We start from the raw sequence: 55222 nt of genomic DNA on the forward strand, positions 1-55222 counted from the left end.
AACACGGAAGTTAAGCTCTTTAGCGCCGATGGTAGTTGGGGGTTTCCCCCTGTGAGAGTAGGACGTCGCTAGGCACTAAGAAATCAGTACCGAGAGGTACTGGTTTTTTTGTGTTCTTTTTTAGGTTGAGCGTGGTAGGGGAAATCGTGACATTCTAGAATTCGCGGGTCTTATTCAAGGATTGGATGAGGCTGTTCTTCAATTGGCCGTTGCTATTCTAGAATTCGCATGGGCTATTCAAGGATTCGGGCATCACATTCTAAAATTCACGAATTCCAAACAATTTAACGCGCAAGAATGGTGTCAGTTGGCTCACCAACTGACACGTTTTCTGTTTGTGGTTCTTTTTTTATCGGAACATAGGATTTCTTAATTTAAAAAGTACTACAAATATTTTTAACGATTATGAAACTACCAGAAAAGTTTGCTTCATACACTGTCTAAGAAGTTAGATAGTTAAAGGAGCTAAGAATTATGAACTCATACCGAAACATGATCATCATATTAATTTTTGCGATGTGCATCATTTTATGGCCTAACCAAGGACATGCTACTGCCGAATCAAACCGTTTTGTTGCTTTGCATGATCGAATGTTACATTTTGAAAAAGGAGAAGTTCGAATTGTAAATGGACAGATGATTGTTCCTTTTGAAAAAATGGCACAATATTTGTATGCTGACATTGTAAAAACCGAAGATAAAATTGTGATTACTAAAAATGGAACATCAATATCATTTGATTACCACACAAAAGAAACGTTTGTTAATGAGGTCAACGAAGAGACGAATGCCATTCAAATGATGAATGATGTTCTTTATATACCTATCCGTTTTCTTGGCGAAGTAACAGGTTTTAATGTTGAGTATTTGTCTTCCATTTTAACTGCGAGACTTACTTCAGAAACCTATCCGCATGTTAGTAATCAAGATTTTATTAATAAAGTCGTAAAAGATCGGAAACCACCAGTGCCTGTACCTTCAGATAAGCCAATAGTGTATTTAACTTTTGACGATGGACCAAACCGTTATACGAGTGTTCACTTACAAATTTTAAGAGAATACAAAGTTAAGGGGACATTCTTTTTTATTGGGGAAGATGTTCAAAGACACCCTTCTATAGCGAGTCAAACATTTTTAGATGGTCATTATCTAGGCCTTCACAGTATGACACATGAAAAAAAGAAGGTGTACGCGAATGCAGGGGCATTCATGAAAGAAATGCAAACGGAGAACGATTTACTTAAGAAATTGACGGGACATACATCTACTTTGGTTCGTGCTCCTTATGGTAGTACCCCTCATGTGACATCATCTATGCGTGAATTGTTAAAGAGGAATGGTTATAAAATGTGGGACTGGGATGTTGATACAGTTGATTGGAAGATAAAAGAGGAGAACTTTACGCAAATCGTAAAGAATGTACAAGTTGGGGTTGAGAAAGCTAGACTAGCAAAAGATAAACAAATCGTCGTATTGCTTCATGATCGTCCGCAGACAAATAAAGCCTTGCCCCAAATCATTGAATGGCTAAAGAAACAGGGATATTCGATTCAACGGTATAGTCCGGAACAACATGTTAGTCAAAACTTTTGGAGAGATCAGGGCCTCTAAAAGCAAGAATATAATGCAGGGGAACATCCATCAAATAAAAGTTCCCCTGCATCATTTTATTAAAAAATTCCTAATTTCCCAATCCGTTCAACCGCTTCTTCCAATCGGTTTTCATCCACTAGCAATCCAACTCGAATATACCCTTCACCAAATTCACCGAAGCCATTTCCTGGGGCTACAGCTACATCAGCTTCCTCTAAAAGTTTGTCTGCAAACTCTTGGCTTGTGTATTCGGTTGGAACTGGTAACCACGCAAAAAATGACCCTTTAGGGGCTACTACTTCCCATCCAATCTTTTGACAGGCGTTAATAAAGACATTTCTACGACTTTCATATAGTTCCACTAATGCGGTAACGTTTACTTGATGATCACTTAAAGCGGTTACTGCGGCATGTTGGATTGCTGGAAATAGACTAACGAATAAATGATCTTGAATCACATTCAAGGCTTCGATCATTTCTTTATTCCCTACGGCAAAACCGACTCTCCAACCAGCCATATTATAGGTTTTGGACAATGTATACATTTCAATTCCAATATCTTTTGCGCCAACTGCTTGCAAGAAACTGATTGGCTTTTCACACTCAAATCCAATGGCTCCATAGGCAAAATCGTGAGACACTGCGATATCATTTTCTTTGGCAAATGCCACTGTTTTATTGAAAAATTCAAGGTCTGCTGTAGCTCCTGTTGGGTTGTTCGGGTAGTTCAAGTACATCAGTTTTGCACGCTCTTTGCTTTCATCAGAAATCGCATTGTAATCAGGTAAAAAGTGATTTTTTGCAACGAGTGGCAACGTTTCATATTGGACATCTGCCAAAACAACGCCAGACAAATAATCTGGGTAACCTGGGTCCGGTAGCAACATTAAATCACCGGGGTTTAATACAGCCATCGGCAGTTCGACAAGACCAATTTTCGTGCCAAATAATATCGCTACTTCTGTAGAAGGATCGATATCGACATTGTATTCTCGTTTATAAAATGCAGATGCCGCTTCTTTTAATTCACTAATTCCTCGGAAGGGTGAATACTTATGTGATAACGGGTTCTCTGCAGACTCTTGAAGGGCTTTTACGATATGTGGAGGAGTGGGTTGGTCTGGATTTCCTTGACCAAGGTTAATGACATCGCGTCCTTCTGCCACTGCTGCACCGACTTTTTGAACGAGTGAAGCAAAAAATTGTGGTGGCAATTGTTGTAGTTTATTTGATAGTTTCATGATTTTTCCTCATTTTCTGAAATAGTTGCAATCATCAGCCAAATCTTATAATCTTTTCTTTATCTTGTCTATAGGTGGTGTACTCATGAAAATCGCTTGCATTCAGCTCGACATTGAGTTTGGAGAACCTAAAAAAAATTTTCACAAGGTTCAAACATTGATTGAGCAAGTGGCAAAAGAAGGTGCAGAGTTAGTTGTTTTACCAGAAATGTGGAATACCGCCTATGCGTTAACCGAATTAGAAGAGCTAGCTGATCGCGAAGGAGAACAAACAAAACAATTTCTGTCTGAGCTAGCCGTAAAACACCATATTCATATTGTGGGAGGATCGGTTTCCACGAAAAAAGGTGACCGGTTTTATAACACGATGTATGTATATACCAACAAAGGAGAGCTTGTCGCAGAATATGACAAAGCTCATTTGTTCCGATTGATGGATGAACATCTGTATTTACATGCTGGAAATAAAGATAATTTATTTTCTCTAGGTTCTATACGTGCAAGTGGCGTAATATGCTATGATATTCGATTTCCTGAATGGCTTAGAGCACATGCATTAGCAGGTGCTGACGTGATATTTGTCCCAGCGCAATGGCCAGAATCTCGAATTGACCATTGGAAACTACTACTTCAAGCTCGAGCAATTGAAAATCAATATTTTGTCATTGCCGTAAATCGTATTGGGCAAGACCCCAACAACCGATTTAATGGGCAGTCGATGGTGATTGCACCTTGGGGTAAAATCTTATGGATTGGTGGTGAACATGAAGAGTATGCTCTAATTGATGTGGATTTTTCTGAGGTAGAAGAAGTGCGTCAACGAATCCCTGTTTTCGAAGATCGAAGACCGACTCTTTACAAACCCCTTTTTGAAAATGAATAAAGTATTTTCAAAAAACATTTGACACCTTTATAAAAACATCGTAAGATTTAGTTCGAAACACAAAACAATTACATATTGGAAATTATCAAGAGAGACCGAGGGATAGGCCCTATGACGTCCAGCAACCCCCAACAGATGTTGGGAAGGTGCCAATTCCTACAGAATGAACTCATTCTGAAAGATAAACCAAAATCCATTTTTCGGTGCCTCTTTCATGATGAAAGGGGTATTTTTTATGGTCAAAAAGGAGACTGCCATGATACATATTGAGAATCTGTCTAAAGAATACAAAACGAAAAAAGGAACGGTAATAGGAGTAGATCAGGTTAATCTTTCCATAACCGAAGGCGAAGTATTTGGAATTGTGGGTTATTCGGGAGCAGGTAAAAGTTCGCTTCTCCGATGTATTAACCTACTGGAACAACCAACCAGTGGAAGTATTATGGTAAACGGTCGAGATTTAACGAAATTAAAAGGAAAAAATCTTCGAAACGCTAGATTAAAGATCGGCATGATTTTTCAGCACTTTTATTTAATTAGTCAAAAGACGGTTGGTGAGAATATTGCATTCGCATTAAAAGCGGCAAACACTCCAAGAAGAGAAATTAAATCACGTGTTTTGGAACTGCTTGAAATGGTTGGGTTATCAGAAAAAAAGGATGTGTACCCAGCACAGTTAAGTGGTGGACAAAAGCAACGAGTGGGAATTGCTCGAGCACTGGCTAATAATCCAACTGTTCTGTTGTGTGATGAAGCTACTTCAGCACTGGATCCAAACACCACCTTATCAATTTTACGTTTACTTAAAAAGATTAATCGAGAGTTAAACATCACAATTGTACTCATTACGCATGAAATGAATGTGGTGAAAGAAATTTGTGACCGAATGGCTGTCATGCAGGATGGTCGAGTTGTTGAAGAAGGCTCTGTTTATGAAATTTTCTCAAACCCACAAGCTGAATTGACAAAAGAGTTCATTAGCAGTGTGGTGTCGTTTGAAGTTCCTGAGGCCATCTTAAATAAAGTCACAGGAAGTATTATCAAAGTTTTGTTTAAAGGAAATGTGGCTGGAGAAGGTGTCATTTCGGATACAGTTCAGCAGTTTGATGTACGAGGGAATTTCTTGCATGGCGCGATTGAATATATTCAGGAAGTTCCACTCGGTTTGTTTTTGATGGAACTTCAAGGCCACCCGGCAAACATCAATCGATCGATTAGTTATATGGAAGGCCGAGGGGCTTTAGTGGAGGTGATTCGTAATGGGCATTGATATACAACATGTTATTGAAATGTGGCCAGATATTTTAAAAGCTTTTAACCAAACACTTTACATGATTGGTGTTTCACTGACTGTTGCAATTGTCATTGGATTACCGCTTGGGATCGTACTATTCATAACGGATAGGGGATTGATATTAGAAAATCGTTTTTTGAAATCAACACTTGGTTTTATCGTGAACCTGATCCGTTCGATTCCATTTATTATTTTGTTAGTCGCGCTGCTTCCATTAACTCAGATAATTGTCGGGTCAAAGATTGGACCTGAAGCAGCAAGTGTTTCGTTATCAGTTGCTGCTATTCCATTCTTTGCACGTATCGTAGAAACATCGTTACGCGAAATCGATAAGGGAGTTATTGAAGCCGCTGTGGCTGTAGGTGCAACACCTTGGATGATTATCAAAGATGTTTTATTGCCCGAAGCCAAATCGAGTATTGTGCAAGGAATTACGATGACCATTATTAGTCTTGTTGCATACTCAGCAATGGCAGGTGTAGTGGGTGGTGGTGGAATTGGTGACTTAGCTATTCGTTTTGGCTATTACCGATACGACGATACCATCATGATTGTGACGGTAGTGATTTTAATTGTTCTCGTTCAAATCGTTCAACAACTGGGTGATTGGACGGCTAAAGCAATAGATAAAAGATAAAAAGGGAGAGAAAAAGAGATGAAAAAGGTTTTATTCACAATGATTTTACTAGTTTTAGCTGTAGCGCTTGCTGCATGTGGAGGGAATGACAATGAATCTAAAGGAAATGCAGATAACGACAAATCTGTGAAGTTAGGTGGAACAGCGGGTCCATATAGCGACATGCTTAAAAAAGCAATTCAACCAGCTTTAGAAGCAAAAGGATATGAAGTGAAAATTATTGAATTCAGCGATTATATACAACCAAATGTTGCCTTAGAAAGTGGAGATATCGATGCAAATCTATTCCAGCACTCGATTTACTTAGAGAATTTCTCGAAGGAAAATGATATGGATTTGACGGGATTAATCACAGTGCCTACTGCACCGATGGGTATTTACTCAAATACATATTCATCTATTGAAGATATTAAAGATGGTGCAACAATTACAATTCCTAATGACCCAGTGAATGCGGCACGTACATTTTTAATCTTGCAAGACCATGGGTTAATCGAACTGAATCCAGATGCTGAGCCGTTAACGGTATCCGAAAAAGATATCGAAAAGAATGTGAAAAACTTAGTGTTTCAACCAATTGAAGCAGGTCAGCTACCACGTTCAGTTGATAGTGCTGATCTAGCAGCTGTCCCTGGAAACTTTGCTTTAGCTGCTGAAATGGATTTACTCGATGCGTTGGTTTTAGAAAACATGCCTGACCAATATCGGAATGTAGTGGCCGTTACAACAGCAAATAAAGATTCGCAGCTAGCAAAAGATTTAGTGGAAATAGTGGAATCACCAGAATTCGAAGAACTAATTGATGCTGAATTTGAAGGCTTTGGGAAACCAGAGTGGATGAAAAACCGCTAAGAGAGAAGGGCTTTTGTGGAAGACATCATAGTTCGAGCAGGACCAGCTGAATATGTATGCACAAGTGGGGTATTAAACCTCCTGGAGTTGAAGTTGACAGCGAGGGGGATCAAGCGTGTTCTTCTTCTAACAGGTGAACAATCTTGGCAAGCTGCCACCAATTACTTTCCGAACTTAAATGAAGTTATATTAATACACCTCTTTTATAACGGAGAATGTTCCTTAAGTGAAATTCGTCGTGTGACCAATTTGGCACGTACTCATGAAGTAGATGCAATCATCGGTGTTGGTGGTGGCAAAGTACTGGATATAGTTAAAGCATCAGCTTACCACAGCCATACAAAGTCGGTTTTAATTCCAACAATCGCTGCAAACTGTGCGTCTTGGACACCACTTAGTGTGATTTATACGGATGAAGGTGTGATGACCCATTATGAGGTTTATCCAAAAAGTGTCGATCTGCTTTTAATCGAACCACATATTTTACTAAAAGCTCCTATTGTCTATCTCATTGCGGGAATCGGAGATACACTTGCCAAATGGTATGAAGCTGATGTGCAAATAGGGAAATTAAACGAACTCCCAGTGGCACTCAAAATAGCGCATTATTCAGCCAGGTTATGTGCGGATGAAATGTTCGATTATGCAGAACAAGCGGTTAGTGATGCGAAGGAAGTACAAATATCAAACGCATTTATCAAGGTAGTTGAATCCATAATGATGCTGGGTGGAATGGTTGGAGGTTATGGTGACAAGTTTGGGAGAATTGCCGGTGCTCATTCCATTCATAATGGAATAACGGTTGCACCTGAGTCACACGAAGCGCTTCATGGAAATAAAGTAGCATACGGAATTTTAGTGCAGTTATTATTAGAAAATAAACAAGTTGAACTTGAGCAATTGATTCCATTTTATCAAGCACTCGGGTTACCTATCTCACTCCAAGATTTAAATATTTCGAATAAGTGGATTGATGAAATTGCACAACTCGCTACACGAGACGAAGAATCTATACATTTCATGAGAGATGAAAAAGTGACTCCTCTTGAAGTAGCCGATGTGATGAGGAAATGGGAAGCTCAATGGGTTCTAGATCCTTCATTAATTGAATAAAGTATAAAGCCCGTACAGATTGTGCGGGCTTTTTCTTGCTCAATAGCCTATATATCCGTCACAATGACTGTATGAACAAACTTGGAGGAACAAAAGATGAAACTTGTAACCCGTGTGATTAAGCGTTTTTTTTCGGAACGTTTTTTCGATGAAGCAGCTCAAACTGCGTATTATTTATTGTTATCTGTTTTTCCTTTCCTTATATTTATTATTTCCTTAATAAGCTTCTTCCCTGTTGATGCCAATCAAATATTAGATTTCTTAAGACCTTTTGCACCAGGTGAATCCTTTCGGTTCATTGAAGATAATGTGTTGAATATTTTAGAAGAAGATAAGGGTCGAGTATTGTCACTCAGTTTAATCGCAGCTTTTTGGATTTCGTCCATGGCCGTTCAAGCTCTTGCTCGTGCACTAAATGAAGCAAACGGAATCAAAAGTACACTTCCATATTGGAAAAGTTTACTCCGTGATTTAGGCGTTACCTTATTATTTATGACTTTGGTGCCCTTATCACTGTTCTTACCATTTCTAGAAAGCGGATTGCACTGGGTGGTCTCACGAGCTGGTACGCTCGATGAATGGCAAGGCTGGATCTATATTTGGCCAGGCGTTAAATGGGGACTAGGAACAGTATTTCTATTCTTATTTTTCCTTCTATTTTATAAAATCGTTCCAAGTAATCGACTTACTTTTTTTGAGGTGTGGCCAGGCGCTTTATTATCAGCGGTAGGTTGGCAAATTGTCTCGTTACTGTTTGCCGATTACGTGTCAAACGTTAATTACACACGATTGTATGGGCAATTATCAGGGATAATCGTGCTAGTACTGTGGTTTTATTTAACAGCTGTGGTCATTTTATTGTCAGGTTTACTCATTGCAGAACTACGAAAAAATCGTTTGATGATTCGAGATTAACACAAGACTTTTATACCCATTTCCTATATTCATGTTTCCCACACAGTCCTCGTGGTAAAGAATAGAGATAGAGTATTCTGAAATTCACTATAGGAGGCATCGGAATGGGGAAAAATAGCAAAGATGAACAGTTAGAACAATTTCGAGTAGATGATCGAGATCAAAAAATGACAACGAATCAAGGATTAAAGGTATCTGAAGATGAATTTTCGCTAAAAGCTGGCGTTCGCGGTCCCACATTATTGGAGGACTTTCAGTTTCGTGAAAAAATGACCCATTTTGATCATGAACGAATTCCTGAGCGAATTGTTCATGCGAGAGGCTATGCCGCCCATGGAGAATTTGAATTGTATGAATCCATGGCTTCCTATACAAAAGCTGGTTTTTTAAATGACACGTCCACTAAAACACCTGTGTTTGTGCGTTTCTCAACGGTAGCTGGTTCTAGAGGTTCTGGTGAAACGGTACGAGATGCACGTGGATTTTCAACGAAGTTTTATACGCAAGAAGGTAACTACGATTTAGTAGGAAACAACATTCCCGTATTCTTTATTCAAGATGCGATTAAATTCCCGGATTTAGTGCATGCATTAAAACCGGAACCTCATAATGAAATGCCGCAAGCTGCAAGTGCTCATGATACATTTTGGGATTTTGTAGCGAATAATCAAGAGTCGGCGCATATGGTTATGTGGGCAATGTCTGACAGAGCGATTCCTCGAAGCTTCCGAATGATGGAAGGATTCGGTGTACATACGTTCCGTTTTGTAAACGCAGAAGGTGTTGCTCACTTTGTTAAATTCCATTGGAAACCTGTTTTAGGTGCTCACTCCTTAGTGTGGGATGAAGCACAGAAGATTAACGGGAAAGATCCCGATTTCCATCGACGCGATTTGTACGAATCCATTGAAAACGGAGATTTCCCTGAATATGAACTAGGGGTTCAGTTATTAGCGGAAGAAGACGAATTTAAATTTGATTTTGACGTATTGGACCCAACTAAATTATGGCCGGAAGAAGATGTGCCGGTTAAACTCATTGGGAAAATGACGTTGAATCGTAACGTAGATAATGTGTTCGCGGAAACCGAACAAGTAGCATTCCATCCGGGTCATGTTGTACCGGGCATTGATTTTACAAATGATCCACTCTTACAAGGTCGTTTATTCTCATACACGGACACGCAATTAATTCGACTTGGTGGTCCGAATTTCCATGAGCTGCCGATTAATCGACCAGTCTGTCCGTTCCATAACAACCAAAGAGATGGGTATGGCCGTATGACGATTAATAAAGGTCCTGTGAGCTATCATAATAACTCTCTTGCAAATAACACGCCGGCTACTTCTACACCTGAAGAGGGCGGATATGAGCACTACCAAGAGAAGATGGAAGGTCGAAAAGTTCGCAATCGTAGCGATAGCTTTAGAGATCACTTTACTCAAGCAACGATGTTTTGGAACAGTATGAGTCAGCCTGAGAAACAACATATTACAGATGCTTTCTGCTTTGAAATTGGGAAAGTGAAAAACAAGTCTGTTCAACAACAAGCAGTAGACATGTTTGCGAATGTTGACTTAGATTTAGCAAAAACTGTTGCGGATGCTGTTGGTGCGAATATGCCAACAGGTGGTGGTAGCGAAGTCACGAAAGCCTCACCAGCACTTAGCCAAGAAAATATGGTGAAGAAACCAGATACACGTAAAGTTGGTTTAATCGCCAATAAAGACGGTGATGCGTCTAGCCTTCAGAAATTAGTACAAGCATATAAAGGGGCGGGCTTAAATGTCGAAATCATCAGCGATAAGTTAGGGAACATTGGTGAATTACCAATTGACCATACCTTCTTAACTGCTGACCCTGTATTGTTTGATGCTATTTATGTGGCGAGTATGAAAGAGGATAAAAAGTTCATGAAAGAGAGCGAGCGTTATGTAACTGAAGCGTTCAATCACTTTAAAGCGGTTGGTGCTTCGACAAGTGCTGGTTCTGTATTGGAAGGGAAAGAAGGTCCAGGTGTCGTTAAAGGGGAGGAAACTCAACCTTTCGTTGATGCAGTTACTGCACATCGACATTGGCAACGAGAAGTGTAACATGTAGGGTTTTGATTAAAGGTTTAGTTTAATTTTCGTGCCATAGACTGGTTCCTACTTACTTGTCCAATAATGTCAGTGAGTAGGAAGATGTTCTAAAAGACAACCTTTACCCTTTTCTCTTACTAATATTATGTGGCTGATTTTCATTGCAGTGGACGCTTTCCGGGGGGCACGGCTTTAGCCGCTTCCCTCGCGGGGCTCAGTCCAGGGTCTAAAGCTCGTGCTAATCCCCTCGGAGTCGCCACCTCCATTTCAATCAGCAAAAGCAAATCAGAAATAGCTCACATCATAAATGGTACAAGCGAGTTTTTCAGAGAACCGCAAAACAAAATCAAAAACAGTTGGAGAAAAATAATCATTTTTCTCCAACTGTTTTTATTTGATCTTTAATTGGTATCCTCTTATTTCATTTCACTATATAAGTGTTCACTACGTGATCATGAATGTCGTCACCTTTAGTTACATGAACTTGGACTTCGTACGTGCCTGATTCGGTAAAGGTAAATTCAACTTGGTATTTACCAGGTTCATTTTCAGAAGCTTCTACCCAGTGGTGGAAATCCGCATCATTACGGACGATTTCGTATTGAACTCGTGCACCTTCAAGTGGTGACTCTGACATGGAGATGGTAGCAGTTAGTTCAACGGCTTCTCCAACTGTTGCTGTTCCATCTTCAAACTCAATCGTTGCTCCAGGACCGTGATGTTCAGCTGCTTCACTGTGTGAAGTTGTTTCAGTAGTTGAATTCGCTTCAGTAGTGGTATTTGCTACTTCCTCACCAGTTACCTCAATGGTTTTAGTAGGCATGGTATGCATATTTCGTGCAGTTACATGTGATGTAATATCATACACTCCAGCTTCTTCAAAACGATAGGATGTAGAATAATTCTTGTCTTTATTTAACGTGCCATCGATCATTTCTTTTTCGCCAGTCGACTTGTTTAAAACTTCAAATTTGACTTCATTTGCATCTTCTACAATCTCTTCACCTTGTGTTACCTTCGCAATAAATTCAACTTCTTCTCCCGTAACGCCTTTTTCAGGGACGGTTAGTTCCACCATTAACATCTCAGGTACTTCATCGTCTGACATCGAGTGATTATTATGATTCTCTTCAGCACCACATGCACTTAATATAACTGAAAGGACTAGTGTAATTCCTATTAAAAATCGGTTCATAGTGTATAGCCTCTTTTCTCATATATGCTGTCATTGTAGCAAATCTAGTCCAAACATGGTGTGACAAAACCTCGAACAGTTTTGAATGAGATGAATGTCAAAATCTATATTAGAATAATATGGCGAATTCGTGTAAAGAAAGAAATTTCTAAAAGAGAATAATTTAAATAAAACCCAGTTTTTCCTTGTAAATCATGTTAATATATTACTTTATGACTAGTTTGGAGGGATTTATATGTCTGTATACTTAAGAACAATTGTGACCCTGTTATTTGCAGGCATGTTAACGATTTTAACCTTCTTATTAGGTTCAATTTTTACAGAAAAAGCAACGGATGTTGTTCAAAAAGAAGTGGGTCAATCTTTGGCGGGTTATTCTTTCCAAATGGCGGATAAATTAGATTTGTTTATGGCAACTCGATTCAAAGAAGTTCAATTAGTGGGTAGCCTTCCTGCTTTTCGCAATCAGGATTTGGAAAAAGAACAAATTTTAATAGACGAGTTAAAATCGAAATTCCCTACTTTTTCATGGATTGGTCTAACGGATGCACAAGGCAAAGTGATTGCTTCAAGTGACGGTATATTAAAAGGTGAATCGATTGCGGAGCGACCTGTTTTCTTGAATGCTCAGAAAGAACCGTTTATTGGAGATGTACATGAAGCGGTTTTATTAGCAAAACTTTTGCCGAACCCAAGTGGAGAACCTCTGCAATTTGTAGATATTAGTGTTCCCATTTTTGATGAAAATAAAGAATTCCTTGGAGTGCTTGCGACCCATTTAAGCTGGGAATGGGCAGAAGAAGTCAAGTCCACCTTAACAAATACACCAAATCTAGAAGATAAATTCGATGTTTTTATTGTAAGTCAACGAGATAATACGATTATTTTAGGACCGACAGGCATGGTTGGAAAGCCTATAGAGAAACAAATCTTGGGCGATCAAGAGTATTCCGAGGACCAGTGGTCAGTTACGGAGTGGGTGGATAATAAAACCTATGTAATGGGTAGTACTCTTGGAGATGGACATGCAGATTATGCGGGTTTAGGTTGGACAGTACTGGTACGGCAGCCAATTGATATTGCATATGAGGCCATTAATGAATTGGAACAATTTATGTGGGTCATCGGTGGAGTCGCTATTTTGCTGTTTTCAATGATTGGATGGGTTATAGCCGATCAGATAGCACGTCCAATACGTAAGATTGCGGCAGCCGCTCGCGAAATAGGTGAAGGAAAGCGTAGCGAAATACCGGTTATTCATGGAGTGAAGGAAGTCGAGGAGTTGTCCGTGTCGATTCGAAACATGGTTCAAACCATTACGACGACTCAAACAGCTTTGACTGAAATGGAATCTCTGGCACATCAAGACACATTAACGGGCTTGCCTAACCGTATTGCCCTTTATGAAAAAATGGAAACAACGCTATTGACGAGTGATGAAAAATGGCTCATATTCTTTATGGATTTAGATGGATTTAAACAAGTGAATGATCAATACGGACATTTAGCTGGTGATCTTGTTTTACAAGTAGTAGCTGAACGTTTAACTAATTTTGCTAATGAAAATCAATTTGTATCGAGACTCGGTGGGGATGAATTTGTTTTCCTAACAACTAGTTCGAAAAATGATTCCATTCAAGAAGGGCAAGCTTGCATGGATGAAATTATTTCACTTATTTGTGAACCGATTTTATTAAAAAAAGCCAGAGTCACAATAGGGTGTAGTATCGGTGCAGCTATTTATCCGATTGATAGTGACCATCCAATCGAAGCTATGCACTTGGCAGATGAAGCATTGTATGAATCCAAACAAAATGGCAAAAACCAAGGGACTTTTTATAGGAATAAACGAAACGCATAGCCTGGGCTATGCGTTTTTGAATAAAATGCGTTGATTTCCATTGCGGTGGACGCTTTCCGCAAGCGAAAGAAATAGCCAACCACTTAGATTCTTTTCGCCATATGGTGGAACTGTCCGCCATAAATGACCCACGGCTCAGCGATTTGGTAGCCGAGGCGTTCATATAAGCGAATAGCTGCTTCTTTCTCGATTTCTACATTGAGTGCTAACTTCGTACTTTCTTCTTCGCGTGCAACCACTTCTGCATGCTTCAATAATAAACTGCCAATTCCTTGCCCTCGGAATTGGGGATCTACACAAACGGTATCAATATAGTACTCATCCACATGAGCTTCAGGGGGAATGACAACAGGAAGTCCATTTTTCTCTTCCAGCCACTCGACTAAATTAGCATCAAGTTGTAATGCTTGAGCACCTGTATAAAACACCATTACACCGACGACGTCCTTGTCCGTTTCGGCAATCCATGTGTTTAAGAAAGAATGTCGATTTTCTTGGCGTTTAAATAAGGCAATCATTTCGTGTTCGACTGCAATTGGGTTTGTTTCGCCGGTCATTTGTTCAGCAATATTTCCAATGGCATCCAAGATTAGTGGAACGGCTACCTCTGCATCAGTCGGTTTTGCTTTTCGTATACTCACCATTACGGTCAACTCCTTGATTCCACTATAACAAATTTTCCTCTAGGACAACTGCCATCCAGTGAAACAGCATCCGATTAGCAAAATGAGTAGAAGAACGCTCAGAAGTCCGTCCCGTAAGTTGAGTGAGATGGGTTCATAAAATACCTCTCGTTTTTCTCCAGTAAACCCTCGAGCCTCCATAGCAAAAGCTGCTCTTTCAGCTCGTCGAACCGCACTTGAAAGTAAGGGAATAACCAATCTCTTTGTGCCAATGATTCTTTTCCATTTCTGCTTTTCAGCACCGATGCCTCTTAATCGATGAGCGTGACGTATTTGAATAAATTCTTCCTTTACGACCGGTAAAAATTGATACCCTACCATTACTCCATAAGCGAGTTTTGGTGATAGTCGTAATTGCTGCATTAAACTCATGACGAATTTCACTGGATCCGTAGTTAATGCAAACATGAACGACATAGCAGAGAAGGCAAAAACGCGAAAGGCTAATGATAAAGCAGTTTCCCATTGTTGGTCGGTAACTGACCACCCATTCCATGAAAAGAGTATCTCTCCTGACGTGTCTGCAGCGAAAACGATTGTTGTCCATAAATAACCAATTGCAGTGAAAGCAATTGGAATCATCAATAAACCCCACAATCGCCAATTGACCTGACTAAATACAACTTGAAAAAAAGTAATTCCTATAAAAAACAGGAAAGGGGTCCAAGGGTTAAAAAACCAGGCTAACGTTAACATCGAAACAATGACTACGATAAATTTCATACTTGGATTCATATCATGTAACCACATTTTAATAGGCATATGAATAATCTCCTACCGGTGCTACTAATTGATGATCTGACAGTAAAGCGGTTTGATTCCAAAAATGGTGCGTGTCAAACCTACCAGTAAGTTCGCCATCTTTCATTAAATAAATCGTATCAGCAATGGCTTTTGCAAAAGACATATCATGCGTGACAATTAAAATCGAAATTCCTTCTTTCGCTTGCAGATCCAGTAAGTAAAACAATTCGAGAAGGGCAGATGCATCTTGCCCGGAAGTTGGTTCATCGAGTAAAAGGACAGGTCTTTGATCTGCGAGCATGGCCCCAATCGCCACTCGTCTCTTTTGTCCATGACTCACCGAAAAAGGATGGGCATCTTGAATTTCGTCTAATCGTAAACGTTCCATTATGTCTAAAATCTGCTCATTACTTGAATGATTGGAGAATCGAATTTCTTCAGACACGCGCTGCGTGACAAATAAATGTTCGGGGGATTGAGGGACATATCCTGGAAGATGCCCCACACAATTTATGCTTCCTTCTGACTTATTGTAAATTCCGCAAATTGTCTTGAGAAAGGTGGATTTTCCACAGCCATTTGGTCCGGCTAACACAGCTATTTCACCTCTATGCAATTGCATCGAGATATTTTGTAACAGCCTTTGGTTATTTATTGATACAGAGATTTGATGTGCTTCAAAAATAACTTCTTCTTCCATTGACGAAGATCGTTTTGGAAATGCAATGGCTGAGCTCACAGGATTATCTTCAGTTAAGAAAGAGCCACCAACATGAATCGCTCGTGTAAAGAAAGTTCCCCATAAATCCAACCGATGCTCCACCACGACAATCGTCATCGATTGCGAAACTTGAAGTTCATTTAACCAATGTACATAATGTCGCGCCGTTAATGGGTCCAGGTGGGCGAGCGGTTCATCTAGTAATAAAACCTGGGGCTCCATTAATAGTGCACACGCTGTGGCTACTCGTTGCTTCATTCCCCCAGAAAGGGTTTGAATGGTTGCTTTTCTAAGATGTGTTAGTCCTAATGTTGAAAGTGTGTTCGTAATGCGAGATTCCATTTCAAGGCGGCTGATATGACCAAAATTCTCTAATGTGAAAGCCATTTCCTGTTCAACCGTCGGCATACAAAACTGTGATTCGGGATCTTGAAAGACAGTAGCGATTCTTTGGTTGATTTCCCCAGGTTTGTAGCTGGCTGCGTCTTTATTAAAGAGCGTAATGGAACCATCCAAAATACCGTCACAGTTAGAAGGATACAGACGGTTCATCAAATAGAGCAAAGTGCTCTTGCCGCACCCACTTGGACCGAACAACACAGCACGTTCCCCTGCTTCGATTGAAAATGAAACCCCTGTAAAGATAGGGGTTAGATCCTCAGGAAAACGAAAAGAAACTTCGTTAAAATCGATAATGGGATTACTCAAGAATCTCACCTTTTAATTGGCGATACTTAATAGAATCTTGTGAAATGGCATACCCACGTAGTGCTCCGCTTGCTAGCAAACCATCGGACAGGTATTTTCCACCTAGTCCTGCAATCACAGCCCCACTGATGACTCGAAGTGTAAACATCCATGCTAATAAAGAAGGGTCTAAGGCAGCGTACCCAGAAACGAAAAATCCATAAACAAAACTAAATACCGCTGAACCGATTCCCGCTAAACAGAGAACCCACCAGTCATAACGCTTATATCCAGTAGCCGCAAATGCCGCTTCAGCTCCCAAACCTTGAACAATGCCTGACAATATTAATCGAGGGCCGACAGCATTGCCAATCATGACTTCAATAATGGCAGCCATTGTTTCTGAGAGTAAGGCAGCACCGGGCTTACGAATGATATACGCACTGATGATCGATACGATAAACCAAATGCCAAACATCCATTCATAAGCAATTGGACCAATGACCCCAGCCCATATATTTCCGACGTGAACGAACAGGAGATAAACAACAGCAAAAACGACTGCAAATACAGACAACAAAACAACTTCTTTTAACTTCCAGGACTTCAACATATTATTGTTCCTCCCTGTGAGAAGGGCTATTAATGCTCATATTCACGGTCATCACTAAATGGGAATGCTCTGCTGAACGCGCATGAGAGAATGACTCTTCTAAAAAGGCAAAGACATCATGAATGTCTCCGTGAAGTCCACTCGCGTAATGCATGGATTCGTTATATACACCATGCTCTTTCGCGCGGTCGATTTCTTTGTAAATGACAGACATATAATCCGGGTTGTTCATCGGATATAGGGCGAATTGAGAAGAAACATACTGCTTGATTCCTTGGATTTGTGGCGTGTTTAACAGAACATCATCCTTTTCTAAATAAACATCCCCCTGCGTATCACCAGGACAACCGATTGAAAAAGTGCCATTGAAAGCTACATGGGTACCTGTTTTCGCTGCATACAAAACGATCGCTTTCGCGGTATCAAAAACATGCATTTCCTTTCCTCGCATAACGGTACTCACATCGTCCGTATGCATCCACACATTGGATGTGTCCGCTTCGCGTAAAGCCCCTTTAATAATGTCGATGAAATTGTCCGCCATTGGGTGAATGGAAAATCGTAGACCCACAATCGGACTAGTACCACAACTAAACTCTTGTTTCATTCTTCTTCCTCCTATGGTGCCTGGTACACACACAATTCAAGAACGATTCTGAATTGAATCGAAGTTGTGTGTGTACCTGGCACCAGTATTTTGTTTGGAACACAATAAAAACAGCTGCATTCGATTGGAATGCAGCTGTTTGAGCCAAAGAAAAAAGAATTCGGCAAAAGTAGCCGCACTTCCTCACGCCAGTATTACCTGGATCGAGTGTTAAGGGATCGGAGCAAATGCTCTCATCTCAGCCAACATATAGCACCCCTAGTGCAGAAATCGTATGCAGTTTTATGTATGTTTCAGAACGGCTTCATTGTAGCGTACTAAAATTGAGTTGTAAATAGTTGAATGAAATTGTTGCACAAAATTGTCGCCTGTTCTATATTATATATAACAAGACTGTTCTATTGTTAATAGAACAAAGGAGGGTCGCATATGTTTATTGAGATTGAAACAAATTCGGCTGTGCCGATTTATTTACAACTTGCTCAAAGCATCATTGAAGGTGTAGCAAAAGGGGAGTTAAAGCCAGGAGATTCCTTGCCATCAGTTCGTGCATTTGCTGCAGATCTTGGGATGAACATGCATACGGTGAATAAAGCCTATCATTATTTAGAAGAGAAAGAATTTATTCAGATTGTGCAGAAAAAAGGAGTATTCATTCATGAAAATGGCGTGAGACTTGCTTCTCCCTCTGATCGAGATCGGTTGAAGAAAGAATTAAGACCCATTGTCGCAGAAGCACTTTGTCTTCAATTGTCTAACGAAGACTTAGAACAATTAGTAAGAGACCTTATTTCGAAAATAAAGGAGGGAGAATAATGGCAGCCATTATTTTTATCATCATTCTTCTGTTCATCATTAGCCTTCAAGCATTTTTGCCGAGATTTTTAAAAGAAAGCGAAGTGTTTGGTGTGTATGTTCCAGATACGCATGTAAAGGATGTGCGCATTGAACGCTTAAAATCTCGCTATACGAATACCGTTTTAACAACCGGAGGAGTCCTAATTTTGATATTTGTTGGTTGGCTAGGGGTGGTTCAACCTTCAGACAATCAAATTGGATTAGTTGGAATGGCGATTCAACTTGCCGCCTTGTCCATTTCGATGGCGCTCTACGCTAGGAATCATCTGTCATTAATGAGATGGAAAAAAGATGAACAGTGGATTGCTGGGCAAGTGGAAAGAAAAGTAGTCGACTTACAATTTAGAGAACAACTAAAACTATTGCCAAACGTGTATTTCATTTTACCGATGCTGATCACCATAGGATTAGGCGCGTATGGTTTAAGTCAGTACGATTCACTACCGAATCAAATTCCAACACACTGGGGTCCTAATGGTGAAGCAGATGCATTTGCAAAGAAGAGTTACGTTTCTGTTAGTTCTTTGCCGTTAATGACCTTGCTGTTGCAAGGCATGATGCTGTTTTTCAATAGTGCCATGAAGCAATCAGGAGCGAAAATTCGAGTTCGACATAAAAAACGCTCTCGTGAGCAACAACTTGCTTTTCGTAAGTATTCCAGTTGGTTATTGTTTATCGTCACGATCTCGATGACTGTGTTCATGAGTTATTTGCAATTAACCATTATAGCGCCATCGACGATGTCGACCGGCGTCACGTTGGCTTTCACTATTGGTTACCTAATTGTGGTTTTAGGATCTGTGTTATATTACATGATTAAAGTAGGTCAAAGCGGAACGATGATCCCAGTAGAGGTAGACAGTTCCGATCAGTCAGATGAAGCTTATATCGATGTCGATGATGATCGTTATTGGAAGATGGGCTTATTTTATGTCAATAAAGACGATCCGAGTATTTTAGTGGAGAAACGCTTTGGTATTGGATGGACGGTTAAGATGGGACATATCAAGAGTTGGGTTTTTCTTGCCATATTAATCGGAAGTATTATTTTAATCATAAATTTACAATCATAAGGAGTGGGGAAAATGGAAGCGTTACAAGGGATTTCTTGGGGAGTTATTGCACCGATTTTCGTGATACAACTGATTTTATTGATTATTGCACTTATTGACTTATCAAAGATAAACCAAACAAATGGACCAAAATGGTTATGGGCGATCATAATTATATTTGTAAATATTTTGGGACCGATCATATACTTTGTGTTTGGGAGAAAACAATCATGACACTGATTTTACAAGCTGAACACTTAACGAAAATATACGGAGCTGAGCATGCTGTAAAGGACGTCAGTTTTTCACTCGCAGAAAAATCGTCCACTGCTTTAATTGGACCAAATGGAGCGGGTAAAACGACGACTTTGTCCATGTTAGCCGGTTTACTTAACCAAACTACAGGTACGATTTCATTAAATGGTGAAAAAAATCCTGACGTAAGAAAGTCAATTGGATTTTTACCGCAGTATCCACAATTCTTTTCATGGCTCACCGCTTTAGAGTTCACTGAAATGGCTGCGAAATTAAGCGGTATGGAAAGTAAGCATGCAAAAATCGAAGCACAAAAAACACTAGAGTTTGTTGGTCTTGGAGAAGCGCTTAAGAAAAAAACAGGTACATTCTCTGGGGGAATGAAACAACGTCTTGGGTTAGCTCAAGCCATCGTTCATAAACCAAAACTGTTATTGCTAGATGAACCTGTATCAGCTCTTGACCCTGTCGGACGTCGCGAAGTCATGGACTTACTTAAAAATTTACAACAGGACATGACGATTTTATATTCGACTCATATTTTAAACGACGCGGAAGAAATGACAGATCAACTGTTATTTTTAAGAAAAGGTGAATTAGTCGAACAAGGATCTCTTGGGGATGTAAGAGCAAAATATGATTCTCCGCGTTATTTAGTAGAGTTTACGAGTGAAGAAGATGCCCTTAATTTCGCGGCTCGAGCACCTTGGAAAGTTAGTTATCAAGGTACATTAGGCTTGATTGACATTACAAATGGTGTGCCTGAAATGAAAGATTTGTTGGGTTATTTAGCAGGAAGCGGGTTAACAGTTCGGAAAGCCGAACGACAGACTGCGAGTTTAGAAGAAATCTTTTTGAAGGTGGCTGGTCGCGGATGAAGGACTTACTTGTTTTATTCCAAAAAGAATGGCGTGAAAACACGCGTAATTATAAAATTTTATGGATTCCTTTAATCTTCGTTTTCTTCGGCATTACTGAACCTGTCACTAATCATTATTTACCTCAAATTCTTGAGGCGGTTGGCAACATTCCTGAAGGTGCCATGTTTCCTTTTCCGGAGTTCACCGCTGCGCAAATCTTGATGTCAACGATGGGGCAATATCAACTCATTGGCATGCTCGTTTTAGTCCTCGGATTTATGGGGACCATTTCTAGAGAGCGAAAAAACGGCACAGGCACATTGCTATATGTACGACCTATTTCATTCTTCAGCTACTTTTTAAGCAAGTGGAAAGTAGTGAGTATCATTGCTCTAGGGAGTGTATGGCTCGGATTGTTAACAAGTTGGTACTACACTGAGCTGTTGTTCGGAAATGTACCTGCTTCGGATTTCTTTGCTTTTGCTGGAACGTATAGTGTGTGGATTTTGTTTGTCGTGACTGTCGTTTTAGCAGCCAGTGCGTGGTTACCGACAGGAGGAGCGGCAGGCGTTTCGTTAGCTTTGGTACTGGTGATCCAAATCATCGATTCCTTATTAGGAACGTATTGGACTGTCTCGCCTTGGAAAATCTCAACTTATGCAACACAATGGTTAACCGGATCACCTAATATGGGGGATTTCTGGTGGAGCATGGCCGTCACGATCATTGCGATTATTGCTTTAATGATATTTGGTACGTGGATGTCTAAACGCAATGCTTCTAAAACAAAAGTGTGAGAGTGTTGAGGTAACTGAGTCAATTTCATAATAAAAAGTAAATAAATATATCCTAACAAACTTGATTTCCGCTCCAGGCGGACGCGTTCCGTGGGCATGGCTTCAATCTCCTCGTCACTGCGAAACATGTGCTCCTGCGGTTACTCGTCGCAAAGACACTGGCTCATGGCCAGCATCTTGCCTGCGGGGCTTTCAGCTCATGCTATTTCCACTGGAGTCGCCGCCTTGCGCTCCAATCAATGCTATCTTCAAAAATTGAACTGATAATTAACAATAAAACCAATTAAATGAGCGCTTTATTATTGAAGTGTAGGTATGAAATTGACTCAACTATAGTTCATTTAAAAAAATCCCTCCTCGATTAGTTCGAGTGAGGGATTTTTTAGTGAACAGTACTTATTTTTGAGGATCAGTATCCATCCCATTTGATTGACCGTTAGAATTATCGTTGCCATTCATGTTGTCATCCTGTTTCTGATCGGCTGGTCTTGCTTCATGCGTTTCATCCCTAGAAGGTTCATCCATCGTTCCAATTGAAGAACCTTGGTTATTTGTGCACCCAGCAAGCATAATGAAGGACAGAATAGCTAATAATACAAACTTCATATAGCACTTTCTCCTCTCAAATAAACAATTGTCATGTTCACCTGTAGGTTGTGCCTTGTTAACGGAAATATGTATGATCGATTATCGACCACGACGACGGTTCTCTTCAGATTTAAACCAAGCTCGGATTCCTTTTCCTGCAAAAGGTTCGTCTGCAAATCGCGGAAGAATATGAAAATGTGCATGGAGAATCGATTGATTGGAAGCTTCTCCGACATTCCAACCGAGTGTAAATCCATCGGGAGCATAATGTTCCTCTGCATATTGTTTGACTTGCTGCATCAATTCATACGTTGCAGCCCATTCTTCAGGTGTTAAATCGAATACCGTTTGACGATGAACTTTTGGCACGATAAGTCCACTGCCTTCTAAAATGTCTTGATGCTTTGGATGTTGCAAATAATAACAAAATTCATTTTCGAAAATGATTTTCTGATCTGGATCATGTTGTGGTTCACAAAACGGGCATCTCTTAGTTGTAGACATTTTTCCACCTCTTTGCTCTTTATTTTAATAAATTCAAAGGAAAAGATGCAAACTATGTAGAACTTGTTTCATATGGGAGGAATGCAAAATGGACAAACAAACTCAAGTTGAAAATGCGAATCGCAATTCCGATCGCTTTCTAACGGCTTTTCATCGAATTGAACAAGCGATGAAAGATATTATTGGAGCAAAAGACCATCTTTCATTCTTTAGATTAATTGAACTATCCAAACGTAAAAATGCAACGATACGTCGATTTGAAAATGATTTAAGAGAATTCTCCACATTGCGCAATGCCATTGTACATCAACGTACATCAACAGAGTATGCCATTGCAGAACCACATGATGAAATTGTGGAATCAATTGAAGCCATAGAACAAGAACTAACAAAGCCAATTACGGTAGGGGAAATGTTTGCTAGAAAAGTTAGTACACTTCAAGCATCAGATACCTTGAAAGAAGCTTTATTGGTGATACGTGATAAACAGTACACACAAATTCCTATATACAAAGACAATAAATTTGTTGGTTTATTAACCGCAATAGGCATCATGTTTTGGGTAGCAAATCGTGTCGAAACAGGCGATATTTCCTGGGAAATAGACCTAGAAACTATTCTTCAACATGAAAAGAAGAAGGAAAATCATCTTTTTGTTCCAAGGAATTTATCCATTTTCGAGGCGGAAGAAATGTTTAAGGATGCCATCGCTAAAGGACGAAGACTCGAAGCATTACTTATTACAGATGAAAATGGTCTTGTCGGTATCGTGACTCCTCTGGATTTAATGAAGATAGAGACGTGAAAAATTTTTAAGTTAATTTTAAGCGGTTCATCTTTTGAAAACTTTTCACGAATATGAACGTGTTCCACTAAATAAGCATTTACTTAATTAGTTGGTTGAATGAGTGAAGTGTAAACAGTTACTTTGGAGGTACTTAATGGAGTTTTATAAATTCAGTCAAGATACTGGTAAAAGGATCTCGAAATTTAATTCGAATTTTATTATGGCTCGTGTTATTCAAACAGATAAAGCATCTAATATTGGCTGTATGCACTTAGAGGAAAATGGCATTGTAGGATATCACCAGGCAGTAGTTCCTCAACTTTTGTTAGTAATCAATGGAGAAGGATATGTTCGCAATGATGAAATGCAGAACATTAAAGTTCAGCCTGGAGACGCAGTCTTTTGGGAAAAAGATGAATGGCATGAAACGAAGACAGATAAGGGTTTGACTGCTATTGTAATTGAAAGTAGTGAGTTAAACCCTTCATTATTTATGACATTAAAGAAATAGATATTGTTTAAAATGCGTGGAAGATTAATAGTTTAGGATTTGACGTATAGAAAAATTCACATCAAGCAATTCGGGGGAATATGCAGATGTTTGAAAAATTTAACTTTGACTTAATTCATCGTGAACGAAATGATGTAACTCCTTTAGTGGTGATGATGTGTGGTGTGGCTGGATCAGGGAAAACTACTTTTTCACAAATACTAGAAAAGGAAGGTTTTGTTCGTCTTTCTATTGATGAAGAAATATGGGCTACTAATGGTCGTTGGGGGATAGATTTCCCAATGGATAAATTCGAGGCATACAGGAAAGAAGCAGAAAGAAGATTACGCAACCGATTAATAAAGCTTATTCATGATAAACAACAGGTGGTAATTGACTTCAGTTTTTGGGATTGTGTAAGAAGGAACCAATACAAAAAACTTATTGAGGATTCTGGAGGTAAATGGAAACTTATCTATTTAAAAGTTCATTCAAATGATTTACGTGAACGACTTAAATTACGTAACAAACGTTTTGATGCAAATTCATTTCCTATTTCAGAAGAACTCTTAACTTCTTACCTTAATGGTTTCGAAGTGCCTAGAGGTGAAGGTGAAATTGTAATTAAAAATTAGACCTATCAATTGAAAATCACTTAGTCTTACTTCAAACGCGGCAGGATAGCTGAAGCCGAAGAAGAGGAGTAAATAAAACGATGTCGTATATATATTGGTGAAGTTTGAGGTATGGGAGGTAACATTTTGAAAAACTATAAAATTGAAAATAATATGCCAACTCTGGAAGAATACAAATATTTGTGTGAGTCTGTGGGATGGGCTAATTATATGAATTTTGAAGTAGCGGAAGCATCACTAAAGAATTCTATCCACTGCATCACAGTTAAAGATAATGAACAAATTGTGGGTATGGGCAGAATTGTTGGCGATGGAGCTATTTATTTTTATATCCAAGATATTGTGGTTCATCCAGATTATCAGAAACATGGTATTGGAAATGAAATAATGAATCTTTTGGTTGAATACTTGAATAGAAATGCCCCGGACAAGTCGTTTGTTGGACTATTTGCATCACAAGGTAAAGAAACGTTCTATGAGAAATTTAATTTTAAAGACTTCTCCCCAAATATGACTGGCATGTTTACTGTGATTTCAAAAAAATAAACATAATAGTGTTTTATAGGGGATTGTTAACTTGAGTAAGATTGGGATGGGAAACTAATTCAACCGAAACTATTTTACTAAAGGAGCCAAAACACTATGCTTACCATAGTGTTTTTTATACCCTTTCAATTACTCATTTCCCCATTTCTTACTCCGTTTAATCGATACATACACAATTACTTGAGGTCGTTATTCAATCTCACTCATAATTGCCTGCGTATTACCTTCAGTATCGTTGAAAAACGTCATCCAAATCTCGGTGTTCCCCATTTTGCCAACCATATGTGGTTCATCGATGAAATGAGCTCCTAATTCCTTCATGATCTTTACTTTTTCGTGCAGATCGTCCACTTTGAAATACATAACTGAACAAGGATGATTGAATTCTTCTTTTTCTGGCAAACTCAATAGTAGCCGTGTTTCTCCGCATTGCAAAAAGGCTAATCCATTTGATTCAAACAAAAGTGGTAAGCCAACAACATCCCGATAAAATTCAACTGCTCTTCCTACATCTTTTACATTCACTGCAATTTGCCCTATGTATGAAATTTTTGATTTCCCCATATTAAATAGCACACCCTTTCGGTTATATATTTTCGACATGAAAGGAAAATCTCCTGCTATGGTATCCTTAAAAAAAGGAGTGGATTCCATGTTGCATCACGTAGAAATCAATGTTTCCAATCTAGAAAAATCGAGAAACTTTTATCAATTTCTTTTACCTCATCTAGGTTATGAATTGTATCAAGAATGGCCAAAAGGCTTTAGTTATATAAAAGATAAAACCTACCTTGTATTTGTTCAAACGGAAATGAACCATCTAGAGCATTCATATCACAGAGGACATACCGGATTAAACCACTTAGCGTTCCATGGAGAATCTAGAGAGCAAGTAGATCAACTTACTTTGGCACTAAAAGAACGTCAAGTAAGTGTTTTGTATAAGGACCGTCATCCTTATGCAGGAGGAAATCAGTATTATGCTGTTTTTTTTGAAGATCCCGACCGTGTAAAACTGGAGGTTGTTGCACCTACATAAAGGGTATGGGAAGTAAAGGAGTGATTCGACCATGCCGTTTGATTATGATTTAGACTTTGATACGATTAATTTTCGCGAAAAGCCCGAGTTGTATCGTGTAGGACGTGGCGAGCAGGGGGTATTATTAGTAGAACCGTATAAAAGCGAAATTCTCCCACACTGGCGCTTTAAAACACCGGATATAGCAAAAGAATCGTCTACAAAGATTATGGAATTGTTTGAGGAGTATCGTGAGAAGAATGATTTTGTAGGGATGGATATGACTCGTAAATTCATTCAAATGGGCTATACACGAGCTAGACGATATACGAATTACAAGGGTGGCCGTAAGTACAATGAAGACGGCTCCATTAAAGAGAGAGTCATAGATCCAATCAAAGCAGAATCTGCAGCTATTTTTAAAAAGCAGTGGGACAAAATTCGTAAAGATGAGGATTATCTCAAACGCAAAAAACATCATCAAAAAGAGTTTGGATAATAGTTCTAGTCAGGTGGCTATGTTATAGACAGCCATTAGTAAAGAAGGAAAACATGGAGGAATATCAATGAATATAACACTTTTTGGTGCAACAGGTAGGGTAGGGAGTGAAATTCTTAAACTCGCACTTCGAGATGGACATCACGTCACCGCATTGGTTCGCACGCCATCAAAATTACCGACTCATAACAATCTAAGCTTACTCACTGGGGACATTCGAGATAAAGAACTTGTGAGTCAAGCGATTGAAAATGCGGATGCCGTCATTAGTGCCATTGGAACCGATAAAACCACGACATTAACGGATGCCATACCTTTCATAATTGAAGCGATGAAAACGGGTAATGTCGAGCGAATTATTACGATTGGGACAGCGGGTATTTTGCAAAGCAGAACAAATCCCGATGTGTATCGATTTCAATCCACCGAATCGAAACGTCGCTTAACTTTTGCTGCTGAAGAGCACGCAAAGGTATACGAACAATTAAAGAGTACAGATTTAGAGTGGACAATTATCTGTCCGACTTACTTGCCAGATGGAGAAGTGACTGGTCAGTGGCGAAATGAAAGAAACTTTTTACCTGAAGGTGGCGTTGAGATATCAGTAGGGGATACGGCGTTATGTGCCTACAATGAATTGTTAGATCCACAGTTTATTGGCACGAGAGTGGGGCTAGCTTATTAAAAGGAGTTAATAATGATTTTTAAATTAATAAAATATGTCTCTATTTTACTAAGTATCATCGTTTTTATTTATTTAAATAATAACTGGATCACCACGACGAATCACAAAGTTAGTTCGCCAGATATCCCAGCCGCATTTGATGGGTATCGCATTGTGCAAGTGTCCGACTTGCATGATGCCACTTTTGGAGAAAATCAACAGCGATTAGTGAAAAAAGTGAAACAAGCTAAACCGGATTTGATTGTTATTACAGGAGATTTGGTGGATAGCAGGCGCTATGATTTACCCAATAGCTTAGATCTCGTGAATCAGTTAGTGAAATTAGCAGACGTCTATTATGTAACGGGAAATCATGAAGTTGCAACCAATGAAGTTGAGCTTATTAAAAGGGAACTGAAAGCACTTGGTGTCCAAGTCCTTTCGAATGAAACCCTTATGCTTGAACATGGAAATGACTCTATCGCTATAAGCGGTATTGAAGATCCGTTAATGGGACAGACTGCATCAGAAATGTTAGGTGAAGCAGAAATTCGAAGTGATGTTTTTACCTTATTACTTGCACATCGGCCAGAAGACTTTCAAACTTATGAAGAGTTTGAAATCGATTTAACTTTTTCTGGTCATGCACATGGCGGTCAATTTCGTATCCCATTTGTAGGAGGGTTAATCGCTCCAGGTCAAGGCTTCTTCCCAAAATTCACAGCCGGTATACATGAAAAAGAACAATCCAAATTGGTGATTAGTCGAGGATTAGGGAACAGTATCCTCCCCTTGCGATTATTTAATTTGCCAGAAATTGTGGTCGTTACCCTGCAAAGCTCTTAAACCTTTACGAAGGATGTAAGTGAAACCAATATTCTATTAGAAAATAAGGAGAGATGAACATGTCAACAGAAGTCACGTTACTCCCATATCAACCCGATCACCAACAATCTTTTACCTTTTACCCATTAACTCCGGAGCAATTAGAGTTCACAGCTCATCCACTGGACTTACTAAAAGAAGATTCACATTCACAAACACCTGTAACGATTTTAGCAGGTAACCAAGTCGCGGGATTTTTTATATTAGAAGTTAGCGATGATCGCTATTTTTATACGGAAAATCCGAATTCAGTTCTGCTCAAAGGGTATTCGATTCATCCTGATTACCAAGGACAAGGAATTGCAAAGGAATCAATTTTAGCTTTACCCGATTTTATTCGTGAGCATTTCCCTCAATTTGATGAAGTGGTTTTAGGGGTAAATGATATGAATGAGGCTGCACGAGCGGTTTATTTAAAAGGCGGATTTGTAGATGAAGGTCGTCGATACAACGGTTTAAAAGGTGAACAATGGGCTTTACACCTTTATGTAAAAGCGGAATAATCTTGTAAAAAGTGCCTTCTTTAATTGGTCGACTAAAGCGTATATTTAGATATCCGAACAAAAATATGATAAGATATTAAGACTGAAATCAAAAAAGTACAAAATGAAAGGGGATCGAGCCTGTGTATATTGTCCATTCGATGGTACATGTTCCAAAGGGAAAGTCTGATGAAGTGATTGCGATTTATCAAAATCGGTCTCGACTTGTGGATACATTTGAAGGATTTGAATCCTTTCATTTATTACAAAACGAAAAGCGTCCTGAGGAGTTAACCGTACATATGCAATGGGTGGATAAAGCTGCCTATATGAAGTGGGTTACAAGTGATGCCTTTAAGCAAGTACATGATCTAGAAAAGAATTATCCAGACCAAGAATTAGCAGCGATTGTCCCGAAAGTATCGAAATACCAAGTGGTGGCAACATGAACCAACAAGCCAGAGAAAAAGTAATCGATGAAGTTGTTATTGAAATATATGAAGCGTATCCAGAGATTTTGGCGCGTTTTGGCGATGCTGGGAAAGCACGATGCTACGAAGATAATCATCATCATTTCGATCATTTGGATACAGCTGCAAAACTAGGACAGCCAGAAGTGTTTTCCAATTATGCGGTATGGCTGACCAACTTACTTACTGCTCGCGGGATGAATAAACATCATGTAATCGATAATTTTCAACGAATCCATGATCGATTAGAGTCGAGTGATGACCCACAAGTAAGTACGTACCAAAATATTCTGCTACAAGGAATTCAAGCGATTCAGTAGTCGAAAGTTGATGGACTGAGGTGAAAGAAATGACCCCGAAAAATTTAGCACTTGCCCTAATTGATGGCCAATCAAACGAAGCGTTTCAAATGCTTGAAACACTCTATTCGAATCAAACCACGGTTGCATCTATTTATCAAAATTATGTAACCAAAGCGATGCAAGAGATTGGACGTATGTGGGAAGAGGATGAAATTACGGTGGCCGATGAACATTTAGCGACGTCTACTTGTGATTTTGTACTTGCTAAATTCCATAGTGTCGTGAAGAAGAAACCATTAACAAATTCGTCTAAGAAGGCCATGTTTTTCAGTGTGGAGAAGGAACAACATTCATTAGGTATGAAGATGGCAGCGCATGTATTTGAGCAGCAGGGATGGAATGTGCGTTTTATGGGGGCTAACTTGCCACTTAGCTATGCAGTTGAAGCTGCTCAGCGTTTTTCTCCTGATGTAATCGGAATATCGTTAACCATCATTCATCATTTAGATCAGCTTAAATCATACGTAGATGCTTTAGAAAAGATAAATAGTCATCCGCAAATCATTGTGGGTAGTAGATTATTGTCTTCTTATGATTTATTGAAGTACTCATCACCGAAAACCAAGATGGTAAGTGACTTTGAAGAGTTACAAACGTGGATGACAGAATTGGAAGAGGTTAAGATGCATGAATATAATTAAAGAACTTCCATTTCCGACGTTTATCATTGATCGTTCATTTAATGTGCTTGAATTATCAGCATCTGCTGAAAGAGTGTTTGGAGATATCCAGTGTTTCACCGATATTATGGATGAAGGAAGCCATGCGAAAAAACGACGTTTACTAGGTGATGATTTGCTTAAATCCATTGAAATCACCTTGAAAACAGAAGTAAATAGCTATGAGCTTTTTGCCGTCTCGATCACTTGGAAAGATGATAAAGGTTTTTTACAATGTTATGCCATTGGCAGTAAGTTAGATAAGATAATGAGTGTCGTTCAAGAACATCAAAATCGTCTTGCTACTGTGGATTTCGAATTATTATCACAAAAAGAGTTAGCCGAAACACAGCTAAAACAAATTAAGCAATTATCTGCGCCCGTCATTGGGTTATCCAATAAAGTTGCCCTCGTTCCTTTGTTTGGTTACTTTGATCAAGAGTTAATTTCGAACACCGAGGATCGCCTTGCAGCAACTTTATATGAACAAGATTACACAACCGTGATATTTGATTTTAATGGAATCGATCAGATTACCGATATCGGCATTTCTTTATTTCAAGCATTCATGGAAACACTGCAAATCATGGGAATTCAAACATACATTGTGGGAGTTAAGCCGATGCATACGCATTTCCTAAAAAATCGAGAAGTTAACACATCTACTTATTTACCGACCTTACAACAAGCGATTGCTTTGTTAACATAAAAACAGTTGCCCTCAACAAATGAGAGCAACTGTTTTTGTTTACTTATGTGCGATCCGTATGTCGATCTTTTAATTCGCCAAGCTCTTCTTGAGCTTTACCTTTAACTTTATCTACTTTACCCTCTGCCTGAAGGCTCTTATTATCTGTAGCATCTCCAAACTGGTCTTTAGCTTCACCTTTGGCTTGATTAAATTCACCTTTAAGTTTGTCTGTCAATCCATTATCTTTCGTCAATGCAATTCCTCCTTCAGTTCATGTTAATAGATGTATACCCCAGGAGAAATACTTTAAACAACGTGTTTCAATAGATAACATATCTGAATATTCAGTATAATAAAAAGAAGTAGAGAAAGAGGTGCTAACGCATGAGAAAATTAATCATTCTAGTCACAGCAATGGTTTTACTTAGTGGTTGTGGGTATCTCGATTTTTCAAATGATACAGAAGCAAAAAAATCTGTTCAAGAAGTAGCTACAAATCTCCAAATTCCTTGGTCAATCAATAAACATGGAGAAGACTTCTTTATTTCAGAAAGAGTTGGAACCATTGCAAGGGTTTCTTCAAATGGAGAAGTCACGCATCAGCAAGTCAAACTATCGTCACCTCTAGCAAAGGTATCCGAAGCGGGACTTTTAGGTTTTGTAATAAAGCCTAATTTTGAAGAAAAGAAGGAAGCGTTTGCTTATTATACGTACGATGTAGAAGGACAACCGTATAATCGTGTCGTTAGCTTAAAATTAGACGGCAATACATGGACGGAAACAGCCATTCTGTTAGATGGCATTTTAACTGGGAATGTTCATCATGGTGGAAGATTAGAAATAGGTCCAGATCAACTCTTATATGTCACAATCGGTGACGCTTCAAATCCGAACTTGGCACAAGACCCAACTTCGAAAAACGGGAAAATCATGCGGTTAAATGAAGATAACACGTGGTCAGTTGTTAGTATGGGTCATCGAAATCCTCAAGGCATTGCTTGGAATAAAAACGGAGAGATGTTTGCCTCTGAACATGGTCAGTCCGCTAATGACGAGATTAATAGAATTGAAGAAGGCAAAAATTATGGGTGGCCGCTTATTGAAGGCAATGAACAAAGAGAAGGGCTTGTAGCGCCATTACTACATTCGGGTGCAAATACAACATGGGCTCCATCTGGTATGACGTTCCATAAAGGTAAGCTATATGTAGCTGCCTTACGCGGAGAAGGCGTTTTAGTTGTGAACAGTGAAACAGCTGAAATCGAAGAAACCATCACAGGCTATGGCCGAATTCGAGATGTATTTTCAGATGGCGAACATCTCTACTTTGTATCGAATAATACAGACGGTCGCGGATCACCAAGTGCGGATGACGATATCCTCTATCGTTATGTAAAAGAATAACAGCACATTCGTATGTTTAATTGGCTATCGTGAAAGGAATACTTTCGAAAAGGAGCTGATTTTTAAATGAGTAAAGAACAAGCATTGAACATTTTAAATGAAAGCCGCATCGGGACAATGGCAACAGTGAAAAGTAACAAACCCCATTCAAGGTACATGACATTTTTCAATGAAGACTTCACCCTATATACACCGACGAATAAAAACACACATAAAGTCGAAGACATTGAAGCAAATCCTTACACACATATTTTAATTGGATATGAAGGTGAAGGGTTTGGCGATGCTTTCCTAGAAATCGAAGGAAAAGTCAGCGAAAGTACAGACGAAAGTCTAAAAGAAAAAATCTGGAACGATCATATGAAAAACTGGTTTGAGGGACCAGAAGATCCGGATTTAGTGATCCTTGTCGTGAAACCAGAAACCATTCGATTGATGAACAAAAGTGGTCAACCACCAGAAACAATTGAGTTTTAAAAGTGAAAAGGACTGCCAAGAAAGCCAGTGAAAACTGACTTTTTGGTAGTCCTTTTCTTTATGTGAGCATTGAAATGGAGAGCATTAACAAATGCAGTAGCGTAAATGAAATTGAATGTAGCGCTTGAAAAATTTATCAGTCACTCTAGAGAGTTCATCGCACAAACTGAGTGATTTATCGGTCAAGATCGGATATGTATCGCACTAACACGTCTCACGAGGAAGTTAACTAGGTAAGATTTCTACTAGTCGTGCTCTTTATAATACCTCAATGCCTCATCTAAAAACGCTTTATTCATTCCTGTCCTCATATGAATTCGTTGAACCCAGTCATCTAGTGATAAATTGGACTCTTCCTTCGTTAATTTTTCGGATGTACTTAAAAAACTCGTCCAATTATCGAACTCCCAATGAGCGATCTCATCTTTTATTGGAAGTCGAATTTCAATAAGTGGACTCTTACGAAACACAAGTTGTACCCGCTCTGAAAGATCCCACAGAAAATCATCTTTCAATGGTGCCGTATTAAAGGTAGAAGAAGATACTTTGCCATTTGGGCGTTGAAATAGCAATTTAGTTTTGTGACCGATGGTTTCTTGTTTTACTTTTGCTGCAGGGAAATAACCAGATAACCACTCTTGAGAAGCATCAAGGTTTTCATTTATTAATATAGGTTGAATCCATTGATCTCCAAGGTCGCATAAATACTTATTGCCGTTCTGATCAACTGCAATCACTGCTATATGTGCTCGCTCTGCATTCACATCATCCGCTATCCCATAAGCTTCGATTCCTCTATTACGAAATTCTTCAATTAACCATAATGACAAGTCCACACAATTTCCCGCAACTCCATATTGTGCGTAATGCTCTTTTATTAATGAAACACTTCGCTGCCCTCCGCCTCCAGGCTGCTTTGACCACCAGAATTTCATCACTGTATCCATCGGTTTATCATCGAATAAGTGCCAGACATCTAGTATCTCTTGCGGTGCTCTCATTCCATACATCCTTTCAAAAAATTTGATAACAATAGTATACCTATTGAAATTAACAGAAGGTAAATTCAAAAACGTATCGAATACCATATTAAGGAATAATTATATAGAGAGATAAAGAATAATTAAAGGGGTATTCAAGTGAATTCATTAAAACCAATCAAACGAAGCAACTTACGTATTTTTTTCGGAAAGAAAGTGTATCGAATGAAACGATATACGGAGTGGGTATTTGATGACAAGAAATATGCGAAGAACAAAAGGGAAGAGAAGTTTCCTCAGAGTGTATTTAAACATCGAACGCCTTTGCTCCGCCAATTAAAAGATGTCGATTTGCAATTGCAGTATAACAAGGTAACAAATTTAAAGATCGCTGCTAAAAAGATTAACCATATCGTGATTCAACCCGGTGAAACCTTTTCATATTGGAAAACAATTGGTGCCACAACGAAAAGAAAAGGCTATGTAGACGGGATGATATTGCATTATGGCAAAGTAACAACAGGGGTAGGCGGTGGCTTATGCCAATTATCAAACCTAATTTACTGGATGACTTTACATACACCGCTAACAGTTACGGAAAGATACCGTCATAGCTACGATGTTTTCCCTGATTCTAAACGTAGCCAACCATTCGGAAGTGGAGCAACTTGTGCTTATAACTACTTAGATCTTCAAATAAAAAACGAAACCACCGAACCATATCAACTCATCATTTATTTAACGGATGTCTCGTTAGTGGGTGAATGGAGATCTGTTAGCCAACCAACAAACACCTATAAAGTTTATGAGAAAGACCATCAGTTTACCTTAGAACAATGGGGAGGATACGTTCGACACAACACCATTTACCGAGAAGTCTATAACCGAAATAATGAATGCATTGATGATCAGTTCATTACGGAAAACCACGCGATTACGATGTACCCGCCATTTTTAAGTTCGGGGGAAAGAAAAAATGCGAAAGAATAAATGGATTAAAATTTGTATAATTGCTTCAATATTTTTATTAAGTTCTTGCGATAACAACAGTGACCAGCCTACCATTGAACAACAACTACTTAGTGAAATGAAAGATACCAATATGGAGGTAGATGAGATAAGTCATCTAGAAGTTGTTAAAGACGGTATTCTAATCTTTTATACGAAAGACAACAATCTTCATTATGGATTTATCAAGCTAAAGGATGCTAAATGGGAGTGGTATTTTGGAGGAGGTTCACTTCCACTTCAAACAGATATAGATCTAAGTTCGGCGGGAACTAATCTTGATGATTTCTATGTTTATTACGGGTTAATAAATGATAATAAAATAAAGCAGGTGAAAGATGGAGAAAATGACAAGTTGGCAAAGATTATACAAACTGAAGATGGACTAAGAATTTATTTCTTCATAAATGAATTAGTTGAGGGCGAAATTAAGAATGGGACATACAAGCATCACGAAATGGTACCTGTTTATGAAAATTAAAATGAAGTAACCGAATATGAATGCAACTAGAATACCATTCTGAGCACATTTTCAAGGGAAATATGGTCTGGAGTTATACACACTCCATTCTATAAGCAGATACCTCTGTGTGTCTGCTTTTGACTCAATCATAAATCCCCACTATATGGAGGGTTTTTAATGACAAATCAACAAAATAAAATTGCTATTATCACCGGTGTAAGTAATCACAATGGAATCGGTGCAGCTATATGTCGCAAATTAGCTTCTCAAGGAATTGATATTTTCTTTACTTATTGGAATTCCGATTCTAATTGGGCAGATGAATTTCAAAGTGACATTTCGCAAAATGGCGTTCGTTGCGAGGGATTAGAAATCGATTTATCTAAAAGTGAATCTCCTCTTTTATTATTGGATACAGTCACAAACAAACTAGGTTTTCCGTCTATCTTAATCAATAACGCAGCACATTCAATCGATTCGGGATATATGGATTTAGATTCAAAGACACTGGATGAACATTACAATGTTAATATAAGAGCGACTTGTCTCCTTTGTGTAGAGTTTGCTCGTCGCTTTCAAAAAGAGGATAAAACTTGGGGACGAATTATTAATTTAACATCCGGTCAAGAACTAGGTCCCATGCCTGGTAATCTGGCGTATGTCGCAACAAAAGGAGCAATCTCTGCCTTTACTTTGTCTTTATCAGCAGAGCTCGCGCCTTTAGGTATAACAGTAAATGCGGTTAATCCGGGACCAACAGATTCAAACTGGATGACAGACGAGATAAGAAATCATCTCCTCCCTAAATTCTTAACGGGACGTATTGGAAAACCCGAAGACGCTGCACGCATAATAGGATTTCTTGCTAGCGAAGATGCAAATTGGATAACAGGGCAGATAATCCATTCAGAAGGTGGATTTTTACGAAGTTAATTTTATGACTAAGAAAATTATGAAAAATTTCTATCAGACTGTGGACAAATTCAAATTTGCCCACAGATTTTTTTGTTTGAAATTTAGATGTGAAGAATTATTCCTACTATTTCGGTTTTAATTCACAGAAAATTCACAAAACAAAGGAGTGAACGGACTTGATATTGGTATAATATGTAAAAGGGAGTTGGTGGTTTGAATAAACTTTTTTTTATTATACTCGGACTTTTGTTAGCGGGTTGCACACCAGAATTAAAAATGATTACAGATGACAATACTTCCCCAGAAATTGAAATAGTGACACCAGAAGAAGATCACATGTTGGTGGAATGGGGCTCAGACGCAATGGATAGAGGAAATCATGATTATGATTCAATAACACACAGTGAATTAGTAGTAAATCCAAATGATGAAACTCTTGAGCGCGGTGATGTTGTTTATTACAAAATGCTTGATTCGGCAATTAAGAAAAACCCCAGAATTCCAGAAAACTATTTAGGAAGAGTTGTCGGATTGCCTGGAGAGACAGTCATGATTAGGTATGGTCACGTTTATATAAATCACGAAAAATTGGATACTTTCTATGGTGAGGCCACCGTAAGAGGTATCACAGAAGAAGAGTACTTCGAACATGCTGATCTAAGTAGGATAGAAGATGTTGATGGGCTGAAGAGATATTTTAAAACGGAAATGAATCCAGTACACGTAGAAGAAGGCACAGTATTCGTGTTAGTTGATCAGTGGTGGCGAGGAACAGACAGCAAAGATTTTGGCTTGTTACCAGTGGAAAGGATACAAGGAACCGTATTAGGCTATTCGAAGTGATTTTTGCGAATGCACATTAATTATTTCGTATTCAATGAACTGGTGCTGTTCAATGAGTTTCATCAAATAAAAACAAGTAGAGAAAGGATTAATTTTTCACTACTTGTTTTTGTTGATTGGAATGGAGGTGACGTAAAACACCTGCTCCTGTTTCTGCATCGCTCCGCTAGCTTCGAAACATGAAAGTGCGTTGCATCGCTTCGCTAGCTTCGTCGCAAAGATTAGCACCAAATTTTTTGGTCCCAATCTTTCCAGCGGAATCAGCAAGAACTGAAGCCCCTGGACTGAGCATCGCGAGGGAAGCGGCTGAATGTAGAACAAAGACTAAGAACACCACATCCTGTGGCAACGTCTTTGAAACCAACATCCTGTTGGCCACCGAGGAAAGCGTTCACCACAATGGAAATCAACATTTTTTATGTGTCTACATTCTTTATTACTATTGTTTAAATAAATTCATCCAGCCCTTGTATTTGAACCACACAAGCATCGCAAGTCCAATAAAAATCATAGCCCCAAGAGTAAAGAAATAACCATACTCCATATTGAGCTCAGGCATGTTCTCAAAATTCATCCCATACACACCAGCGATAAACGTTAACGGAATAAAAATAGACGAGACAATCGTTAAAATCATCATAATTCGATTCATCCGATTCGAGTTCATCGCCATGTAACTGTCTCGAATATCTGCAGTCAATTCGCGGTTGGATTCCACAATTTCCGTTAGTTTAACAAGATGATCGGAAATGTCAGCGAAATAGGCTCTCTCATGACCTTGCAAATCAAAACGACTCGAACTTAACACACGGTACATTAAATCCCGCATCGGCAAAATGGTTCGTCTCAACCACAATAAATCACTACGCATATCAAAAACAGACTCCATGGAAAAATGCTTCATATCAAAAGTCATTTGATCTTCAATTTCATTTAAGTGATCCTCGATTTTATAAACTAAAGGGAAATAAGAATCGACCACTTTGTCGAGAATTTGGTACATGGCGTAAATCGATCCACGCTCCCAAAATGAGGAATCCCTTTGTAGTTTCTCCCTTACCAAATCTAACTCCTCAACGGGGGTATGATGGAAAGTCACGACAAAGTTTTTGCCAATGAATAAGTCTAACTCTTCAGCTTCTAGTGTTTCTTCATTCATCGTATGTACTACAAAGAAATGGTAGTCACCATAAAAATCGACTTTTGGACGCTGCAATCGATGCAAACAGTCTTCTATCGCAAGGGGATGAAATTGAAAGAAAGAATCTAACAAGATCCATTCTTCCTGAGTTGGTTGATCAAAATCGACCCAATACCACTCGAATGATTTTTTATGAAGCTCTTCTAATGGGAAGTCCATTTCTAATTGGCTATCAGCCGTAACACCAAATGTTCGAATCATTCTTAAACCTCGTTTCAACCTGTATATGGTAGTAGTTTACCACGAAAAAAGAAAATCCTTTGTCCTAAATATTTTACCCTTGCTACACAATCCTTAACATGTCCTTCACTTTTCTTTCATATAGTTTCATTACACTTAAAATATAAGAGTCAAAGAAGGAGGCCATTTGATGACACAACAAAGTCTTAGAAAATCTGCATTTCCAATTGCATTATTTTCGGTTTTCGCTATTAGCAGCGTTGCTGGAGTGATGGGGAAATTTCCGTTTCAAAAGAAACAAGGCATTCCCATCAAAGCACGATAATAGATAGTTAGGTGAACTCTCTTGAAAAAAGAGGGTTTTTATTTTGAAATAAACCATAATCTACTAGCCAGTATCATATCAAATAGATATCTCAAACGTATTATATATTTGTGGTTTTCCTATGAATATGATGTATACATTGATAATTGGAACATTTAGCCAGTTGTTTTGCTCTATTTTGAAAATTCTAGTATAATCAATAAAAAGAATAGTGAAGGAATGATTCTATTGAGTACCAAAATGAATCAGTTGATTGAGGACCAAAGGAATGTTCATGTTCTGTATTCTTTTCATGAAGTAGAAGATTATATGAAACAAGTTTTGAATTATATTCATGATGGAATTATTGCTGGTGAATCTATTATCTTGATTGAAAATGCACGTCTTTATCCTGAAATTCAAAAAGAGCTGAATTCTAAATATTCGAAAATGCAATTGGAGCTTGTTCACTATGTAAACAGTTTAGATTTTTACTTTTCAAGTGGCAGTTATCACCCACCTGCTATTCATGAATATTTTAAAAAAGTGGTTCAACCATATATTCAAAGCGACACTGCATTCCGATCATGGGCACATGTGGAATGGGCATCAATGCAAGAACCTCTGTATCTCATTGAGGATTTCGAGAAAATAGTAGATGAAGAAGTAAATGCACTATCATTCCCATTAATTTGTGCTTACGATGGGGAGAAATTGCCTGAGTATGTTAAAACCTTTTTGATGGAGACACATCCCTATGTACTTGTAGAAGACGATGTTGTTGTATCCAAACAATATCAGCCTTCCAATAAAGTGATATAAAACTTTTTAAAGTAAATTTCCAATGCCGATGCCTTCAAGTGCACGGCATTTTTTTGAGCGCAAGTTATATTTCTCATAGAAAACGGAGAATGAATATGAACAAACATCCAAATTACCGCGTTTCAGTAGAAATCATCTTAATGCACGAAGACAAAATCTTGTTAACCAAGCGCTCCACCGAAGCGGTCGTCGCTCCCGGTGTATGGAATGTTCCAGCGGGTAAAGTGAAAGTTAACGAGATTCCAGCAGAAGCTGCGATTCGTGAGGTGAAAGAAGAAACGAATATGGATTTAGAGGGATTAAAGGAAATCCATGTCCGTACTTTTGAAGGGCAAACAGTTAGTGAGCCAATCTATCGACTTATCTATACATATGCTGTAACAGTTTCAGAGCACCAGTTAAAGAATTTTCAACTAAATGACGAGCATTCTGAAAGTAGATGGGTCACTCGTGAAGAATTGCATTCGAAAGATTTTGATTCGCTATTACCTGCATTTCGTTCCATCTTGTTGGAGAAAGCATGGAAAGATTGCTAATCTAAACCCATTTCTTTTGACTCTAGCAGGAGTCTGTAATATCCTTACTGCATACATGAATTTCATAAAGCGCCATTCAAGCTTGGCGAACAAGTTTTCTAGGGTTCCGCAAACACTTCGTTTGGACTGGTCCGAGAGAAAACGCTTTGCACTCTGCAAAGATACACGGAAGGATAAAAGCCTGGGAGATAACGTAGACATACGTTCATTTCTCGGGCTTATTTTAATTTAAGGAGACTATTTTTATGAATAAAGAATGGATGAAAGTAATCATAGCCGCTTGTTTTGAAGTGTGCTGGGTGATTGGCCTAAAACACGCAGATGATAGTTGGACATGGCTTGGCACGATCATCGCCATTGCCATCAGCTTCTATCTGATGATCATGGCTGGAAAAACATTGCCCGTTGGTACGGTTTATACCGTATTTGTGGGATTAGGAACAGCAGGAACGGTAGTAGCTGATAGTGTGTTTTTTGGTGAAACCATTAGCTTAGCGAAGATTGGTTTAATTGTTATGTTGTTAGTTGGGGTTGTTGGTTTGAAGCTTGTAACGAAACATGAGGAGGAGATGACCTAATGGCATGGATCTTTTTATTTACGGCGGGCTTATTTGAAATGACGGGCGTCCTCATGATTAATCAAGTGCATAAAGAGCGAAACTGGAAGTCCATTGCAGGATTAGTCGTTAGTTTTACTGCAAGCTTTTTATTTTTAGCACTAGCAATGGAAACTCTTCCAATGGGAACTGCGTATGCAGTTTGGACAGGTATTGGGGCAGCTGGTGGAGCCGTTTTAGGCATGATTTTTTACGGAGAACCAAGAACAGGGTTACGCATTCTTTTCATTTCGATGGTGCTAGGAGCTGCTGTTGGGTTGAAATTTATTTCCTAAAAATTATATTTTAACTTTTTAGAAAATTGTGTTGACAACAATTTTGTATCCTGTCATAATCCAATTTAGATTTCAAAAAATTCATATCTACATTTTTCTTATCAAGAGCAGGTGGAGGGAACTAGCCCTATGAAACCCGGCAACCGACTTACGCGAGTAGGCACGGTGCTAATTCTTGCAGCAGTGGCTGACAGATAAGAGGATGTTAGTTCTTACTAACCTCTTCTTTTTTGTGAAGAGGTTTTTTATTTTGGAATAAAGAGGTGATCGACGTGTCAGAAGTGAAGGCTACGTATTTGGTACATAGCATTGAAGAAAACTTAGAGAAAAAAGCAGAAGGCATCGCCCTAGGGCTAACGATCGGTTCATGGACCGATTTGCCATTACTTGAACAAGAACAATTGAAAAAACATAAAGGGAGAGTCGTGCGTGTGGAGTCTCTTGGAACAACAGCTGGCCATTTTGCAGAAACACGAACGAAAGGAATCATTGAAATTGCCTATCCTACAGCAAATTTCAGCGCAGACATTCCCGCCATTTTGACGACAACGTTTGGCAAATTATCGCTAGATGGTGAAATTAAACTAACGGACTTATCATTCGATGAGACGCTACTCAATCACTTCCCAGGACCGCAATTTGGCATTGAGGGAATTCGCACATTAACTGGTGTCCAAAACCGCCCATTTGTCATGAGCATCTTCAAAGGAATCATCGGCAAAGATATCGACTTTTTCACTCGCCAATTAGAGCAACAGGCTCTCGGTGGTGCGGATTTTGTAAAAGATGATGAGATTTTATTCGATAATCCGTTAACCCCATTTGAACAACGAATAACGAAAGCGAAAGAAGTGTTAGAAAACGTGTATGAGAAAACCGGTCACCGTACGCGTTTTGCAGTGAACCTAACTGGGAGAACGTATGACTTGAAAGAAAAAGCGAAAAAGGCGGTTGACTTAGGGGCGGATATACTATTATTTAACGTTTTTGCATATGGTCTAGATGTCCTTCAAAGTTTAGCTGAAGACAAGGAAATTACCGTTCCGATCATGGCCCACCCAGCTTTCTCAGGCGCAATTACACCTTCCCCATTTTATGGTGTATCAAATTCCTTGTTACTCGGGAAGTTGCTTCGGTATACAGGAGCGGATTTCTCTTTATTCCCATCGCCCTACGGCAGTGTCGCATTAGCTAAGCAAGAAACACTCGATATAGCCAAAGAACTAACAGAGCCAGGTTTGTTGAATAAAACCTTGCCAGTCCCTTCAGCAGGTATTCATCCAGCGATGGTGCCGCAACTCATTGCCGATTTTGGATTGGACTCCGTGATTAATGCTGGAGGCGGCGTGCACGGTCATCCGGGAGGGGCAACAGCAGGAGGGAAAGCGTTTAGACAGGCAGTGGATGCAACGATAACTAATCGATCCTTATCTGAAGTGGCGCAAAACCATGAAGAGCTTCGACTAGCTCTTGAATTGTGGGGTGACAAAGTCCGATGAAGCAACCCATTATTTTTTGTGACTTTGACGGCACGATCACAATGAATGACAACATCATGGCAATCATGAAGAGATTTGCTCCACCACAATGGGAAGCGATCAAAGATCAGATTCTCAGTCAAGAAAAGACGATTCAGCAAGGTGTTTCGCAATTATTTCACTTGCTACCAGCGACGCAAAAAGATGAAGTTATTCAATTTGTTTTGGCGCAAGCTGAAGTTCGAGATGGTTTTGAAGAATTCGTCGCGTATACGAAAGAACATCACATCCCGTTATACATCGTTTCAGGGGGCATTGACTTCTTCGTACAGCCTCTTTTACAAGGTTTGATAGAAGAACAACATATTTATTGTAATGAGGCGGATTTTTCTGGAGAGTCAATTGCCATTGAGTGGCCACACAGCTGTGACGAACTTTGCACAAACGGTTGTGGGTGCTGCAAACCGTCTATTATTCGCAAGTTAAGTGACGAAAACACTTATAAAATCGTGATTGGTGATTCCATTACTGATTTGCAAGCCGCAAAGCTGGCAGACAAAGTCATTGCAAGGGATTTTCTCATCGAAAAATGTGAGGAGCTGGCCATTCCTTATGAACCATTCACCACATTTCACGATGTCATACACATTTTGGAGAAGCGGGAGGTACATTCATGAGTCTATATGTAACACGTTGGAACGAACTAGCGGCTGTTAAAAAAGAGCTAGCTGGACGCGATTGGTTTTACGGCACAAGCGGCAATTTATCCATTAAAGTTTCCAATGAACCTTTGACCTTTCTCGTCACAGCTTCTGGAAAAGACAAGCGCACATTTACGAGTCATGATTTTTTATTAGTCGATAAAAACGGTGAGCGTATAGAAGAAACGTCATCGAAACCTTCCGCCGAAACCTTATTGCACGCGAAAATTTACAACAAAACAAATGCAGGTTGTGTACTTCATGTACATACAATTGATAACAATGTGATCACTGAATTGTATAAACATGAAACACATATCGAGTTTACGGGCAACGAAATCATTAAAGCGTTAGGCTCATGGGAACAAGATGCCAAAGTGCATATTCCCATTATTCAAAATGTCGCGCATATCCCAACACTTGCCGAACAATTTGATCGATATGTGATTGGGGATACAGGAGCGGTCTTAATTGAAAATCATGGCATTACCGTGTGGGGAAGAGACGCTTTTGAGGCGAAAAAGCTACTTGAAGCCTGGGAGTTTTTGTTCTCATACCAAGTGAAACTAGCAACCATAAAAAACAGAGTGGGGAGTTTTTAAAATGGCATTCATTAAAAAGCATGCAAACGGAGAACGCATTGAAGATCCAACACAAGTGATTGAATTTTTAAATGAAAATGAAGTCATCTATGAAAAATGGGATATCGAAAAACTACCAGAAGACCTTCGTGAAAAATTCGATTTATCGGACGAAGAGAAACAACAAATTTTATCAGCCTTTGGGATTGAGATTGCCGATATTTCTGAGCGCAGAAACTATCAACAAGCTGATGTGATTTCTCTATCTGAAACGACACCAAACTTAGAACAACTATTGAAAAACTTCCAACAGGAGCATCATCATGAGGATGACGAAGTGCGCTTTATCGTAAGTGGTCATGGGATTTTTGTGATTCAATCGGCAGACGGTGAATTTTTTGATGTTGAACTTCAACCAGGTGATTTAATTTCCGTACCTGAAAACGTGCGTCACTACTTCACGTTAATGGAAGACCGCAAAGTAGTCGCAGTGCGTATTTTTGTCACAACAGAAGGCTGGGTTCCGATTTATGAAAAAGAAGAAGCGGTAAGTTAATAACGAGAAAAAACCTGACCTCTTTTATCTTGAGGTCAGGTTTTATTAACACCATTCTTCTTCCAAAGTTTCATTCGCTTCGTTTATATCAAATGCTTTAAATCCTTGTTCTTTTGCCCAAGCTTTCATATGAGCATGCTCCGGATTTTTTTTGTTTTTCATGACTCGCTTAAATTCTTCATACCCCGGAGGACCTCCAACATCTTCAGGCGGACAATCGCCTTCTCCTGCTAGAATAGTAGGCGCATCATACTGGAAATCGTCTATAATTTTCTCTAATTTCACTTGATGGGTCCATCCATCCCCAAAATCATAGGCATATGTAAACGACTCTATTTCCTCTACATACGTATCTAAGTGAATATCACGAGCTAACAAAACTTTTGTTCGAATGAAGTGCTGGAACATGCTCTCTTCATATGAACCTTTCTCAGGTGGAGATTGCATGAAATGCTGCGCCTGTTGGAAATTCTCCTCAACTGACTCCTCGTCCCCTAACAATCTTATTCTATTCGTAGATTCTGCTTCTTCTAATTCAAATGAAAATAAATGAGAATCCGTCCACCCCATAGCGGTTTGAATAACTGAGTGGAGGTCATAAAAATCTAACTCAGCAGGCATAGCGATTTGTCTCCATACTGCTGGCTGAACATGATCTAGTGTCACCATAAATTGATAGCCTTTCATCACACATCACCTCAACGTTTTTTTAACTTCAATATAGACTGCATTAATTGGTTCGTGAAAGTAGGGTCAAATGCACTGTATCCTTGGCTGGCTGCCCAGTTTTTCAAATGTTCATGGTCTTCATGTTGAGAGTCTTCCATTACCTCTAAGAAATTGGCGTAGCCAATAGGACCTCCGACATCTTCAGGTGGACAATTGCCTTCACCATCTAAAATTTGAGGATAAACAAATTCATAATCATCCATCGTTTTTTCGAGTTCAATATGATGAATCCAATTGTCCCCAAAATCGTAGCGGTAGGTAAACGTTGGTACGCTTTCAACATACCTTGGAAGTTTCGTTTTTTGTGCCAATTTGATATCTGTTCGTACCAATTGTTGATAATCAGGGTTTGTATTTAGTTCCTTTAAATCTACGTTCATGATGACGGAATGGATTTGTGAACGATGGTCATCCATCATATCTTGATCTTCAGCAAGCTCTAATACTCGACCATTAGCCATTGGAATATTAAATGTGTATAAATGATAATTTGACCAACCCATCGCCATCTGTATCGTTTCATGCAATCGTTTAAAATTGGTTTCCGCAGGAATGACAATTCGACGCCAAACTTCCTGTTCTACACCCTCAAGCTTTATCGAAAATTGATACGCCTTCATAGTCTCATTCCTTTCTGTTTTAAATTATTTTACGTCTAAAAATTCCAGGACAAAATCTAAAAATAGTAAATGTTGCTCGACATTAGGTGCATGTCCTGACTGTTTAAACTCTACAAATGTCGTAATCGGAATAAGACGTGCTGTTTCTCGCCCTAATTCGGTAGGATTGAGTTCATCGTGATCCCCACTAATGACGAGGGTCTTTGCGGTGACGCGATACAAGTCCTGCGTAAAGTCGAAACCTTCTAGAGCTTTATTCGCTGCCGTAATTTGTTCAACGGTCAACGGCGTTCCTTTTTCTGCCGCTTCCTTGCTCCATTGACCAACAGCCGTCAAATCATGAAACATGTAGGGGGAAACTTTCAGTACTTTCTGAGAGAAAGTTAACCCCTTTAACTCGTCTGCATATTTTTCGAATAAAGCCTCCATAGACGAAGTTTTTCCTTCAGACTTCGTCGCAACTAACACTAATTTTTTCACGCGTTCTGGAGAAGCAATCGCTACTCCTTGAGCAATATAACTGCCCATCGATACGCCAATTAAATACGTTTCTTCAATTTCTAAATGATCGAGTAAATTCAATACATCTCCCACATGATCATTTAACGTATACGAAGAAGGCTTGTCCGAATCCCCATGCCCACGTGCATCAAGCACAATGGTTCTAAAATATTTTTTTAATACTTGTACATCTTGATCGAACATATGTCGATTTCCTGTTAACCCGTGTAGAAGCACAAGTGGTTCGCCTTCACCGAACTCTTCGTACACTAAGGAAATATCGTTTGATTGAAACGTAGTCATATCGTCACCTCTACTGGAATCATCTGTTATTCCAAACTATACCCAAAGATTCAAGACGTAACACCCATTCGAAGATAAAAAAGTGGAAGAGCGCTACATGGAGCGCTCCGGAAGTTGCGAGGTGAGCCTACCTTGTTACTGCTTGTGGATTTAGTAGTTAAGGTAGCTAGCCCCAATGATGATCAAAAGGATGAAAAGAACAACCAATAGAGCAAAGCCATTATTGTTTTTGTGTTCGTAACCCATGCCTAACACCTCCTTTTCTAACAGGATGATATAGCATATGCGAGATTTCTCAGTCGTTTTGGGGAGGACACATTGGAAAGAAATAATTTTGTAAGAAGTGAAAATTTTTAGCGAGGAAACAATTTCCTTTGAAATTCATTTAAAAAGTGTGTATGATATGAAAACAAGCTGCATTGTGCGTATGAATATTAAGTTTAAACCTTTAAGCTGTAACAGGGAGTTTGAACTGGGAACAGGAATGACATGCCTCATTCTCTTAGGACAATGAGGACACGCAGGAGCGTTTCCGAAAACACCCACTTTGAGAAGTGGTGGTTTTAAACTTTCTTACGAAATACGGCAAACGCGGCTTTCTAACTTTATCTTTCATAAAACCGATCTCCCCAGGGAGATCGGTTTTTTTGGTGCATGTCTACTTTGTGGTTGAAGTTGTCTATCTCGATTTCGGAGGGGACATTGAAGGATTGGAGCGGTGCATTTAAGGATTCGACCGTGACATTCTAGCATTCGTCGATCGATTATAGAGTTCAAGCCATACACTGTAAATTTCATATATTCCGTTCAATTTAGCGTCAGAGATGGAGCAACTGAAACGTCATTTCCATTAGACATCCACTTTACATTAAAAATAAAAAGGATTAAAAAAATTTTTATTAAAATAAAATAATTTCTACATTCCACATAGGAATGTTTTTTGTGGAATAGATTGGGAGAAAACCTCAAATATTGGATTACTTCTTACGTAAAATGAGGTACTCAAAGGGGAACGAGTATGACGAACATGTTGGCACCCAATCACATGATTTCAGCGATACAAAATGGACTGGAAAAAACGACAACTCCCAAAAAGATACTCATTATCGGTGCAGGAATGTCAGGACTAGTCGCAGCATCGTTATTAAAGGAGGCAGGACACAATGTAACGATATATGAAGCTACTGAAAGAGTAGGAGGACGGGTCTTTACGAAACGGACCCCTTTTATCAATGGGGATTATTTGGAAGTTGGGGCTATGCGTATCCCTTCACATCATCATTTAACTTTAGAATACATCAAAAAATATTCTTTACCAGTAAACCCATTTATCAACACGACACCTAACGATTTGATTCATGTAAATGGCCGTATTACACGCCGATATTTGTATAAACAAAACCCTGATATACTTGGCTATCCAGTTGACCCCCATGAAAAAGGAAAAACAGCTGAGGAGCTAATTCAAATGGTCATTCAACCTGTTATAGATTTTATCAAGTTAAATCCTACGGAAAATTGGAAATGGGTAATTAAAGAGTATGATAAATACTCATTGGACTCCTTTTTGAGGTATAACCCTAATGGCGTGGGTTTATCTCCCGGTGCATTAGAAATGATTAAAGTACTTCTCTCTATCGAAGGTGTGGTTGAACTTGGATTCTTGGATTTATTACGTGAATTTATGATTCTCTTTAGTCCTAACATTTCTTTTCTTGAGATTACAGGAGGTCTAGACCAACTTCCCAATTCTTTTCTTCCTCAATTGAAGGAAAACATTCTATATGGCCATCAGATGACCAAGATTGTGCAGCGCGGAGACCAAGTGACGATTCATTTTACCCATTCCGAGTCCTTACAACCAATCGAGAAATCCTGTGATATTGCCATTGTAACGATTCCTTTCTCTGTTCTGCAATTTGTTCAAGTTGAGCCACGCGAGTCATTTTCCCGTAACAAATGGAAAGCCATTCGCGAACTCCATTTTACTGCTTCTACCAAGATTGGACTTCAGTTTAAAAGAAGGTTTTGGGAAGACCAAGGAATACACGGTGGACAAACGGCAACGGATCTGCCCATAAGATATAGCTATTATCCCAGCCATGGTTATGGAAAAGAAGGGACTGGTATCATTTTAGCTAGCTATACTTGGGAAGATGATGCAACACCTTGGGACAGTCTAAGTGAAGTAGATCGGATACAACAAGCATTAGAAAACTTGGCTACCATTCATGGGCAACAAGTATATGATGAATTTATTACAGGAACCTCTCACAGTTGGGCTCGGGATCCATATGCAGGAGGGGCTTTCTCGTTGTTCAAACCAGAACAAGAAAAAGAACTTTTTCCTTACCTAGCTACTCCAGAAGGACGGGTTCATTTTGCAGGAGCCCATACCTCACTTCCACATGGTTGGATACATGGCGCAATTGAGTCTGGAATCCGTGTTGCGCATGAAGTGAATGACTTGCAATAAGCTAAGTACTAACGGATATTTCAATCCTTAATTGTCTTTCTTTTTCATATCAAAAAGTGCAACTCTCATTAAATGCACAAATACAGACTGAAAATCTCACACTAGAATTTTTCGTAGACAAAAAACACCTTTCCATTGAATCTGAGGTATTGCTACCTTAAATTCAACGTAGAGGTGTTTTTCTTATCTTAATAAACCCATAAATAAGTAAACAGAAAACAATCAATCCACTAATCACCTGACCTGTAACGGTCCATTCCAGTACTTCATTTGCCGCAAAAACCTCAATCCATAAGGCAGGTATTTTACCTAAGCTACTCGCAATGGCAAAAGTGATGAAGCTCATGCTCCCAACAGATGCGTAAAACGTCACTAAACCAGAAGGTACGAACGGCATTAATCGCAATCCGAGAACCAATAAAAAAGATTCTCTATTTGTTGTATTCAACAACCGTTGCACACGTGGTGATTGCTTCGTCTTGTTATCGACATACGTACGTGATCCTTTGCGGTATAACCAAAAGGCGATCAAACTCCCAACAATTTCACCTGCGAGAGAAACCCAAAACCCTCCCCAGAAACCAAATGTGGTCACATTCAATATCGTTAAAAATGCACTCGGAACAACGCCAAGAATGCTGATTAGTATACTTAATACAATGCTAACAAATACAGCAAAGGGAATAGGCAGAGTAGCCAATAAAGATTCAATAAACGCCATAGTATCTCCTTAAAAAATTGATACGTTTATCGTATCATGACTGGACCCATTAAGGGTCAAGATTTCAAACCATTTAATAAACAATTCAGCTGTACTTATTTCTGAATCCAATACAATAAGGCTATGTTAAATTTATTGGTTGATTTTGTATAGAAAAATGCGCTTGGAATGGCATCTCCAAGCGCATTTATTGACTGTCTTTTTTAATAAAGCACACGGTAGTTTAATAAAATCCTTTAACTCTCCCGTCTACATTGTATACGGCTTTCTTTACCATAAATACCTTTTTGTATTGTAACTTTATTTATTTTAACACCATTTTCTGGAGTATCAGTCAACGTGATATGGATTCTATCATAGGGAGCGTCTCCATGATGGGCACTATAATTTAACGCACTTGCATGAACGATATGTCTTCTTGTATCGCCATTTATTCTTTCAACTTTATCTATTTTTGGACACATAATAAAATCCGAGTAAGTTTTGTCGAGGTAGGAAAAATATCTGGTATATAATGTTTCTTCAAGCAACTCATCTTTAGGTGCTCCAACACTTTCATATTTCCAGCCTACCAGGAGCCAATCATACAGGTATTGTGATTTTAATCGAGTTTTCACTTGATTCTGAGTATATACTACCTCACCAACTGCAATCGCACATATTTTTCTTTGGTTTTCGGAAATACAATTATAGGCAGGTTCAATAACCGCAACGTCCCCGTTTTTCATTTTTATTTTCAATATCGAGACTATTGGAGTTTTATTTAAATTTAACTCAGTTGAGCCTTCGGAAGCACTTGATGTGTTTATCCATTTAATAACCTTACTGATAATTACTTCTTCATATCCATCACTTTCCCTAAATAAACGAGATTCCTCGTTTAATCCGTTTACTTGAACAGATAAAACATCCTCTGTTTTTAATTTCGGTTGAATATTAGCCTTTACTAATTGTATTGCGGAAAATATTCCAGCCAGCACCAGGATTAGTACGACTAATCTTTTCACGATTTAACGCCACCTTTGGAAGAAAGATTTTAGGTATTTTACCCTCAAAATAATATTAAATACCTAAAGGACAAATACAAACAGGCTGATTTCTATATAAAAAGTTCGTCATTTGAAATAGTATACTTTGTTAGTTTTAGTGAAGCCTTCACAATCATATATTCACTTTTAACATAAATATCTATTTTCGGTATTCATTTAGAGAATTTCATCCTCCTTAATCTTTAAGAATTTATCAACCTTTCTCTTTAACAAAGCCTTCGATAATAAAAGGATTTAAATCAAATATATGGTAATCTAATAAATAGCACAGTTTTAGTTGAATGAGTATTTTTTGAAAAACAAAGTATATAACACGAAAAATCCGAACTAAAAAAGTAGTTCGGATTTTTGCATTTGGTTAATCTAGAATGTCTTTTAATTTTTCTGATTGGGATTCTAAAACTATAATTTTAAAGTTTGGCAATACCGTTAATAATACAATTCGAATTAATATAAAAAAATTCTAAAACTTATTTGAGAATAAACTGTAAGACTCTTCGTTGTATATTATGAAAAAGCTTTTTCAATTACATAAGGAGCGGAGCAAATGAAAAGTTCACCGACCAACTTTATCGCTAGATTAAAAAAACAAAAAGAAGATGCACTTGAGTATATTATTGATGCTTATATGCCACTTGTGAAAACGATCGCAACAAAAATTTTACACAATATGAAGCGACCAGATATTGATGAATGTATCAATGATGTTTTTCTAACTGTATGGCAAAATGCTCATCAGTTTCAAGGTGATACACAAGATTTTAAAAAATGGATTGGCATGATTACGAAATACAAAGCAATAGATCGATATCGGCTAGCTGAAAAACAAATCGTACATGAACAATCGGATGTACCACTGGTACAAAAAGCAAGCTTTCTACAAACAGATATATCCGTCTTGCAACGAGAAGAAAAAAATGAATTATTACTAGCAATCAGTAAACTAGAGGAAATAGACCGCGATATTTTTATGATGAAATATTATATGGAGCTATCAAATAGTGAGATTGGCGATACACTTGGGCTAACGAAAGCTGCTGTTGATAATCGCCTGTATCGAGGTAAGAAGATCCTAGCTACAAATATGAAGCTAAAGGAGAGATTCGTATGAGTATGAAAGAATTATTTGAATTAGATATTGATAAAATTGAGCTACTAGAGGTGACAGATATCGAAAAAGCACGAGTTAAACAAAATGTGCTTAAAAAGCGTAATAAAGCACAAATTTGGCGTCATATGGCAGTCGCTGCCTCCATTATTGTTGGTGCCACCACAGCAACTGGTTTTGCATTTCCGTCATTTGCATCACAGATTCCGTTCATGGAAAATGTTGTTAGTTATTTAAATAACGATGAACAAAACTACAAAAAATTCGAATCCTTCTCTACTGATATTGGTCTTGCACAAACAAGTAACGGTTTAACCGTTATGATTGATAAAGCGGTATATGACGGCACGAATATTACAGTTTCTTTTGCGATTGAAACGAATCATGATTTTGGGGAAATGGTGCATAATAAAGCGCCACATTGGTTTGATGTTGAAGGAGCAATCGGCACGAGTGGCGGTGGTCAAATCACCAAAATTAGTGATACGCGCTATGTGGGCATATCGACATTAACCCCAATTTTCAAAGATGAAGTATATCCTGAAGATATAAAAATCACTTGGACGCCTCATGCCTTTTATAGTATGTCGAATGATTTAGAAGTTGAGGGAGATTGGTCATTCGCCTTTTCATTAAAACGTTTAGATGGAGATATACAGCTCGTGAATGAAACTGTACATCAAAAAGACGTGAGCTTCACGCTTCAATCTGTTGAATTTACAGATGTTTCAACCGTAATTTTATATGAACAAGTGGTAACGGATGAACTGCTAAAAGAGTGGCCAAGCGTGACACCTGTTTTCTATGTTACCGATGATCTCGGTCATGTGTATATGAATGGCCAAGGTGGTTCCGGAAAGTCACCTGATAGTGGGAAAACATTTAAAGGAACGACTGATATTGGGGCAATACAAGATGGTGCTAGCCAGCTCATCATTCAGCCTGTTGAAATTGCGAGTCTCATGAACGGCAAAGGTCATATCGAAATTGAGCTTGATCCGATTGTTGTTGACTTGAAAAAAAAATAGTGAAAGCCCCTGTAGAAGTTCGACAGTTGTCTAACTTTTATAGGGGCTTTAATTTACAACTTTAAAATGGAGTGTGAAACGATTGGTATATTTAGGTGAAAAACCACTTATAGTTGGACAGAAAGTTATCCTTAGGCCTTTTAAAGAACAAGACCTTTCCTATATAGAAGAATGTTTACAGGATACAGAAATAATAAAACTTACAGGAAGTTCTTCCGATTTTAATCTGGAATCGATTCATCATTGGTACAATACAAGAAATGAACAAACCGATCGATTGGACCTAGCAATAGTTGATAAATTACAAGGTATCTTAGTGGGAGAAGTAGTAGTCAATTTATACGATCATAAATATCATAGTATGAATTTTAGGATACTCATTGGACCAAGAGGAAGGAATAAGGGATTAGGCACGGAAGCTACCCAGCTCATAATTGATTACGTATTTAAAAAAATCAAACTAGATCATCTTACGTTGAGTGTATATGATTTCAATCCAAGAGCTAAGCATGTTTACGAAAAGGTTGGATTTGTTGTAGATAGCAGAGATGAAAACGACTTAGAATACGAAGGAGAATGGATAGATTCTATAAATATGAAATTGACAAGAGAAGAATGGATGAAGAAATCCATCTGATATAAATTAGCTTGCCAATATGTATAGGTTTCCTATACTTGAGGAGATACATTTTAGTATGAATATATATATATTATTAATAATTTCATTGGTATTATTTCTAGTTGGGAATGCTTTTTATATTGCTATTAAAAAGTATGAAGAGGATGAGGATTTTGCTAGAGGTATTGATACATTTTCTATTATTGATTTAATACTAGGACTTCTCCTATCAATATCAGGGAAATTTTCTTCGCACAGATACCATAATGTTATTTTAAAATTCGCCTCATTCTTGCTCGGGGTATTCATCTTAGGCTTATTAGTTTTATCTTGGAAAATTTTCACTCTATTTGAATAACAATTAAATTACTCTAAGAAGTAGTAAAGCTCTTGTTAGCATTCAACTATAAGGTGTTTAGCAAGTGCTATATGAACTAATGGTGTTCACAAATCTAAGCTATAAGACTGACTAGCGACCAGTAGTGATAAAATTGATTATTGAAATCGATGGTTATTTTCATCAAGTTGTTCTTTCTGGGAAAAAGTGTTCCAAACAACAGTTAAAGCAAAAATATTTGCAAGTAAAGAAATTAACCTATGAGATGAAAGATCTTCCAAATGTATTTTGCAGGATTCATAACTTTGAACATATTCCTTATGACTGCAATATACAAGTTGATTTTGTTATTGATACTGATACGGATAGGATTTATTCACCCTCTTATTGAACTGAAAAGGCAGTAGAAAAACAAAAGAAACTTATTGGGGATGAAGTATATTGAGTACTGTTATTTATATGGTGAGACACGGTGAGTCGCCAAAAGAAGGAAATGACCGAACAAGGGGATTAACCGATAAAGGTTATTTAGATGCTCAACGAGTAACTGACATATTGAAAGATGAAAAAATCGATGCAGTTGTTTCAAGTCCATACATACGTTCATTATTGACTGTTGAAAAGATTGCTCAACAAATAGGACAAGAAGTTTTAGTCTTTGAGGATTTAAAAGAGAGGATATTTTCTCCTGAAAACAAAAGATTAGAGGATAAAGAATTAGTACAGATTTTGGATAAGTCATTTTTCGATTCGAATTTCTCCTTAGAGGGAGGAGAATCAAATGCTGATTGTCAAAAAAGAGCTATAAGAGTTTTAAAAGAACTACTAGATACTATGAGAAATAAAAAAGTAGTTATTGGAACCCACGGGGCTATTATGACATTGATGATGGGGTATTTCGATAGCACCTATGACTTGGATTTTTTACATAGCACATCAAAACCTGATATTTATAGAATGGAATTCAATGAACAGGAATTACTGAACGTTCAAAGAATATGGGGTGTTAGTGTTAACATGTAAACAACCAAATTGTAGGTCTTCTAAATCAATTGCTAAAACGATGGAACCTAATAAGTGTGAAACGTATAAAAGAGCCTAATTCAAATAGCGAATTAAGGCTCTTTTATACGTGTATTAAGCTACCATTGCACGGCAAGCTTCTGCACATTTGCGACATGCCTCAGCACAACGTTGGCAATGGTCGTGGTCATGTTTGCCACATTCCTCTGCACAACGATCACAAATTTTCGCACATAACTCACAAATTTCTTTAACAAATGGGCTGTTACGAGTCATGGCTTGCATGGCATAACTACACGCATCCGCACATTCTCGATCGAGTCGGATACATGGAGCCATCATTTTGACATCCTCTTCTTTGAGACAGGAGTCAAAGCAAACATTACACGCCTCTAAACATTCCTGACAGGCCTTCAAACAATCTTCATAGGACATATTCAAATTTCTTCTCCTCGCTTTCTTCAAGTGATTAGTAGTATCCTTCCCTTGAAAAAGCACTTTAAACTTGATTTACCCATAAAGTTCCTTATTTTACCGAACCTTTA

At 38.5% G+C, this 55222-nt stretch carries 70 protein-coding genes, 1 rRNA gene, 1 other RNA gene and 4 riboswitches (1 of these 76 cut by a window edge); of the genes, 51 read left to right on the plus strand and 21 right to left on the minus strand.

Annotated features, from left to right (window positions below):
- A 5S ribosomal RNA gene (rrf, locus tag AC3EA5_RS01730) occupies positions 1-74 on the plus strand; the annotation flags it as partial.
- Positions 75-474: 400 nt separating this feature from the next.
- The gene (locus AC3EA5_RS01735) at positions 475-1611 is read left to right on the plus strand and encodes a polysaccharide deacetylase family protein (protein WP_488606826.1); all 1137 of its coding nucleotides are present in this window, start codon (positions 475-477) and stop codon (positions 1609-1611) included.
- A 59-nt stretch (positions 1612-1670) separates the two neighbouring features.
- Here the strand turns inward: AC3EA5_RS01735 and AC3EA5_RS01740 are convergent, their stop codons facing one another.
- Positions 1671-2834, minus strand: a complete 1164-nt coding sequence (locus AC3EA5_RS01740; protein WP_488606827.1) for an aminotransferase class I/II-fold pyridoxal phosphate-dependent enzyme — start codon at positions 2832-2834, stop codon at positions 1671-1673.
- An 85-nt stretch (positions 2835-2919) separates the two neighbouring features.
- Here AC3EA5_RS01740 and AC3EA5_RS01745 point away from each other — a divergent pair, with 85 nt between their 5' ends.
- From AC3EA5_RS01745 to AC3EA5_RS01775, 7 genes are all read left to right on the plus strand, one after another.
- Entirely contained in the window at positions 2920-3717 is a 798-nt protein-coding gene (locus AC3EA5_RS01745) for a carbon-nitrogen family hydrolase (RefSeq protein ID WP_488606828.1), read from the plus strand.
- A 79-nt stretch (positions 3718-3796) separates the two neighbouring features.
- A riboswitch (SAM riboswitch) is annotated at positions 3797-3905 on the plus strand.
- 68 nt (positions 3906-3973) lie between these two features.
- A complete protein-coding gene (locus AC3EA5_RS01750; RefSeq protein ID WP_488606951.1) occupies positions 3974-4987 on the plus strand; it encodes a methionine ABC transporter ATP-binding protein in 1014 nt (337 codons plus the stop codon).
- Entirely contained in the window at positions 4977-5648 is a 672-nt protein-coding gene (locus AC3EA5_RS01755; RefSeq protein ID WP_488606829.1) for a methionine ABC transporter permease, read from the plus strand. Before AC3EA5_RS01750 ends, AC3EA5_RS01755 begins: the two co-directional genes overlap by 11 nt.
- A gap of 18 nt (positions 5649-5666) precedes the next feature.
- On the plus strand, positions 5667-6500 hold the full coding sequence (locus AC3EA5_RS01760; RefSeq protein ID WP_488606830.1) for a MetQ/NlpA family ABC transporter substrate-binding protein: 834 nt from the start codon (positions 5667-5669) through the stop codon (positions 6498-6500).
- Positions 6501-6515: 15 nt separating this feature from the next.
- Positions 6516-7613 carry an iron-containing alcohol dehydrogenase family protein gene (locus AC3EA5_RS01765; RefSeq protein WP_488606831.1) on the plus strand — a complete coding sequence of 366 codons (1098 nt, stop codon included), beginning with the start codon at positions 6516-6518 and terminating at the stop codon, positions 7611-7613.
- A gap of 96 nt (positions 7614-7709) precedes the next feature.
- Positions 7710-8528, plus strand: a complete 819-nt coding sequence (locus AC3EA5_RS01770) for a YihY/virulence factor BrkB family protein (protein WP_488606832.1) — start codon at positions 7710-7712, stop codon at positions 8526-8528.
- Between the two features lie 104 nt (positions 8529-8632).
- Positions 8633-10621, plus strand: a complete 1989-nt coding sequence (locus AC3EA5_RS01775) for a catalase (protein WP_488606833.1) — start codon at positions 8633-8635, stop codon at positions 10619-10621.
- A 409-nt stretch (positions 10622-11030) separates the two neighbouring features.
- On the opposite strand, the gene AC3EA5_RS01780 is transcribed toward AC3EA5_RS01775, so the two are convergent.
- Positions 11031-11804: a FixH family protein gene (locus AC3EA5_RS01780; protein WP_488606834.1), complete on the minus strand. Its 774-nt coding sequence runs from the start codon at positions 11802-11804 to the stop codon at positions 11031-11033.
- 235 nt (positions 11805-12039) lie between these two features.
- Here AC3EA5_RS01780 and AC3EA5_RS01785 point away from each other — a divergent pair, with 235 nt between their 5' ends.
- A complete protein-coding gene (locus AC3EA5_RS01785; protein WP_488606835.1) occupies positions 12040-13665 on the plus strand; it encodes a sensor domain-containing diguanylate cyclase in 1626 nt (541 codons plus the stop codon).
- Between the two features lie 83 nt (positions 13666-13748).
- Here the strand turns inward: AC3EA5_RS01785 and AC3EA5_RS01790 are convergent, their stop codons facing one another.
- Genes AC3EA5_RS01790 through AC3EA5_RS01810 form a run of 5 tightly spaced genes read right to left on the minus strand, consistent with a single transcriptional unit; the run spans position 13749 to position 17720 of the window.
- Positions 13749-14309 carry a GNAT family N-acetyltransferase gene (locus tag AC3EA5_RS01790; RefSeq protein WP_488606836.1) on the minus strand — a complete coding sequence of 187 codons (561 nt, stop codon included), beginning with the start codon at positions 14307-14309 and terminating at the stop codon, positions 13749-13751.
- A gap of 39 nt (positions 14310-14348) precedes the next feature.
- Positions 14349-15110: an energy-coupling factor transporter transmembrane component T family protein gene (locus tag AC3EA5_RS01795; RefSeq protein ID WP_488606837.1), complete on the minus strand. Its 762-nt coding sequence runs from the start codon at positions 15108-15110 to the stop codon at positions 14349-14351.
- Positions 15100-16521 carry an ABC transporter ATP-binding protein gene (locus AC3EA5_RS01800; protein ID WP_488606838.1) on the minus strand — a complete coding sequence of 474 codons (1422 nt, stop codon included), beginning with the start codon at positions 16519-16521 and terminating at the stop codon, positions 15100-15102. The genes AC3EA5_RS01795 and AC3EA5_RS01800 overlap by 11 nt, the downstream gene beginning before the upstream one ends.
- On the minus strand, positions 16514-17113 hold the full coding sequence (locus AC3EA5_RS01805; protein ID WP_488606839.1) for an ECF transporter S component: 600 nt from the start codon (positions 17111-17113) through the stop codon (positions 16514-16516). Before AC3EA5_RS01805 ends, AC3EA5_RS01800 begins: the two co-directional genes overlap by 8 nt.
- A gap of 1 nt (position 17114) precedes the next feature.
- Complete coding sequence (locus AC3EA5_RS01810; RefSeq protein WP_488606840.1) at positions 17115-17720, minus strand: YkoF family thiamine/hydroxymethylpyrimidine-binding protein; 606 nt, start codon at positions 17718-17720, stop codon at positions 17115-17117.
- 163 nt (positions 17721-17883) lie between these two features.
- Positions 17884-17990, minus strand: a riboswitch (TPP riboswitch).
- A gap of 159 nt (positions 17991-18149) precedes the next feature.
- On the opposite strand from AC3EA5_RS01810, the gene AC3EA5_RS01815 reads away from it, so the two are divergent.
- Genes AC3EA5_RS01815 through AC3EA5_RS01835 form a run of 5 tightly spaced genes read left to right on the plus strand, consistent with a single transcriptional unit; the run spans position 18150 to position 21542 of the window.
- The gene (locus AC3EA5_RS01815) at positions 18150-18536 is read left to right on the plus strand and encodes a GntR family transcriptional regulator (protein ID WP_488606841.1); all 387 of its coding nucleotides are present in this window, start codon (positions 18150-18152) and stop codon (positions 18534-18536) included.
- Positions 18536-19651, plus strand: coding sequence for a DUF1648 domain-containing protein (locus AC3EA5_RS01820; RefSeq protein WP_488606842.1), 1116 nt, complete (start codon positions 18536-18538; stop codon positions 19649-19651). The genes AC3EA5_RS01815 and AC3EA5_RS01820 overlap by 1 nt, the downstream gene beginning before the upstream one ends.
- A gap of 12 nt (positions 19652-19663) precedes the next feature.
- The gene (locus tag AC3EA5_RS01825) at positions 19664-19864 is read left to right on the plus strand and encodes a PLD nuclease N-terminal domain-containing protein (protein ID WP_488606843.1); all 201 of its coding nucleotides are present in this window, start codon (positions 19664-19666) and stop codon (positions 19862-19864) included.
- The gene (locus AC3EA5_RS01830) at positions 19861-20763 is read left to right on the plus strand and encodes an ABC transporter ATP-binding protein (protein WP_488606844.1); all 903 of its coding nucleotides are present in this window, start codon (positions 19861-19863) and stop codon (positions 20761-20763) included. Before AC3EA5_RS01825 ends, AC3EA5_RS01830 begins: the two co-directional genes overlap by 4 nt.
- Positions 20760-21542 (plus strand): ABC transporter permease, encoded by a 783-nt coding sequence (locus AC3EA5_RS01835; protein WP_488606845.1) that lies wholly within the window; start codon positions 20760-20762, stop codon positions 21540-21542. The genes AC3EA5_RS01830 and AC3EA5_RS01835 overlap by 4 nt, the downstream gene beginning before the upstream one ends.
- Positions 21543-21938: 396 nt before the next feature.
- On the opposite strand, the gene AC3EA5_RS01840 is transcribed toward AC3EA5_RS01835, so the two are convergent.
- Together AC3EA5_RS01840 and AC3EA5_RS01845 are read right to left on the minus strand one after the other, a co-directional pair.
- Positions 21939-22148: a hypothetical protein gene (locus tag AC3EA5_RS01840; protein ID WP_488606846.1), complete on the minus strand. Its 210-nt coding sequence runs from the start codon at positions 22146-22148 to the stop codon at positions 21939-21941.
- Positions 22149-22229: 81 nt separating this feature from the next.
- On the minus strand, positions 22230-22634 hold the full coding sequence (locus AC3EA5_RS01845) for an HIT family protein (RefSeq protein ID WP_488606847.1): 405 nt from the start codon (positions 22632-22634) through the stop codon (positions 22230-22232).
- An 88-nt stretch (positions 22635-22722) separates the two neighbouring features.
- Here AC3EA5_RS01845 and AC3EA5_RS01850 point away from each other — a divergent pair, with 88 nt between their 5' ends.
- From AC3EA5_RS01850 to AC3EA5_RS01865, 4 genes are all read left to right on the plus strand, one after another.
- Complete coding sequence (locus AC3EA5_RS01850; protein WP_488606848.1) at positions 22723-23439, plus strand: CBS domain-containing protein; 717 nt, start codon at positions 22723-22725, stop codon at positions 23437-23439.
- Between the two features lie 136 nt (positions 23440-23575).
- Positions 23576-23932: a cupin gene (locus tag AC3EA5_RS01855; RefSeq protein WP_488606849.1), complete on the plus strand. Its 357-nt coding sequence runs from the start codon at positions 23576-23578 to the stop codon at positions 23930-23932.
- Between the two features lie 86 nt (positions 23933-24018).
- Complete coding sequence (locus AC3EA5_RS01860) at positions 24019-24546, plus strand: P-loop nucleotide/nucleoside kinase family protein (RefSeq protein ID WP_488606850.1); 528 nt, start codon at positions 24019-24021, stop codon at positions 24544-24546.
- Between the two features lie 111 nt (positions 24547-24657).
- On the plus strand, positions 24658-25092 hold the full coding sequence (locus AC3EA5_RS01865; protein ID WP_488606851.1) for a GNAT family N-acetyltransferase: 435 nt from the start codon (positions 24658-24660) through the stop codon (positions 25090-25092).
- 189 nt (positions 25093-25281) lie between these two features.
- Here the strand turns inward: AC3EA5_RS01865 and AC3EA5_RS01870 are convergent, their stop codons facing one another.
- Positions 25282-25695, minus strand: coding sequence for a VOC family protein (locus tag AC3EA5_RS01870; protein WP_488606852.1), 414 nt, complete (start codon positions 25693-25695; stop codon positions 25282-25284).
- 49 nt (positions 25696-25744) lie between these two features.
- Between AC3EA5_RS01870 and AC3EA5_RS01875 the strand changes: the two genes are divergently transcribed.
- The 9 genes from AC3EA5_RS01875 (at position 25745) to AC3EA5_RS01915 (ending at position 30840) form a co-directional block, all read left to right on the plus strand.
- Positions 25745-26131 carry a VOC family protein gene (locus AC3EA5_RS01875; protein WP_488606853.1) on the plus strand — a complete coding sequence of 129 codons (387 nt, stop codon included), beginning with the start codon at positions 25745-25747 and terminating at the stop codon, positions 26129-26131.
- A gap of 31 nt (positions 26132-26162) precedes the next feature.
- Complete coding sequence (locus AC3EA5_RS01880) at positions 26163-26609, plus strand: DUF4385 domain-containing protein (protein WP_488606854.1); 447 nt, start codon at positions 26163-26165, stop codon at positions 26607-26609.
- Between the two features lie 67 nt (positions 26610-26676).
- Positions 26677-27294: an NAD(P)-dependent oxidoreductase gene (locus AC3EA5_RS01885; RefSeq protein ID WP_488606855.1), complete on the plus strand. Its 618-nt coding sequence runs from the start codon at positions 26677-26679 to the stop codon at positions 27292-27294.
- A gap of 12 nt (positions 27295-27306) precedes the next feature.
- Positions 27307-28119 carry a metallophosphoesterase gene (locus AC3EA5_RS01890; protein WP_488606856.1) on the plus strand — a complete coding sequence of 271 codons (813 nt, stop codon included), beginning with the start codon at positions 27307-27309 and terminating at the stop codon, positions 28117-28119.
- A gap of 59 nt (positions 28120-28178) precedes the next feature.
- Positions 28179-28661: a GNAT family N-acetyltransferase gene (locus AC3EA5_RS01895; RefSeq protein WP_488606857.1), complete on the plus strand. Its 483-nt coding sequence runs from the start codon at positions 28179-28181 to the stop codon at positions 28659-28661.
- Between the two features lie 122 nt (positions 28662-28783).
- Positions 28784-29089, plus strand: a complete 306-nt coding sequence (locus AC3EA5_RS01900; protein ID WP_488606858.1) for an antibiotic biosynthesis monooxygenase family protein — start codon at positions 28784-28786, stop codon at positions 29087-29089.
- On the plus strand, positions 29086-29430 hold the full coding sequence (locus AC3EA5_RS01905) for a hypothetical protein (protein WP_488606859.1): 345 nt from the start codon (positions 29086-29088) through the stop codon (positions 29428-29430). Before AC3EA5_RS01900 ends, AC3EA5_RS01905 begins: the two co-directional genes overlap by 4 nt.
- Before the next feature lie 29 nt (positions 29431-29459).
- Complete coding sequence (locus tag AC3EA5_RS01910) at positions 29460-30113, plus strand: cobalamin B12-binding domain-containing protein (RefSeq protein WP_488606860.1); 654 nt, start codon at positions 29460-29462, stop codon at positions 30111-30113.
- Positions 30100-30840, plus strand: coding sequence for an STAS domain-containing protein (locus AC3EA5_RS01915; RefSeq protein WP_488606861.1), 741 nt, complete (start codon positions 30100-30102; stop codon positions 30838-30840). The genes AC3EA5_RS01910 and AC3EA5_RS01915 overlap by 14 nt, the downstream gene beginning before the upstream one ends.
- Before the next feature lie 43 nt (positions 30841-30883).
- Here the strand turns inward: AC3EA5_RS01915 and AC3EA5_RS01920 are convergent, their stop codons facing one another.
- Positions 30884-31075, minus strand: a complete 192-nt coding sequence (locus tag AC3EA5_RS01920; protein WP_394190061.1) for a CsbD family protein — start codon at positions 31073-31075, stop codon at positions 30884-30886.
- Positions 31076-31206: 131 nt separating this feature from the next.
- Here AC3EA5_RS01920 and AC3EA5_RS01925 point away from each other — a divergent pair, with 131 nt between their 5' ends.
- Complete coding sequence (locus AC3EA5_RS01925) at positions 31207-32226, plus strand: PQQ-dependent sugar dehydrogenase (protein ID WP_488606862.1); 1020 nt, start codon at positions 31207-31209, stop codon at positions 32224-32226.
- 66 nt (positions 32227-32292) lie between these two features.
- Positions 32293-32703 carry a pyridoxamine 5'-phosphate oxidase family protein gene (locus AC3EA5_RS01930; protein WP_488606863.1) on the plus strand — a complete coding sequence of 137 codons (411 nt, stop codon included), beginning with the start codon at positions 32293-32295 and terminating at the stop codon, positions 32701-32703.
- 245 nt (positions 32704-32948) lie between these two features.
- Here AC3EA5_RS01930 and AC3EA5_RS01935 read toward each other — a convergent pair whose 3' ends face one another.
- Complete coding sequence (locus AC3EA5_RS01935; RefSeq protein ID WP_488606864.1) at positions 32949-33704, minus strand: hypothetical protein; 756 nt, start codon at positions 33702-33704, stop codon at positions 32949-32951.
- 132 nt (positions 33705-33836) lie between these two features.
- Between AC3EA5_RS01935 and AC3EA5_RS01940 the strand changes: the two genes are divergently transcribed.
- From AC3EA5_RS01940 to lepB, 4 genes are all read left to right on the plus strand, one after another.
- The gene (locus tag AC3EA5_RS01940; RefSeq protein ID WP_488606952.1) at positions 33837-34673 is read left to right on the plus strand and encodes a VanW family protein; all 837 of its coding nucleotides are present in this window, start codon (positions 33837-33839) and stop codon (positions 34671-34673) included.
- Entirely contained in the window at positions 34660-35172 is a 513-nt protein-coding gene (locus AC3EA5_RS01945; protein ID WP_488606865.1) for a hypothetical protein, read from the plus strand. Before AC3EA5_RS01940 ends, AC3EA5_RS01945 begins: the two co-directional genes overlap by 14 nt.
- A 159-nt stretch (positions 35173-35331) precedes the next feature.
- Complete coding sequence (locus AC3EA5_RS01950; protein WP_488606866.1) at positions 35332-36087, plus strand: SDR family oxidoreductase; 756 nt, start codon at positions 35332-35334, stop codon at positions 36085-36087.
- A 195-nt stretch (positions 36088-36282) separates the two neighbouring features.
- Positions 36283-36912 (plus strand): signal peptidase I, encoded by a 630-nt coding sequence (gene lepB / locus AC3EA5_RS01955; protein ID WP_488606867.1) that lies wholly within the window; start codon positions 36283-36285, stop codon positions 36910-36912.
- 439 nt (positions 36913-37351) lie between these two features.
- Here the strand turns inward: lepB and corA are convergent, their stop codons facing one another.
- Positions 37352-38314, minus strand: coding sequence for a magnesium/cobalt transporter CorA (corA, locus tag AC3EA5_RS01960; RefSeq protein ID WP_488606868.1), 963 nt, complete (start codon positions 38312-38314; stop codon positions 37352-37354).
- A gap of 169 nt (positions 38315-38483) precedes the next feature.
- Between corA and AC3EA5_RS01965 the strand changes: the two genes are divergently transcribed.
- The 9 genes from AC3EA5_RS01965 to AC3EA5_RS02005 all read left to right on the plus strand — a co-directional run bounded on the left by AC3EA5_RS01965 (position 38484) and on the right by AC3EA5_RS02005 (position 44163).
- Positions 38484-38618: a hypothetical protein gene (locus tag AC3EA5_RS01965; protein WP_488606869.1), complete on the plus strand. Its 135-nt coding sequence runs from the start codon at positions 38484-38486 to the stop codon at positions 38616-38618.
- Positions 38619-38837: 219 nt separating this feature from the next.
- Positions 38838-39419, plus strand: coding sequence for an MEDS domain-containing protein (locus AC3EA5_RS01970; protein ID WP_488606870.1), 582 nt, complete (start codon positions 38838-38840; stop codon positions 39417-39419).
- A 95-nt stretch (positions 39420-39514) separates the two neighbouring features.
- Complete coding sequence (locus AC3EA5_RS01975; protein ID WP_488606871.1) at positions 39515-39955, plus strand: NUDIX hydrolase; 441 nt, start codon at positions 39515-39517, stop codon at positions 39953-39955.
- An 87-nt stretch (positions 39956-40042) separates the two neighbouring features.
- A riboswitch (guanidine-I (ykkC/yxkD leader) is annotated at positions 40043-40145 on the plus strand.
- 55 nt (positions 40146-40200) lie between these two features.
- Positions 40201-40533 (plus strand): DMT family transporter, encoded by a 333-nt coding sequence (locus tag AC3EA5_RS01980; protein WP_488606872.1) that lies wholly within the window; start codon positions 40201-40203, stop codon positions 40531-40533.
- On the plus strand, positions 40533-40847 hold the full coding sequence (locus AC3EA5_RS01985; protein WP_394190081.1) for a DMT family transporter: 315 nt from the start codon (positions 40533-40535) through the stop codon (positions 40845-40847). The genes AC3EA5_RS01980 and AC3EA5_RS01985 overlap by 1 nt, the downstream gene beginning before the upstream one ends.
- A gap of 95 nt (positions 40848-40942) precedes the next feature.
- Positions 40943-41048: riboswitch (SAM riboswitch) on the plus strand.
- A gap of 71 nt (positions 41049-41119) precedes the next feature.
- Positions 41120-42346, plus strand: a complete 1227-nt coding sequence (locus AC3EA5_RS01990; protein ID WP_488606873.1) for a 2,3-diketo-5-methylthiopentyl-1-phosphate enolase — start codon at positions 41120-41122, stop codon at positions 42344-42346.
- The gene (locus AC3EA5_RS01995) at positions 42343-43002 is read left to right on the plus strand and encodes a 2-hydroxy-3-keto-5-methylthiopentenyl-1-phosphate phosphatase (RefSeq protein WP_488606874.1); all 660 of its coding nucleotides are present in this window, start codon (positions 42343-42345) and stop codon (positions 43000-43002) included. The genes AC3EA5_RS01990 and AC3EA5_RS01995 overlap by 4 nt, the downstream gene beginning before the upstream one ends.
- On the plus strand, positions 42999-43628 hold the full coding sequence (locus AC3EA5_RS02000) for a methylthioribulose 1-phosphate dehydratase (protein ID WP_488606875.1): 630 nt from the start codon (positions 42999-43001) through the stop codon (positions 43626-43628). The genes AC3EA5_RS01995 and AC3EA5_RS02000 overlap by 4 nt, the downstream gene beginning before the upstream one ends.
- Before the next feature lies 1 nt (position 43629).
- Positions 43630-44163 carry a cupin domain-containing protein gene (locus tag AC3EA5_RS02005; protein WP_488606876.1) on the plus strand — a complete coding sequence of 178 codons (534 nt, stop codon included), beginning with the start codon at positions 43630-43632 and terminating at the stop codon, positions 44161-44163.
- A 45-nt stretch (positions 44164-44208) separates the two neighbouring features.
- Here AC3EA5_RS02005 and AC3EA5_RS02010 read toward each other — a convergent pair whose 3' ends face one another.
- From AC3EA5_RS02010 to AC3EA5_RS02025, 4 genes are all read right to left on the minus strand, one after another.
- Entirely contained in the window at positions 44209-44850 is a 642-nt protein-coding gene (locus AC3EA5_RS02010; RefSeq protein WP_488606877.1) for a plasmid pRiA4b ORF-3 family protein, read from the minus strand.
- 11 nt (positions 44851-44861) lie between these two features.
- Entirely contained in the window at positions 44862-45512 is a 651-nt protein-coding gene (locus AC3EA5_RS02015) for a plasmid pRiA4b ORF-3 family protein (protein ID WP_488606878.1), read from the minus strand.
- 24 nt (positions 45513-45536) lie between these two features.
- On the minus strand, positions 45537-46316 hold the full coding sequence (locus tag AC3EA5_RS02020) for an alpha/beta fold hydrolase (RefSeq protein ID WP_488606879.1): 780 nt from the start codon (positions 46314-46316) through the stop codon (positions 45537-45539).
- Between the two features lie 150 nt (positions 46317-46466).
- Positions 46467-46562, minus strand: coding sequence for a YjcZ family sporulation protein (locus AC3EA5_RS02025; RefSeq protein WP_394190099.1), 96 nt, complete (start codon positions 46560-46562; stop codon positions 46467-46469).
- A 162-nt stretch (positions 46563-46724) separates the two neighbouring features.
- On the opposite strand from AC3EA5_RS02025, the gene ssrS reads away from it, so the two are divergent.
- Both ssrS and AC3EA5_RS02035 read left to right on the plus strand, forming a co-directional pair.
- Positions 46725-46918: non-coding RNA, 6S RNA (gene ssrS, locus AC3EA5_RS02030), on the plus strand.
- 416 nt (positions 46919-47334) lie between these two features.
- Positions 47335-48792: a flavin monoamine oxidase family protein gene (locus AC3EA5_RS02035; RefSeq protein ID WP_488606880.1), complete on the plus strand. Its 1458-nt coding sequence runs from the start codon at positions 47335-47337 to the stop codon at positions 48790-48792.
- Between the two features lie 163 nt (positions 48793-48955).
- On the opposite strand, the gene AC3EA5_RS02040 is transcribed toward AC3EA5_RS02035, so the two are convergent.
- Together AC3EA5_RS02040 and AC3EA5_RS02045 are read right to left on the minus strand one after the other, a co-directional pair.
- Positions 48956-49513, minus strand: a complete 558-nt coding sequence (locus tag AC3EA5_RS02040; protein WP_488606881.1) for a TVP38/TMEM64 family protein — start codon at positions 49511-49513, stop codon at positions 48956-48958.
- Between the two features lie 236 nt (positions 49514-49749).
- Entirely contained in the window at positions 49750-50520 is a 771-nt protein-coding gene (locus AC3EA5_RS02045) for a hypothetical protein (RefSeq protein ID WP_488606882.1), read from the minus strand.
- Positions 50521-51109: 589 nt separating this feature from the next.
- Between AC3EA5_RS02045 and AC3EA5_RS02050 the strand changes: the two genes are divergently transcribed.
- From AC3EA5_RS02050 to AC3EA5_RS02075, 6 genes are all read left to right on the plus strand, one after another.
- A complete protein-coding gene (locus tag AC3EA5_RS02050) occupies positions 51110-51673 on the plus strand; it encodes a sigma-70 family RNA polymerase sigma factor (protein ID WP_488606883.1) in 564 nt (187 codons plus the stop codon).
- Positions 51670-52698 carry a DUF4179 domain-containing protein gene (locus AC3EA5_RS02055; protein WP_488606884.1) on the plus strand — a complete coding sequence of 343 codons (1029 nt, stop codon included), beginning with the start codon at positions 51670-51672 and terminating at the stop codon, positions 52696-52698. The genes AC3EA5_RS02050 and AC3EA5_RS02055 overlap by 4 nt, the downstream gene beginning before the upstream one ends.
- 73 nt (positions 52699-52771) lie before the next feature.
- The gene (locus tag AC3EA5_RS02060) at positions 52772-53335 is read left to right on the plus strand and encodes a GNAT family N-acetyltransferase (protein ID WP_488606885.1); all 564 of its coding nucleotides are present in this window, start codon (positions 52772-52774) and stop codon (positions 53333-53335) included.
- 58 nt (positions 53336-53393) lie between these two features.
- A complete protein-coding gene (locus AC3EA5_RS02065; RefSeq protein ID WP_488606886.1) occupies positions 53394-53675 on the plus strand; it encodes a hypothetical protein in 282 nt (93 codons plus the stop codon).
- Positions 53676-53799: 124 nt separating this feature from the next.
- Positions 53800-54045, plus strand: coding sequence for a hypothetical protein (locus AC3EA5_RS02070; RefSeq protein ID WP_488606887.1), 246 nt, complete (start codon positions 53800-53802; stop codon positions 54043-54045).
- Positions 54046-54095: 50 nt separating this feature from the next.
- Positions 54096-54677 carry a histidine phosphatase family protein gene (locus AC3EA5_RS02075; RefSeq protein ID WP_488606888.1) on the plus strand — a complete coding sequence of 194 codons (582 nt, stop codon included), beginning with the start codon at positions 54096-54098 and terminating at the stop codon, positions 54675-54677.
- Positions 54678-54791: 114 nt separating this feature from the next.
- On the opposite strand, the gene AC3EA5_RS02080 is transcribed toward AC3EA5_RS02075, so the two are convergent.
- Positions 54792-55118, minus strand: coding sequence for a four-helix bundle copper-binding protein (locus tag AC3EA5_RS02080; RefSeq protein WP_488606889.1), 327 nt, complete (start codon positions 55116-55118; stop codon positions 54792-54794).
- A gap of 85 nt (positions 55119-55203) precedes the next feature.
- Positions 55204-55222: the 3' end of a F510_1955 family glycosylhydrolase gene (locus tag AC3EA5_RS02085; RefSeq protein ID WP_488606890.1), read on the minus strand. 956 nt of this gene lie beyond the right edge of the window; only the last 19 of its 975 coding nucleotides appear in the window; the start codon falls outside the window, past its right edge — the gene reads right to left on this strand; the stop codon is at positions 55204-55206.

Source organism: Paenisporosarcina sp. (assembly GCF_057785155.1).

Coding starts and splice junctions, on each gene's coding strand:
- AC3EA5_RS01835 (WP_488606845.1), top strand. CDS start 20,760: ATGAAGGACTTACTTGTTTTATTCCAAAAAGAATGGCGTGAAAACACG.
- AC3EA5_RS01970 (WP_488606870.1), top strand. CDS start 38,838: ATGATTCTATTGAGTACCAAAATGAATCAGTTGATTGAGGACCAAAGG.
- AC3EA5_RS01755 (WP_488606829.1), top strand. CDS start 4,977: ATGGGCATTGATATACAACATGTTATTGAAATGTGGCCAGATATTTTA.
- AC3EA5_RS01810 (WP_488606840.1), bottom strand. CDS start 17,720: ATGAAACAAGAGTTTAGTTGTGGTACTAGTCCGATTGTGGGTCTACGA.
- AC3EA5_RS01770 (WP_488606832.1), top strand. CDS start 7,710: ATGAAACTTGTAACCCGTGTGATTAAGCGTTTTTTTTCGGAACGTTTT.
- AC3EA5_RS02055 (WP_488606884.1), top strand. CDS start 51,670: ATGAGTATGAAAGAATTATTTGAATTAGATATTGATAAAATTGAGCTA.
- AC3EA5_RS01850 (WP_488606848.1), top strand. CDS start 22,723: ATGGACAAACAAACTCAAGTTGAAAATGCGAATCGCAATTCCGATCGC.
- AC3EA5_RS01745 (WP_488606828.1), top strand. CDS start 2,920: ATGAAAATCGCTTGCATTCAGCTCGACATTGAGTTTGGAGAACCTAAA.
- AC3EA5_RS01735 (WP_488606826.1), top strand. CDS start 475: ATGAACTCATACCGAAACATGATCATCATATTAATTTTTGCGATGTGC.
- AC3EA5_RS02040 (WP_488606881.1), bottom strand. CDS start 49,513: ATGGCGTTTATTGAATCTTTATTGGCTACTCTGCCTATTCCCTTTGCT.
- AC3EA5_RS02050 (WP_488606883.1), top strand. CDS start 51,110: ATGAAAAGTTCACCGACCAACTTTATCGCTAGATTAAAAAAACAAAAA.
- AC3EA5_RS02015 (WP_488606878.1), bottom strand. CDS start 45,512: ATGAAGGCGTATCAATTTTCGATAAAGCTTGAGGGTGTAGAACAGGAA.
- AC3EA5_RS01930 (WP_488606863.1), top strand. CDS start 32,293: ATGAGTAAAGAACAAGCATTGAACATTTTAAATGAAAGCCGCATCGGG.
- AC3EA5_RS01785 (WP_488606835.1), top strand. CDS start 12,040: ATGTCTGTATACTTAAGAACAATTGTGACCCTGTTATTTGCAGGCATG.
- AC3EA5_RS01995 (WP_488606874.1), top strand. CDS start 42,343: ATGAAGCAACCCATTATTTTTTGTGACTTTGACGGCACGATCACAATG.
- AC3EA5_RS01790 (WP_488606836.1), bottom strand. CDS start 14,309: ATGGTGAGTATACGAAAAGCAAAACCGACTGATGCAGAGGTAGCCGTT.
- AC3EA5_RS01885 (WP_488606855.1), top strand. CDS start 26,677: ATGAATATAACACTTTTTGGTGCAACAGGTAGGGTAGGGAGTGAAATT.
- AC3EA5_RS01965 (WP_488606869.1), top strand. CDS start 38,484: ATGACACAACAAAGTCTTAGAAAATCTGCATTTCCAATTGCATTATTT.
- AC3EA5_RS01870 (WP_488606852.1), bottom strand. CDS start 25,695: ATGTCGAAAATATATAACCGAAAGGGTGTGCTATTTAATATGGGGAAA.
- AC3EA5_RS01875 (WP_488606853.1), top strand. CDS start 25,745: ATGTTGCATCACGTAGAAATCAATGTTTCCAATCTAGAAAAATCGAGA.
- AC3EA5_RS01975 (WP_488606871.1), top strand. CDS start 39,515: ATGAACAAACATCCAAATTACCGCGTTTCAGTAGAAATCATCTTAATG.
- AC3EA5_RS02065 (WP_488606886.1), top strand. CDS start 53,394: ATGAATATATATATATTATTAATAATTTCATTGGTATTATTTCTAGTT.
- AC3EA5_RS02020 (WP_488606879.1), bottom strand. CDS start 46,316: ATGACTACGTTTCAATCAAACGATATTTCCTTAGTGTACGAAGAGTTC.
- AC3EA5_RS01760 (WP_488606830.1), top strand. CDS start 5,667: ATGAAAAAGGTTTTATTCACAATGATTTTACTAGTTTTAGCTGTAGCG.
- AC3EA5_RS01855 (WP_488606849.1), top strand. CDS start 23,576: ATGGAGTTTTATAAATTCAGTCAAGATACTGGTAAAAGGATCTCGAAA.
- AC3EA5_RS01805 (WP_488606839.1), bottom strand. CDS start 17,113: ATGTTGAAGTCCTGGAAGTTAAAAGAAGTTGTTTTGTTGTCTGTATTT.
- AC3EA5_RS01820 (WP_488606842.1), top strand. CDS start 18,536: ATGGCAGCCATTATTTTTATCATCATTCTTCTGTTCATCATTAGCCTT.
- AC3EA5_RS01840 (WP_488606846.1), bottom strand. CDS start 22,148: ATGAAGTTTGTATTATTAGCTATTCTGTCCTTCATTATGCTTGCTGGG.
- AC3EA5_RS02005 (WP_488606876.1), top strand. CDS start 43,630: ATGGCATTCATTAAAAAGCATGCAAACGGAGAACGCATTGAAGATCCA.
- AC3EA5_RS02025 (WP_394190099.1), bottom strand. CDS start 46,562: ATGGGTTACGAACACAAAAACAATAATGGCTTTGCTCTATTGGTTGTT.
- AC3EA5_RS01890 (WP_488606856.1), top strand. CDS start 27,307: ATGATTTTTAAATTAATAAAATATGTCTCTATTTTACTAAGTATCATC.
- AC3EA5_RS01985 (WP_394190081.1), top strand. CDS start 40,533: ATGGCATGGATCTTTTTATTTACGGCGGGCTTATTTGAAATGACGGGC.
- AC3EA5_RS01895 (WP_488606857.1), top strand. CDS start 28,179: ATGTCAACAGAAGTCACGTTACTCCCATATCAACCCGATCACCAACAA.
- AC3EA5_RS01825 (WP_488606843.1), top strand. CDS start 19,664: ATGGAAGCGTTACAAGGGATTTCTTGGGGAGTTATTGCACCGATTTTC.
- AC3EA5_RS01795 (WP_488606837.1), bottom strand. CDS start 15,110: ATGCCTATTAAAATGTGGTTACATGATATGAATCCAAGTATGAAATTT.
- AC3EA5_RS01750 (WP_488606951.1), top strand. CDS start 3,974: ATGATACATATTGAGAATCTGTCTAAAGAATACAAAACGAAAAAAGGA.
- AC3EA5_RS01775 (WP_488606833.1), top strand. CDS start 8,633: ATGGGGAAAAATAGCAAAGATGAACAGTTAGAACAATTTCGAGTAGAT.
- AC3EA5_RS01950 (WP_488606866.1), top strand. CDS start 35,332: ATGACAAATCAACAAAATAAAATTGCTATTATCACCGGTGTAAGTAAT.
- AC3EA5_RS01910 (WP_488606860.1), top strand. CDS start 29,460: ATGACCCCGAAAAATTTAGCACTTGCCCTAATTGATGGCCAATCAAAC.
- AC3EA5_RS01935 (WP_488606864.1), bottom strand. CDS start 33,704: ATGAGAGCACCGCAAGAGATACTAGATGTCTGGCACTTATTCGATGAT.
- AC3EA5_RS01740 (WP_488606827.1), bottom strand. CDS start 2,834: ATGAAACTATCAAATAAACTACAACAATTGCCACCACAATTTTTTGCT.
- AC3EA5_RS01780 (WP_488606834.1), bottom strand. CDS start 11,804: ATGAACCGATTTTTAATAGGAATTACACTAGTCCTTTCAGTTATATTA.
- AC3EA5_RS02035 (WP_488606880.1), top strand. CDS start 47,335: ATGACGAACATGTTGGCACCCAATCACATGATTTCAGCGATACAAAAT.
- AC3EA5_RS01845 (WP_488606847.1), bottom strand. CDS start 22,634: ATGTCTACAACTAAGAGATGCCCGTTTTGTGAACCACAACATGATCCA.
- AC3EA5_RS01815 (WP_488606841.1), top strand. CDS start 18,150: ATGTTTATTGAGATTGAAACAAATTCGGCTGTGCCGATTTATTTACAA.
- AC3EA5_RS01945 (WP_488606865.1), top strand. CDS start 34,660: ATGCGAAAGAATAAATGGATTAAAATTTGTATAATTGCTTCAATATTT.
- AC3EA5_RS01865 (WP_488606851.1), top strand. CDS start 24,658: ATGGGAGGTAACATTTTGAAAAACTATAAAATTGAAAATAATATGCCA.
- AC3EA5_RS01905 (WP_488606859.1), top strand. CDS start 29,086: ATGAACCAACAAGCCAGAGAAAAAGTAATCGATGAAGTTGTTATTGAA.
- AC3EA5_RS01915 (WP_488606861.1), top strand. CDS start 30,100: ATGAATATAATTAAAGAACTTCCATTTCCGACGTTTATCATTGATCGT.
- AC3EA5_RS01925 (WP_488606862.1), top strand. CDS start 31,207: ATGAGAAAATTAATCATTCTAGTCACAGCAATGGTTTTACTTAGTGGT.
- AC3EA5_RS01880 (WP_488606854.1), top strand. CDS start 26,163: ATGCCGTTTGATTATGATTTAGACTTTGATACGATTAATTTTCGCGAA.
- AC3EA5_RS01830 (WP_488606844.1), top strand. CDS start 19,861: ATGACACTGATTTTACAAGCTGAACACTTAACGAAAATATACGGAGCT.
- AC3EA5_RS01980 (WP_488606872.1), top strand. CDS start 40,201: ATGAATAAAGAATGGATGAAAGTAATCATAGCCGCTTGTTTTGAAGTG.
- AC3EA5_RS01860 (WP_488606850.1), top strand. CDS start 24,019: ATGTTTGAAAAATTTAACTTTGACTTAATTCATCGTGAACGAAATGAT.
- corA (WP_488606868.1), bottom strand. CDS start 38,314: ATGATTCGAACATTTGGTGTTACGGCTGATAGCCAATTAGAAATGGAC.
- AC3EA5_RS02000 (WP_488606875.1), top strand. CDS start 42,999: ATGAGTCTATATGTAACACGTTGGAACGAACTAGCGGCTGTTAAAAAA.
- AC3EA5_RS02010 (WP_488606877.1), bottom strand. CDS start 44,850: ATGAAAGGCTATCAATTTATGGTGACACTAGATCATGTTCAGCCAGCA.